This window comes from Klebsiella sp. EMBS2024 (assembly GCF_036233805.1).
GTDB lineage: Bacteria > Pseudomonadota > Gammaproteobacteria > Enterobacterales > Enterobacteriaceae > Klebsiella > Klebsiella pneumoniae.
Window position 1 is genome coordinate 4668209 of sequence record NZ_JAZARW010000001.1, and the last position, 57324, is coordinate 4725532.

A 57324-nucleotide genomic window follows, 5' to 3' on the forward strand; every position below is an offset into this window, starting at 1 on the left:
AAGACGANGACGTNGATAGGCCGGGTGTGTAAGCGCAGCGATGCGTTGAGCTAACCGGTACTAATGAACCGTGAGGCTTAACCTTACAACGCCGAAGATGTTTTGGCGATTTGAGAGAATTTTCAGCTCTGATTCAGATTAATCAATACGTTGGTGAAACGTGTTGATAAAACAGAATTTGCCTGGCGGCACTAGCGCGGTGGTCCCACCTGACCCCATGCCGAACTCAGAAGTGAAACGCCGTAGCGCCGATGGTAGTGTGGGGTCTCCCCATGTGAGAGTAGGGAACTGCCAGGCATCAAATTGCAGTAAGCCGGGGTGACAACCGGTGGTAATAAAGCGAAGAAATTCGGTGGAGCGGTAGTTCAGTCGGTTAGAATACCTGCCTGTCACGCAGGGGGTCGCGGGTTCGAGTCCCGTCCGTTCCGCCACTTATTTAACATTAAGCCTGCTCAAATAGCAGGCTTAGTGGTAAGAAAATTTTAGGGGCGTAGTTCAATTGGTAGAGCACCGGTCTCCAAAACCGGGTGTTGGGAGTTCGAGTCTCTCCGCCCCTGCCATTTATAAGAATCCTTTGCTCAGGCAAAGGATTTTTTTTATCTCTAATCTCCATTGGCAATATCCCCTACGAAAATACCTTGCTGATCTCCGTCCATGGAGAGTAGCGTTTATTCCAGAATAGGGTTTTTCAGGATCTCATGGATCTGCGCCTGCTTATCGCTATTTTGTAACCAGATCGCATAAAGTGGACGGGATAACGTAGCGCTGTCCATGACCGTATGTAACCCATGCTTCTCTTTCGCCCAGCGAACAGGTAGCCAACAGCAGCCGTTCAGGCGCGATAATTGCTGATAGATCAGTTCAGCTGAAGAGGTAGTGAGCAGCGGAACATCATCGCTTCCTATCAGTCCCACTTCGTTTTGCTGAAAATCAGGCCCCCATTCAAGGCGCAAGTAATTCAATTCATTTCTGTTTTTTGCAGGCGATGCGCAATACAGGGCAAGAGTAAAATTACCCAACAGCTGGCTGCTTAATTCATCCATCTTCGGCGATTCGGTGGTGATCAGCAGATCCAACTGGCGTTCGTGAAGCTGTTTAACCAACGACTGCCGCTGCGCGATACGGGCTTCAAACTGGAGATTGTAAGGTGCGCTGTAGAGGGTACCGAGCCAGCTGTTAAGCATACATTCCCACAGGGAGGCGCTGGCCCCAATGGAGAATTCATTATGTCGCGAAGAGTGTGCCACCTCCTTGCGCGCAGCCTGCCAGGTATTCATGAGCGTTTCGGCATAGGGGAGGAGCTTTTCGCCGGCGGTCGTCAGGCGGATGTTATTACGATGACGGGTGAACAGATTCACACCAAGTTGATTTTCCAGCTGACGAATACGAAAGCTGACTGCTGACTGTGTCAGGTAAAGCGCCTCTGCTGCTCGCCCAAAGTGACGAGTTCTACTCACTTCCAGGAAAGTCTTGAGCAATTCCGTATCCACACCGTTCTCCACAAAATTATTTGTCGTGATGATTTAAATGTTTTGTTTGACGCTCTGTCAAGCGTAACTAATACTCCGCGCCATAAATAGCTCGGCCAAAGAATCAGGAGCGTGTAGGATGGCGGAAAGCTTTACGACGACTAATCGTTTTTTCGACAATAAAAATTATCCACGCGGGTTCTCCCGTCACGGTGATTTCACCATCAAAGAGGCGCAACTGCTGGAACGTCATGGTTATGCCTTTAACGAACTGGAACTGGGTAAGCGCGAACCTGTTACCGAAGATGAAAAACAATTTGTCTCGGTGTGCCGTGGTGAACGTGAGCCGGTGACGGAAGCAGAACGCGTATGGATTAAGTATATGGCGCGTATCAAGCGGCCGAAGCGTTTCCATACTCTGTCCGGCGGCAAACCGCAGATGGAAGGCGCTGACGATTACACCGAAAGCGATGACTAAGAAAAAAGGGCGTAAGCCCTTTTTTTACGCCATCATTTTCTGCAGATGGTTGAGCATCCGATCAATTGCCCGATAGCTGAGCGCCTCCTGCAAATGACAGCGTTCAATCTCTTCAACCTCTGCCAGATCGGCAATGGTTCTCGCAACCTTTAACAGACGCTGCCAGGCGCGAATAGAAAGCCCCAGCTGCGTTAGCGTCTGTTCCAGCCAGACAGCATCCTCCCGCCTTAAGCGACAGCAGTTCTTCATTTCACGATTCTCAAGATGGGCATTGAGTTTATTTTGCCTGAGCATTTGTCGTTCACGCGCCGCCAGCACCCGCTGCCGGACCGTTGCGCTCGATTCTTCGCCCTGCGAGCCCTGACTCAGTATTCCTGGCGGCGGCAATGGGATCTCTAAGGAAAGATCGAAGCGGTCGAGGAAGGGGCCTGACAGGCGTCCAAGGTAGCGCAATGTCTGCTCCGGCGATGCACGATTATGTTTACCCTGATAATGTCCTGTCGGGCTTGGATTCATCGCTGCAATAAGCTGAAAGCGCGCCGGATAGTCAATTTTGGCGCGCGAGCGTGATATGTGGATCTTGCCTGACTCAATGGGTTCGCGTAGCGCATCCAGTACCCGCCGCTCAAACTCCGGCAGTTCATCAAGAAACAGCACGCCATTATGGGCCAGGGAAATCTCACCGGGGACCGGTATCGAGCCGCCGCCCACCATCGCTGCCAGCGAGGCGCTATGGTGGGGGGCGCGGAACGGCCTCTGACGCCACCGCGTCTTTGCGGTGTGGAGGTTGACCAGACTCTGTATGGCCGCGCTCTCCAGCGCTTCCTGATTGCTTAATGGCGGCAGGAGACCGGGGAGTCGGCTGGCTAGCATGGTTTTCCCGGTCCCGGGCGGGCCTATCAGGAGCAGATTGTGACCACCGGCGGCCACAATCTCCAGCGCTCGTTTGCCCTGCTGCTGGCCGATAACATCGAGCAGATCTTCGTAGCGTTCATCCCGAGCAGGCGCCTCGGCGAGAGGCGGCGAAAGCGATGTCTGCCCCGCAAGAAATGCGCAAACCTCCTGCAGATGGTCGGCGACCAGACAATCGCTGCCGCCGATCAGGCCGACCTCCGCCGCATTGTCAGAGGAGACGACAATGCGCCGGCCGGCTTTGATGGCCTCCATTGCGCTGGGGATTGCCCCTGGAACGCCTCGTAACCCACCTGTAAGGGCGAGTTCGCCCACAAACTCATATTGATTCAGTCGCGTCGTGTTGAGCTGCTCTGAGGCAACGAGAAGCGCGAGAGCGATGGGCAGATCGTATCGTCCGCCTTCTTTGGGCAGATCCGCTGGCGCCAGGTTAATGGTTATCTTCTTCGCAGGAAAAGCGTAGCCGCTGTTGATCAGGGCGCTGCGGACCCGGTCGCGGGCCTCTTTCACGGTGGTTTCCGGCAGCCCGACCATAGTTAGACCAGGAAGACCGTTGCTGAGATGAACCTCAACGGTAATCAATGGCGCTTCGATACCGAGCGCCGCGCGAGTATAGACGATAGCGAGCGACATAAAACCTCCTGGACAGAGAAGAATTATGGTTGGCATGACGTAAAGCGAGAATGGAAAAAGTGCGAATTTAGAACTGCGTATCCATACTTTTCGCGGCATATCGTTACATTTAGCCGAAAATGGACGTTTGATCGCAAAACAGAGCTATGTTGGTAAAGAGGGCGCCGAAGAGCGCGGCAGGCGTGAGAAAACTGAATTTTTTTCATTTTTGATTTTTTTCATATAAAACAATTATTTTTATTGAAACCGTTAGGCTGATCAGCAACGAAGATATAAAAAAATCTTGTGCTTTATGTGATGTCTGTGGTAACTCTTTAGGTATTCCTTCGAACAAGAAGCCAGAAAGTATAGAAAATGACAGCCCTTCTACGAGTGATTAGCCTGGTCGTGATTAGCGTGGTGGTGATTATTATCCCACCGTGCGGGGCTGCACTTGGACGAGGAAAGGCTTAGAAATCAAGCCTTAACGAACTAAGACCCCCGCACCGAAAGGTCCGGGGGTTTTTTTATAACTGAAATAACCTAAGCGAGGAGCAGATGATGACTTTTAGCATAAAATTCTGTTTCTCCCGATTTATGACGGGGAACTAACTATGAATGGCGCGCAGTGGGTGGTACATGCTTTGCGGACACAGGGAGTCGACACAGTTTTTGGCTATCCGGGTGGCGCAATTATGCCGGTTTACGATGCACTGTATGACGGCGGCGTGGAGCACCTGCTGTGCCGGCATGAGCAAGGGGCAGCCATGGCGGCCATTGGTTATGCGCGAGCAACCGGTAAAACCGGGGTGTGTATCGCGACGTCCGGCCCGGGCGCGACCAATCTGATCACCGGCCTGGCGGACGCCCTGCTTGACTCTATTCCCATCGTAGCTATCACCGGCCAGGTGGCCGCACCCTTCATCGGCACGGATGCGTTCCAGGAAGTAGACGTTCTCGGTTTGTCACTGGCCTGTACTAAGCACAGTTTCCTTGTGCAGTCTCTGGACGAACTGCCGCGGGTTATTGCTGAGGCTTTCCAGGTGGCAAACTCAGGCCGTCCAGGTCCGGTGCTGGTTGATATCCCTAAGGATATTCAGATGGCGCAGGGCGACCTAGATCCCCATTTCTCTACCGTCGCCGATGAGATGGCATTTCCGCAGGAGGAAGTGGCGCAGGCTCTGCAGATGCTGGCCCAATCGCAGCAACCGATGCTGTATGTTGGCGGCGGGGTCGGCATGGCGCAGGCGGTACCGGCTTTGCGCGAATTCCTGGCGGTGACCAGGATGCCGGCAACCTGCACCCTGAAAGGGCTGGGCGTGGTGGATGCTGATTATCCCTATTATCTCGGCATGCTGGGAATGCACGGCACTAAGGCGGCCAACCTGGCGGTACAGGAGTGCGATCTGCTGATCGCCGTCGGCGCGCGCTTTGACGATCGCGTGACCGGTAAGCTCAATACCTTCGCACCGCATGCCAAAGTGATCCACATGGACATCGATCCGGCGGAGCTGAACAAGCTGCGTCAGGCGCATATCGGTCTGACAGGCGATCTGAACTGCCTGCTGCCGGCGCTGCAGCAGCCGTTAGCTATCGATGGCTGGCGCGAGCGGAGTGCCGCACTGCGTGCCGAGCATGCCTGGCGTTATGATCATCCCGGTGAGGCAATCTACGCGCCGCTGCTGCTGAAGCAGCTTTCCGACCGCAAGCCGGCGGACAGCGTGGTGACCACCGACGTTGGCCAGCACCAGATGTGGTCGGCTCAGCATATGACCTATACCCGCCCGGAAAACTTTATCACCTCCAGCGGCTTAGGCACCATGGGCTTTGGCCTGCCGGCCGCCGTTGGCGCCCAGGTGGCGCGCCCTAACGATACGGTGATCTGTATCTCCGGTGACGGCTCCTTCATGATGAATGTACAGGAGCTGGGCACCGTTAAACGCAAGCAGTTACCGCTGAAGATCGTGTTACTCGACAACCAGCGGTTAGGGATGGTTCGACAATGGCAGCAGCTGTTTTTCCAGGAACGTTATAGCGAAACCACTCTGACTGATAACCCTGATTTCCTCACGCTGGCCAGCGCCTTCGGTATTCCTGGCCAACACATCACCCGTAAAGACCAGGTTGAAGCGGCACTCGACACCATGCTTTCGAGCCAGGGGCCATACCTGCTTCATGTCTCAATCGACGAACTTGAGAATGTCTGGCCGTTGGTGCCGCCCGGCGCCAGTAACTCTGAAATGCTGGAGAAATTATCATGATGCAACATCAGGTCGCTTTACAGGCACGTTTCAACCCGGAAACCTTAGAGCGCGTGCTGCGCGTTGTCCGCCACCGGGGTTTCCACATCTGCGCAATGAACATGGAAACCGCGCCGGACGCACAGAACATAAATATCGAATTGACCGTTGCCAGCCCGCGGCCCGTCGAATTACTGTTTAGTCAATTAAGCAAACTGGTCGACGTTGCCTGCGTCGAGATCCAGCAACCCACATCACAACAAATCCGCGCCTGAGCGCAAAGGAAGAAAAATGACGACGAAAAAAGCTGATTACATTTGGTTCAATGGCGAGATGGTTCCGTGGGGCGAAGCGAAAGTTCATGTGATGTCCCATGCGCTGCACTACGGTACCTCGGTATTCGAGGGGATCCGTTGCTACGACTCGCACAAAGGCCCGGTGGTGTTCCGTCATCGCGAACATATGCAGCGTCTGCATGATTCAGCCAAAATTTATCGTTTCCCGGTCTCCCAGAGCGTCGACGAACTGATGGAAGCCTGCCGCGAAGTCATTCGAACCAATAATCTGACCAGCGCTTATATCCGTCCGCTGGTGTTTGTTGGCGATGTCGGCATGGGGGTAAACCCGCCTCCGGGTTACAACACTGACGTGATCATCGCGGCGTTCCCATGGGGAGCCTACCTCGGCGCAGAAGCGCTTGAGCAGGGGATCGATGCAATGGTCTCTTCCTGGAACCGCGCGGCGCCGAACACTATCCCGACGGCAGCGAAAGCCGGTGGTAATTATCTTTCCTCGCTGCTGGTTGGCAGTGAAGCGCGTCGCCATGGCTATCAGGAAGGTATCGCCCTCGATGTTAACGGCTATATCTCCGAAGGCGCAGGGGAAAACCTGTTTGAAGTGAAGGATGGTGTACTGTTCACCCCGCCGTTTACCTCTTCCGCGCTGCCGGGCATTACCCGCGACGCCATTATCAAGCTGGCGAAAGATCTTGGTATCGAAGTCCGCGAGCAGGTGTTGTCCCGTGAATCCCTGTATCTGGCGGATGAAGTCTTCATGTCCGGCACTGCGGCGGAAATCACCCCGGTACGCAGCGTGGACGGCATCCAGGTCGGCGCAGGCCGTCGCGGTCCGGTAACCAAACGCATTCAGGAAGCCTTCTTTGGCCTCTTCACCGGTGAAACAGAAGATAAATGGGGCTGGTTGGATCCGGTAAGTAAGTAATTAAAAATGGGACGGCACGCACCGTCCCATTTAATAAACACAGATGGGAGTAAAAAGAGCATGCCTAAGTACCGTTCCGCCACCACCACACATGGCCGCAATATGGCGGGCGCCCGCGCGTTGTGGCGCGCAACCGGAATGACCGATGCCGATTTCGGCAAACCGATTATCGCCGTCGTTAACTCCTTTACCCAGTTTGTCCCCGGGCACGTGCACCTGCGCGATCTCGGCAAACTGGTTGCCGAGCAGATTGAAGCCGCCGGTGGCGTGGCCAAAGAATTCAACACCATCGCAGTGGATGATGGGATCGCTATGGGCCACGGGGGTATGCTCTATTCACTGCCATCCCGCGAGCTGATCGCCGACTCGGTGGAGTATATGGTTAACGCCCACTGCGCTGATGCCATGGTTTGTATCTCCAACTGCGACAAAATCACCCCGGGGATGCTGATGGCCTCCCTGCGTTTGAATATTCCGGTGATCTTTGTTTCCGGCGGCCCGATGGAAGCCGGGAAGACCAAGCTGTCAGATAAAATCATCAAGCTTGACCTGGTGGATGCGATGATTCAGGGGGCGGATCCGAAAGTGTCCGACGAGCAGAGTAATCAGGTGGAACGCTCCGCCTGCCCGACCTGCGGCTCCTGTTCCGGGATGTTCACGGCGAACTCCATGAACTGCCTGACCGAAGCGCTGGGCCTGTCGCAGCCGGGCAACGGCTCTCTGCTGGCGACCCACGCCGATCGTAAGGAGCTGTTCCTAAACGCCGGGAAACGTATCGTGGAGCTGACCAAACGCTATTACGAGCAGGATGACGCTTCCGCGCTGCCGCGCAATATCGCCAGCAAGGCGGCCTTTGAGAACGCTATGACGCTGGATATCGCCATGGGCGGCTCCACCAATACCGTTCTGCACCTGCTGGCGGCGGCGCAGGAAGCTGAAATCGACTTCACCATGAGCGATATCGATAAGCTCTCCCGCAAAGTGCCGCAGCTGTGTAAGGTGGCGCCGAGCACGCAGAAATACCATATGGAAGATGTGCATCGCGCCGGCGGCGTGCTGGGCATTCTGGGCGAGCTGGACCGCGCCGGGCTGCTGAATCGCGAGGTCAAAAACGTCCTTGGCCTGACGCTGCCGCAGACCCTGGAACAGTACGATGTGATGGTGACCCAGGACGACGCGGTGAAAAAAATGTTCCGCGCCGGCCCGGCGGGCATCCGTACCACCCAGGCGTTCTCGCAAGACTGCCGCTGGGATACCCTGGATGACGATCGCGCCGAAGGCTGTATTCGTTCTCTGGAACACGCTTACAGCAAGGACGGCGGCCTGGCGGTGCTGTACGGCAATTTCGCAGAAAACGGTTGTATCGTGAAAACCGCCGGCGTGGACGACAGCATCCTGAAATTTACCGGTCCGGCGAAAGTATATGAGAGCCAGGACGATGCGGTTGAGGCCATCCTCGGCGGTAAAGTCGTGGAAGGCGACGTCGTGGTGATCCGCTACGAAGGGCCGAAAGGCGGGCCGGGGATGCAGGAAATGCTTTACCCCACCAGCTTCCTGAAGTCGATGGGGCTGGGCAAAGCGTGCGCGCTGATCACCGATGGCCGTTTCTCCGGCGGCACCTCAGGGCTCTCTATCGGCCACGTCTCTCCGGAAGCGGCGAGCGGCGGCAACATTGCGCTCATTGAAGATGGCGACATGATCGCGATTGATATTCCGAACCGCAGCATCCAGCTGCAGCTGAGCGATGCGGAAATTGCGGCGCGTCGTGAAGCCCAGGAAGCGCGTGGCGACCAGGCGTGGACGCCGAAGAATCGCCAGCGTCAGGTCTCCTTTGCTCTTCGCGCCTACGCCAGCCTGGCGACCAGCGCCGACAAAGGCGCGGTACGCGATAAATCCAAGCTGGGTGGCTAATCATGGCGGATTCACAACCCTTGTCCGGCGCCCCTGAGGGCGCCGAGTACCTGAGAGCAGTGCTGCGCGCGCCGGTTTATGAAGCGGTGCAGAAAACGCCGCTGCAAAAAATGGATAAGCTCTCGTCGCGGCTGGATAACGTTATTCTGGTGAAGCGTGAAGATCGCCAGCCGGTACACAGCTTTAAGCTGCGTGGCGCTTACGCGATGATGTCCAGCCTGACTGCCGAACAGAAATCCCACGGGGTGATCACCGCTTCGGCGGGCAACCATGCCCAGGGCGTGGCGTTTTCCGCATCGCGGCTGGGCGTTAAGGCGCTGATCGTGATGCCGGTAGCGACCGCCGATATCAAAGTCGATGCCGTTCGCGGCTTTGGCGGCGAAGTGCTGCTGCACGGCGCCAACTTTGACGAAGCGAAGGCGAGAGCGATTGAGCTGGCGCAACAGCAGGGTTTTACCTGGGTGCCGCCGTTCGATCACCCAATGGTCATCGCCGGACAGGGAACCCTGGCGCTGGAGCTGCTGCAGCAGGATGCCCATATTGACCGCGTATTCGTCCCGGTGGGCGGCGGCGGTCTGGCAGCGGGCGTGGCGGTGCTGATCAAGCAGCTGATGCCGCAGATCAAAGTGATCGCGGTGGAGGCGGAAGATTCTGCTTGCCTGAAGGCGGCGCTGGACGCAGGCCATCCGGTGGATCTGCCGCGCGTCGGCTTGTTTGCCGAAGGCGTGGCGGTCAAACGCATCGGCGATGAAACGTTCCGTTTATGCCAGGAGTATCTGGACGATATCATCACCGTCGATAGNGATGCTATCTGCGCGGCGATGAAGGATCTGTTCGAAGATGTGCGGGCGGTGGCGGAGCCTTCCGGCGCGCTGGCGCTGGCGGGGATGAAAAAGTATATCGCCCAGCATAACATCCGCGGCGAGCGTCTGGCTCATATTCTGTCCGGGGCCAACGTCAACTTCCATGGCCTGCGCTACGTGTCCGAGCGCTGCGAGCTCGGGGAACAGCGGGAAGCGCTGCTGGCGGTGACGATCCCGGAAGAGAAAGGTAGCTTTTTGAAGTTTTGCCAGCTACTGGGGGGCCGCTCGGTGACGGAGTTCAACTACCGCTTTGCCGATGCCAAAGACGCCTGTATTTTTGTCGGGGTACGGCTGAGTCGTGGCCTGGAAGAGCGGAAAGAGATCCTCCAGTTACTGAACGACGGCGGCTACAGCGTGGTGGATCTCTCTGATGATGAGATGGCTAAGCTGCATGTGCGCTATATGGTCGGCGGCCGGCCGTCAAAAGCGCTGCAGGAGCGGCTGTTCAGCTTCGAGTTTCCGGAATCGCCGGGGGCGCTGCTGAAATTCCTGCATACCCTTGGCACCCACTGGAATATTTCACTGTTCCACTACCGCAGCCACGGCACTGACTATGGTCGGGTACTGGCGGCCTTCGAGTTGGGCGAGCACGAGCCGGACTTTGAAACTCGTCTCAATGAGCTGGGCTATGAGTGCCACGACGAAACGCATAACCCGGCATTCCGCTTTTTCCTCGCGGGTTAGTGGTTGGGAAGAATTTTCCAGAAAGCATCAATAAGCGGCTCATGCAGCCGCTTTTTTTGTGCGCAAACGCCCAGCTCAAACGGCGTTTGCTCATCGCTGCGCTCCAGGATCATCACCCTGTTGCGTACCGGCTCCGGACTGTTCTCCAGCACCACTTCCGGCAGCAGCGCCACGCCGCATCCCAGGGCGACCATCGACACCATCGCTTCGTGCCCGCCGACGGTGGCGTAGATCGACGGATTGCTGATTTTATGCCGCCGAAACCACAGCTCGATGCGCCGACGTACCGGCCCCTGGTCGGCCATGATAAAGGGCACTGTCGACCAGTCGGGGCGCTCGACGGTCACCTGGTTGCGCACCGGGCAGGGAAGGGCCGGGGCAATTAACACCACGGCGAGGTTCTCCAGCATCGAAAACGCCACCGACCCTGGCAGAGTCTCCGGCTTACCGGCAATCGCCAGGTCGGCTTCGCCGGTGACGACCTTCTCCATAGCGTCGGCGGCGTCGCCGGTCGAGAGCTTGATCTCCACCGAGGGGTGCGCGGCGCGAAAGCGGTCGAGGATCGGCGGCAGATGGCTATAGGCGGCGGTGACAGAGCAGAAGATGTGCAGCTCGCCGGAGAGCGAAGGGCCCTGCTGATCGATGACGTGACGAAGCTGCTGATACTGCAATAAAGTCTGTTGGGCAAAGGTACGTAACTCTTCCCCGGCTTCGGTAAGGGTCACCGTGCGATTATCTCGCACGAACAGCGGCTGGCCGAGGTCCTCTTCCAGACGTTGGATCTGGCGCGAAAGCGTCGACGGGCTGACGTGCATGGCCCGCGCGCTGCGGCCAAAATGGCGGCTTTCCGCCAGATGCAGAAAGGTTTTCAGATCGCGTAAATCCACGGCGCGTACTCCCCTGTTTTGTATTTCATAAAATGCAACGTGACGTTGTGAATATATCAATTTCCGCAATAAAATTCCTGTCATATAGTAAGTTCATTCTCGCAAAAGCGAACCGAACAATAAGCACGACACAACATCACGGAGTTACAGACATGGCTAACTACTTTAATACACTGAACCTGCGCCAGCAGCTGGCACAGCTGGGCAAATGCCGCTTTATGGCGCGCGACGAATTCGCCGATGGCGCAAGCTACCTTCAGGGTAAAAAAGTGGTCATCGTCGGCTGCGGCGCACAGGGCCTGAACCAGGGTCTGAACATGCGTGACTCCGGCCTGGATATCTCCTATGCGCTGCGTAAAGAAGCGATCGCTGAGAAGCGCGCCTCCTGGCGTAAAGCGACTGAAAACGGCTTCAAAGTCGGCACTTATGAAGAGCTGATCCCGCAGGCCGACCTGGTGGTTAACCTGACGCCGGACAAACAGCACTCAGACGTTGTGCGCTCCGTACAGCCGCTGATGAAAGACGGCGCAGCGCTGGGTTACTCCCACGGCTTCAACATCGTGGAAGTGGGCGAGCAGATCCGTAAAGACATCACCGTGGTGATGGTGGCGCCGAAGTGCCCGGGCACCGAAGTGCGTGAAGAGTACAAACGCGGTTTCGGCGTACCGACGCTTATCGCGGTACACCCGGAAAACGACCCGAAAGGCGAAGGCATGGCGATTGCCAAAGCATGGGCTGCGGCGACAGGCGGCCACCGCGCGGGCGTGCTGGAGTCTTCCTTCGTGGCGGAAGTGAAATCTGACCTGATGGGCGAGCAAACCATCCTTTGCGGCATGCTGCAGGCGGGTTCTCTGCTGTGCTTCGACAAGCTGGTGGCGGAAGGTACCGATCCGGCGTATGCAGAAAAACTGATTCAGTTCGGCTGGGAAACCATCACCGAAGCGCTGAAGCAGGGCGGCATCACCCTGATGATGGATCGCCTCTCCAACCCGGCGAAACTGCGCGCTTATGCGCTGTCCGAGCAGCTGAAAGAGATCATGGCGCCGCTGTTCCAGAAACACATGGACGACATCATCTCCGGCGAATTCTCCTCCGGCATGATGGCGGACTGGGCGAATGATGATAAGAAACTGCTGACCTGGCGTGAAGAGACCGGCAAAACCGCCTTCGAAACCGCGCCGCAATATGAAGGCAAAATCGGCGAGCAGGAGTACTTCGATAAAGGCGTTCTGATGATCGCGATGGTGAAAGCGGGCGTTGAGCTGGCCTTCGAAACCATGGTGGCCTCCGGCATCATCGAAGAGTCTGCTTACTACGAATCACTGCATGAGCTGCCGCTTATCGCCAACACCATCGCCCGTAAGCGTCTGTATGAGATGAACGTGGTTATTTCCGATACCGCTGAATATGGTAACTACCTGTTCTCTTACGCTTGCGTACCGCTGCTGAAAGAGTTCATGACCACCCTGCAGACCGGCGACCTGGGCACAGCGATTGCCGAAGGCGCGGTAGATAACGCGCAGCTGCGCGATGTGAACGAAGCGATTCGCAGCCACGCTATCGAGCAGGTTGGTAAGAAACTGCGCGGTTATATGACCGATATGAAGCGTATCGCGGTAGCCGGCTAATTCCTCGTCGTCTTTCGACTTGCCGATGCGTTGGCTACGGTACGTACACCCCAGTCACATAGTAATCTTTGTTCCTGGGGATGTACTTCCTTGCCGCCTTCCGGCAAGCCGAAATCCATAGAGGCATGGATTTGTTTAGTAGGCCTGATAAGCGAAGCGCCATCAGGCAAAAACCCGGAGATTAAGATCCCCGGGTTTTTTTATTATTTCCGGTACAGCACTTTGATGATGTGGTAGCCGAACTGGGTATGCAGCGGGCCGGTTGGCTCCAGTTCAGGGCAGGAGAAGACCACTTTATCGAAGGCCGGTACCATCTGGCCCTGGCGGAACTCACCCAGATCGCCGCCGCGTTTGCCTGACGGACAAATGGAGTGTTTCTTTGCCAGCTTGCCGAAATCGGCGCCGTTTTTGAGCTGCTCGAGCAGATCGAGCGCCAGTTTCTCTTCTTTTACCAGGATATGCAGTGCTGCCGCGGTTTTAGCCATGATTGCGCCTTGAGTGAGTTGGGATAAATCAGGGCGCCATAGTATCACGCGCTAGCGGCGATACAGCACCTTGATGATGTGGTAGCCGAATTTGGTTTTCACCGGGCCATAGGGTTTGAGCAGCGGACAGCTGAAGACGGCTTGATCAAACGGACCGACCATCGCGCCTTGCTGAAATTCGCCTAAGTCGCCGCCGTTGCGGCCAGACGGACATTTAGAATAGCGTTTCGCCAGATGATCGAAGCTGACGCCCCGCTCCAGTTTGGCGAGGATCTCCAGCGCCAGTTTCTCTTCTTTGACCAGGATATGCAGGGCCGCTGCGCTTTTTGCCATGACATCATTCTCAGGATGGTTTGCGTGGCTGACACTTTACCATCAGTCAGTAAATCTCGGCTCCGCTTTCTGCTACAATCCCCACCCCGTTCGAAGATTGAGCAAGACTCCCATGCGTTTAAACCCTGGCCAACAACAAGCCGTCGAATTCGTCACCGGACCGTGCCTGGTGCTGGCGGGCGCCGGTTCCGGTAAGACCCGCGTTATTACGAATAAAATCGCCCACCTGATCCGCGGCTGCGGCTATCAGGCGCGCCATATCGCGGCCGTGACCTTTACCAACAAAGCCGCGCGCGAGATGAAAGAGCGCGTTGGGCAAACGCTGGGGCGCAAAGAGGCGCGTGGGCTGATGATTTCCACCTTCCACACTTTGGGGCTGGATATCATTAAGCGCGAATACGCTGCGCTGGGTATGAAGTCTAACTTTTCCTTATTCGACGATACCGACCAGGTGGCGCTGCTTAAGGAACTGACCGAAGGGTTGATCGAAGATGACAAAGTGGTGCTTCAGCAGCTGATCTCGACGATCTCCAACTGGAAAAACGATCTAAAAACCCCGGCGCAGGCCGCCGCTGGCGCGAAAGGCGAACGGGATCGTATTTTCGCCCACTGCTATGGGCTATACGACGCGCACATGAAGGCCTGCAATGTCCTCGATTTTGACGATCTGATCCTGCTGCCAACGCTGCTGCTGCAGCGCAACGAGGAGGTGCGCGAGCGCTGGCAAAATAAGATCCGCTACCTGCTGGTGGATGAGTATCAGGATACCAATACCAGCCAGTATGAGCTGGTGAAACTGCTGGTGGGTCAGCGGGCGCGCTTTACCGTGGTGGGCGATGACGACCAGTCGATCTACTCCTGGCGCGGCGCGCGGCCGCAGAACCTGGTGCTGCTCAGCCAGGACTTCCCGGCGCTGCAGGTGATCAAGCTTGAGCAGAACTACCGCTCATCCGGGCGTATTCTGAAAGCCGCCAACATTTTGATCGCCAATAACCCTCACGTCTTTGAAAAGCGGCTGTTCTCCGAACTGGGATATGGCGCAGAGCTGAAAGTGCTCTCCGCCAACAATGAAGATCATGAAGCGGAGCGCGTGGCCGGGGAGCTGATCGCCCACCACTTCATTAATAAAACCAATTACAAAGACTACGCGATCCTTTATCGCGGCAATCACCAGTCGCGGGTCTTTGAAAAGATGCTGATGCAGAACCGCATCCCGTACAAAATCTCCGGCGGCACGTCGTTCTTTTCGCGTCCGGAAATTAAAGATCTGCTGGCCTATCTGCGCGTGCTGACCAACCCGGACGACGACAGCGCCTTCCTGCGTATCGTCAACACGCCGAAGCGCGAGATCGGCCCGGCGACGCTGCAAAAGCTCGGTGAGTGGGCGATGGGCCGCAACAAAGGATTGTTCACCGCCAGCTTTGATATGGGTCTCAGCCAGACGCTGACCGGGCGCGGCTATGAATCCCTCACCCGCTTCACCCACTGGCTACGCGAGATCCAGCAGCTGGCCGAACGCGAGCCGGTCAACGCCGTGCGCGATTTGATTCGCGGGATCGACTACGAATCCTGGCTGTATGAAACCTCGCCCAGCCCGAAAGCCGCGGAAATGCGCATGAAAAACGTCAACCAGCTGTTTACCTGGATGACCGAGATGCTGGAAGGCAGCGAAATCGATGAGCCGATGACCCTGACCCAGGTGGTCACCCGCTTTACCCTGCGCGACATGATGGAGCGCGGCGAATCGGATGAAGAGCTGGATCAGGTGCAGCTGATGACTCTCCATGCGTCAAAGGGGCTGGAGTTCCCCTACGTTTATCTGGTGGGAATGGAAGAGGGATTGCTGCCGCACCAAAGCAGCATTGATGAAGATAACGTCGATGAAGAGCGACGGTTAGCCTACGTTGGCATCACCCGTGCGCAGAAAGAGCTGACCTTTACGCTCTGTAAGGAGCGCCGGCAATATGGCGAGCTGGTGCGTCCTGAACCGAGTCGTTTTCTGCTGGAGCTCCCTCAGGACGACCTTATCTGGGAGCAGGCACGCAAAACCATTACGCCTGAAGAGCGGATGCAAAAAGGCCAGGCCAACGTCGCTAATATTCGGGCGATGCTGGCAAAGGCGAAAAAAGCTTAGCGTCTCAGGCGATAAACTGCTGCCAGGCGGCGGAGAAGGGCATCACCAGTATTAGCGAGGGCAGCATATTGGCGGTAGGGAAGGCACGGATCCCGCACAGACGGAAACCGGTCGCCAGCATAATGATGCCGCCGCAGGCGGTGAAGTCGGCGATCATCGACGGATTGATTAACGCCATGATAAAGGTTGCCGCGAAAAACAGGATAACGAAAACAATCAGCTGGGGAATAAAGATCACGGTGATGATATACCCCAGCGTGGAGGCGAAAATCGCGGCAGTAAAAAAGTCGAGGATCGACTTGGTCAGCAGAATGGTCGGGTCGCCGGTCATCCCTTCGGTTAAGGCGCCGAAGATGCCGGTACCGCTGGCGCAGAACAGGATCAGCACGGCGATAAACTGATTCATAAAATCTTCCGCACCGACGCTGGCGCTGGACTGCGCCGGAAAGATACGTTCAATGGGGCTGCGCAGCGTTGTTCCGGCTCGTTCAATCCATTTTTCAATATTCAACAGGCCGCCGATAATCGTGCCGACAATAATAGCCAGGGCAATCGGCGGCAGGTTATGCAATTTATTGACAAAGAATATGCCCATACTGATTGAGATCAGTCCGGCGATCAACGGTAAGGTTTTTTTGAAATGTTCCGGAATAAAACGATTCAGTGAAGCGCCCGCCAGCGCACCAACGAGAAGCGAGCCGCTACAGACAAATATACCTATAGCCATAATTTATTTTCCCTAATAAAAATCAGGGCCTGAATATACAGGCCCTGAAATATTTGAATTAATTATTTAATGTTAAATACGCGGCTGGCATTACCCCAGGCGATTTTCTCTTTCAGGCCTGCTTCAAGTTCTAAAGGATCAAACCAGTCGCAGGCCTGATGAATATCTTCATACGGATAATCGACAGAGAACATCACGCGATCGGCGCCCATGACTTCAATAGCATTATTCAGTGAATGGGTATTGAAATGGCCGCTGGTGGTAACGATGAAGTTATTCTGCAGGTAGTGCATTAACGGTTTTTCCGCTTTACCCAGACCGCAGCCGAAACGCTGACGATAGAGACGATGTTGAGTGCGCGGCAGCATATGTACCAGCCCTTCGCCGAGGTGACCCAGCACCATATTGAGGTTAGGATAACGATCGAACAGACCGCTCATCATCAGACGAATAGCATGCACTGCCGTTTCCTGAGCGAAGCCCCAGGCGGAGCCGATCAGGCTTTCGTAACCGGTATAGATGCCACGCGCCGGGCCTTCCAGCGGTTCACGAGGATGCAGATAGACAGGCACGTTCAGCTCGTTGACCTTATCCCAGAATACCAGCATGGATTCGTCATCAAGATACAGGCCATGCTCGCTATCTTTAACGTTGGTGTAGCCGTTGATCAGCGCACCTTTCATGCCTAACTTTTTCACGGCGCGCTCCAGCTCTTCCGCCGCGGCTTCCGGGTTCTGCAATGCCAGGGTGGCGAAGGCGCTGAATTTGTCCGGATTTGGCTTAACATAATTCTCAACGATAAAATCGTTGGTATCGCGGGCAAAAGAGACGGCTTTGGCTTTATCTAAAATAGACTGGGCGCCAGGTGAAGTCAGAGAAAGAATTACATGATCAATATGACGCTGCGCCATTTCTTCCAGCTGAATGCTGCGATCCAGCAGGCGGCGTTCAACATCTTTCATATATTCTGTGCCGTTACGACCTGCTTCACCAGATGAATCCCACAGACGGTTATTTTCAGGAGTGGATACGTGTTCTTCTAAAGCAATTTTTCCGCGCATGATATTTTCCTTGCGATATGAGTCAGTGTGGCTTGATGCGAGGAGAATAAAAGCTTTCACGTATTACCAGCAATAAACCAAACGTAATAGGGGTTATTAATAAAACCAATACACGGGCGTATTTTGTTACTTAGATTTTAATAGAAGTACTCTGCTGTGCGGGATCGGCAAGCGTAGCGATCAGCGAGCGTAGCCAGATATGTCCGGGATCGCGGTGCAGCCGCTGATGCCAGACCTGACGGATGGCGATTTTGGCGAGGGGAAAAGGCAGCGGCCAGCTGCGGCAGGGATAGCGCCGGGTGATATGCCGCGCCACCTGTTCCGGGACGACGGCAATCATATCGCTTTCGGCCACCAGCTCACCGGTACCTAAAAAACTTGGTAACGTTAGCGCAATGCGCCGGGGCATGTGGTGCTCATCAAGCAGCTTATCCATATCGCCATGGGCAGTCCCCTCCACGCGGATCGCCAGATGCTTTTCCTGGCGCCAGTCTTCGGCGCGGAGCTGTGCGCGAATGCGAGGATGGTTTTCCGCAGCCAGGCAGACATATGATTGATCGAAGAGATGTTGCTGGTAGACGCTTTCCGGAAGCTGCGTCAGATAGCCGATCGCGAGATCGCATTTCCCGGATTCGAGGGCGTTGAGGGTCTGCTCATCCAGATTCTGTACCGTAAAGGTGATCCCGTCCGCCGCCTGCTGCTGGAGCGCAATTTGCAATAAAGGCAGCAGCGTCATTTGGCTGATATCGGTCATACCGATCGTAAAATTACGCTGGCTCTGCTGGGGAAGAAATTCAGGTTTGACCGCTAAATCGTTATCGGCAAGCTGGAGAAGAGTCGAGATGGTGGGGGCGATCGCGTCCGCTCGCGGCGTCGGGATCATCCGCTGCCCGACCCGGACAAACAGCGGGTCAGCAAAATGATCTCGTAGTTTTTTCAGCAAAAGGCTGCCGGTGGGCTGGCTGATATCGAGCGCGTCCGCTGCTGGGGAAACATTGCCCAAGCGGTAGAGCGCAGAGAAAAAGCGTAGCGATTTGAAATCCAGTTCTTCCCGCATCCGCCCTCCTGGCTGGATATTATTTCAGCGTATCGCCGCTGGCGACCCGAAGTATCCAGTGGACGTAGCTTTGCCACTGACACTCCTGATCGACCATCTCCCGACCCAGCGGATGTTCATCCAGCCAGTTTCCCGGCAATATCAGCGTCAGTTGTTCGTCTTGAGCGGTCAGCTGAATGGCGGGCAACAGATCGTCGCGCCGCCGGCTGGCAAACAGGATTGCCAGTCGCAGCAGACGACACAGATGCTCAGCCACCCGCGGCGGGACGGCATTCTGTTGATGAAGCGAAGAGAGGTCGATAGCGTTAGTCTGGTTAAGGAGCAGCGTGGCAATCAGCTTCTTCTGCGCCGGGGTAAACCCCGGCAGGTCGAGGTTATTGACCAGATAGGCGGCGTGCTGCGGCGCGCGCTTAAAATCCACGCTCAGCCCAATCTCATGCAGCGCACAGGCGCTAAGGAGTAAATCACGGCTTAGCGGATCCAGCTCCCAGCTGCCATCCAACTGACTGAGCAGATGACTGGCAAGGCCGCCGACGCGCTGGGCCTGTTCGGTGTCGATCATAAAACGACGCTGAATATTACGCAGCGTGCGGCTGCGGATGTCCTGCTCAACGGAGAGATGCAGCATGCCGTACACCAGGCCTTCGCGTAACGCGCCGCCCGCGAGGGTCATACACTGAATATTCAGTTCGCTGAAGATAGCGATCAGGATCGCCAGCCCGCTAGGAAACACCAGCGCCCGCTCAAGGGTTAAGCCTTCGATCTCCAGCTCTTCCAGACGTCCGCACTGGATAGCGCGCTGTTTAAGCTGCTGGAGTTTGGCGAGGGTGATTCGTTCATCCATCCCCTGCGCCATCATAATTTCCTGCAGAGCCTGAACGGTGCCGGAGGCGCCAACGCACACTTTCCATCCGTGATAGCGCAGCACATCGGCGACGGGCAGTAGTACCTCGCGCGCAGCCGCTTCGGCGAGATCGAAATTCTCTTTCGTCAGACTACGGTCGGCAAAATAGCGTTCAAGCCAGGTGACACAGCCCATCGACAGGCTAAACAGCGAGGTTGTTTGTGCGCCGGTCCCGGTCACCAGCTCGGTGCTGGCACCGCCGATATCGACCACCAGGCGCTGATCGGCGCCGCCGGTGGTGTGGGCGACACCCTGGTAAATCAGGCGCGCTTCTTCTTCGCCGCTGATCACTTGCACTGGAGTGCCGAGGATCTCCTGCGCTTTCGCCAGAAACTCCCCCGCATTGACGGCAAGACGCAGCGTGGCGGTGGCCACGACGCGGATTTGCGTCGGCGGAATATCCTGCAGGCGCTCGGCAAACAGGCGTAAGCACTGCCAGCCCCGTTCCATCGCTTCTGCGGAGAGGGTGTTGTCGCTATTCAGGCCGGCGGCCAGTCGAACCTTACGCTTAATGCGGCTCAGCGTCTGGATGCTGCCCGCCACCTCGCGCACCACCAACATATGGAAACTATTGGAGCCCAAATCAATGGCGGCATATAGCGAGGTGGAGCTCATACTCTTCATCGTTCAGAAGGCTCCCTGGTCGGCGGGGCGCTTAGGCCCGATCCACATCACTGAGCGGGGCGCCAGAGGAAGGTCGCCCTGGCAGATTCTGAATGACTGAGCGTATGGCATAGATCTCTTAACCTGAACGACGACGATTGCGCGGTGGACCGTTACGGCGCGGGCCGTTGCCTGGGCGCGCACGGGTCAGACGCAGCGGCTTAGGCAGGTCGGTCATCAGCGCGTCCGGGTTGTACTTACTGACCGGAATTGAGTGACCAATATAGGTTTCGATCGCCGGCAGATTCAGCGCATACTCTTCGCAGGCGAGGCTAATGGAGTGACCGCTGGCGCCAGCGCGACCGGTACGGCCGATGCGGTGAACGTAATCTTCGCAGTCGTCCGGCAGATCGTAGTTAAAGACGTGAGTCACGGCCGGAATATGTAAGCCACGGGCGGCAACATCGGTCGCGACCAGAATATCGAGGTCGCCACGGGTAAATTCTTCGAGAATGCGCAGACGTTTTTTCTGCGCCACGTCGCCGGTCAGCAGACCTACGCGATGGCCGTCGGCGGCGAGATGGCCCCAGATATCTTCGCAGCGGTGCTTGGTATTGGCGAAAACGATGGCGCGATCGGGCCACTCTTCTTCCAGCAGCGTCTGCAGCAGGCGCATTTTTTCTTCATTGGAAGGGTAGAAGAGCTCTTCTTTAATACGGTGGCCTGTCTTCTGTTCCGGCTCGACTTCAACGTACTCGGCGTTATTCATTTGTTCGAACGCCAGTTCGCGGACGCGATAAGAAAGGGTCGCGGAGAACAGCATGTTCAGGCGCTGAGTGGCCGGCGGCATGCGGCGGAACAGCCAGCGGATATCTTTAATAAAGCCGAGATCGTACATGCGATCGGCTTCGTCCAGCACGACAACCTGAATGGCGCCGAGGTTAATGTGGTTCTGCTTCGCGTAATCGATCAGACGACCAGTGGTGCCGATCAGAATATCGACGCCGCTTTCCAGCACTTTCAACTGCTTATCGTAGCCGTCGCCGCCGTAAGCCAGACCCAGCTTCAGACCGGTGGCCTGCGCCAGTGGCTCAGCGTCGGCGTGGATCTGTACCGCCAGTTCACGCGTCGGCGCCATAATCAGCGCGCGCGGTTGGTTAACCTGGCGATCGGCGATAGCCGGGTGAGAGAGAAGATAATGAAACGTTGACGTCAGGAACGCCATCGTTTTACCGGTACCGGTTTGCGCCTGCCCGGCGACATCGCGGCCTTCCAGCGTCAGCGGAAGGGCGAGGGCCTGAATGGGTGTGCAATTATGAAACCCTTTCTTTTCAAGGGCTTCAATGACTGCCGGGTGCAGGGCGAAGTCGGAAAACTTCTGTTCTGTTAAATGTGTTTTGCTCATAGTGTGGTAGAATATCAGCTAACTATTGCATTAAGAAAGCGTATCCGGTGAAATAACGTCAACCTTTCGTTGGCGGTGTACGAAATTATTCAAGGTACGTCTACGGTAACTGAACGAATCCAGGATAGCTTAGACTACTAAGCGAGTCGGGAGCGATAAATCTGCAGCATGCAGTTCGCGTTCGGGCACCCTGGCGTCAACAGGCGAGTCCATGATGGATTGCGCCAGTTGGCAGGCCAGAGAATTGAGGTATCCTGAAGAATAGCGTGCATAACGTAGCCGCAGCGCGTCGTTGATGGCTACGACACCAACACACCAGGCTTATTCCTGTGGAGTTAAATATGAGCGATAAAATTATTCACCTGACTGACGACAGTTTTGACACGGACGTACTCAAGGCTGACGGGCTGACCCTCGTCGATNTCTGGGCAGAGTGGTGTGGTCCGTGCAAAATGATCGCCCCGATTCTGGATGAGATCGCTGAAGAGTATCAGGGCAAACTGACCGTAGCTAAGCTGAACATTGACCAGAACCCGGGCACTGCGCCGAAATACGGCATTCGCGGTATCCCAACCCTGCTGCTGTTTAAAAACGGCGAAGTGGCGGCCACTAAAGTTGGCGCACTGTCCAAGGGTCAGCTGAAAGAGTTCCTCGACGCTAACCTGGCGTAAGCGAATTGCTGTTCCGGCGTCCAGATTCCTATTTTTTGCGGAACTCTGGACGCCCGGCTGGAGTCGTGCTAAGTTAATCCACAGACTTCGTTTTAAACATACCTTGTTTGAATCTTGTTTTACCCGAAGCATCCCGCATAAATGCGCGTGAAGCTAATAATTCCGGGCTTTTCACTCATTCCGTCTAGTCGTTTCAGTTCTGCGTTCTTTCCTGTGACCAGGCAACGTACAGACACGAGATGAAGGCCGTTAACAGGCATGGAAGTTCCTGCCATACCATTCACAACATTAAGTTCGAGATTTACCCCGAGTTTAAGAACCCACACCACTATGAATCTTACCGAATTAAAGAATACGCCGGTTTCTGAGCTGATTACTCTCGGCGAAAATATGGGGCTGGAAAACCTGGCTCGTATGCGTAAGCAGGATATTATTTTTGCCATCCTCAAGCAGCATTCGAAGAGTGGCGAAGATATCTTTGGCGACGGCGTACTGGAGATACTGCAGGATGGATTTGGATTCCTCCGCTCCGCAGACAGCTCCTACCTCGCCGGCCCTGACGACATCTACGTATCCCCCAGCCAAATCCGCCGTTTCAACCTCCGCACTGGTGACACCATTTCCGGTAAGATTCGTCCTCCGAAAGAGGGTGAACGTTACTTTGCGCTGCTGAAAGTTAACGAAGTTAACTACGACAAGCCGGAAAACGCGCGTAACAAGATCCTGTTCGAGAACTTAACGCCGCTGCACGCGAACTCTCGCCTGCGTATGGAGCGTGGTAACGGTTCTACCGAAGACTTAACCGCTCGCGTACTGGATCTGGCCTCCCCGATTGGCCGCGGCCAGCGTGGCCTCATCGTCGCGCCGCCGAAAGCCGGTAAAACCATGCTGCTGCAGAACATCGCGCAGAGCATCGCATACAACCACCCGGACTGTGTCCTGATGGTACTGCTGATCGACGAACGTCCGGAAGAAGTGACCGAGATGCAGCGTCTGGTGAAAGGTGAAGTGGTTGCTTCCACCTTTGACGAGCCGGCATCCCGTCACGTGCAGGTTGCCGAGATGGTTATTGAGAAAGCGAAACGTCTGGTTGAACACAAGAAAGACGTTATCATCCTGCTCGACTCTATTACCCGTCTGGCGCGTGCCTACAACACCGTGGTTCCGGCTTCCGGTAAAGTGTTGACCGGTGGTGTGGACGCCAACGCCCTGCACCGTCCGAAGCGTTTCTTTGGTGCGGCACGTAACGTCGAGGAGGGCGGTAGCCTGACCATCATCGCCACGGCGCTGATCGACACCGGTTCCAAAATGGACGAAGTTATCTACGAAGAGTTTAAAGGCACCGGTAACATGGAACTGCACCTCTCTCGTAAGATTGCTGAAAAACGCGTCTTCCCGGCTATCGACTACAACCGTTCCGGTACCCGTAAAGAAGAGCTGCTTACCACTCAGGAAGAGCTGCAGAAAATGTGGATCCTGCGCAAAATTATCCATCCGATGGGTGAGATTGATGCGATGGAATTCCTCATCAATAAGCTGGCAATGACCAAGACGAATGATGACTTCTTCGATATGATGAAGCGCTCGTAAGGTAAAAAAAGCCAAAAACGCCACGCCTTTGCGTGGCGTTTTCATTTTGGGGTTTGTATGATCCAGAGACAGAGAAAGCGGGACGAAAGTTGTCGTATAATGGCGCCGGATAGCAGGCGGAGACAGCTTTAACAGACTAAAATCTATACAATAAATTTGTAATGTTCTGCTTTTCCCCTTCTGGAGTTGGGGCATCATCGCTATACTTCCCGGATTAACTATGCTGAGAGCACATGCGTTGTGAATTTACTCACTGCTATTACTGAATTAATCAGTATTTTCTTATTCACGACCCTCTTTATTTTTGTCGCGCGGAAAGTGGCAAAAAAGATCGGGTTAGTGGATAAACCCAACTATCGCAAACGGCATCAGGGGTTGATTCCGTTGGTCGGTGGTATCTCAGTTTATGCAGGTATCTGTTTCACTTTCGCCATCGCCGATTATTATATTCCTCACGCCTCGCTGTATCTGGCCTGCGCGGGGGTATTGGTGCTGGTTGGCGCGCTTGACGATCGCTTCGACATCAGCGTGAAAATTCGCGCGGTCATTCAGGCCGCGATCGCCGTGATTATGATGATGGCAGGGAATCTGCATCTGAGTAGTTTGGGCTTTATTTTTGGATCGTGGGAACTGGTGCTGGGGCCCTTCGGCTTCTTCCTGACGCTGTTTGCCGTCTGGGCCGCTATCAATGCGTTCAACATGGTCGATGGTATCGACGGCCTGCTCGGCGGACTGTCATCGGTCTCTTTTGCGGCGACCGGGATTATCCTTTGGTTTGATGGTCAGTACAGCCTGGCGATGTGGTGTTTCGCGATGATCGCCGCCATTCTACCCTATATTCTTCTCAATCTTGGCGCCCTCGGCCGCCGCTATAAAGTCTTTATGGGTGACGCCGGCAGCACGATGATTGGCTTCACCATCATCTGGATCCTGCTGGAAACCACGCAAGGTAAAACGCATCCCATTAGCCCGGTGACCGCGCTGTGGATTATCGCTATCCCGCTGATGGACATGGTGGCGATTATGTATCGCCGCCTGCGCAAAGGCATGAGTCCTTTCTCACCGGACCGTCAGCATATTCATCATTTGATCATGCGCGCCGGGTTTACTTCCCGCCAGGCGTTTGTCCTGATTACCCTGGCCGCCGCCCTGCTGGCGCTGGTTGGCGTCGTGGCGGAATACACCCGCATTGTGCCGGAATGGGTGATGTTAATTCTCTTTTTGGTAGCCTTCTTTCTTTATGGCTACTGTATTAAGCGCGCCTGGAAAGTGGCGCGCCTGGTTAAGCGCATCAGACGCAGAATTCGGCGACACAGCGGCAATAATCCGAAACTAACCAAGTAGAGCTGGGGATGTGATGACTCAACCATTACCGGGAGCACAAGCAGTGAACGTTGAGAACGAGCTGGATATTCGCGGGCTGTTTCGCGCTTTATGGGCAGGAAAAGGCTGGATAGTCGGCGGCGCCGTACTCTTCGCCGCCATCGTGCTGGTGTACACCTTCTTTGCTCGCCAGGAGTGGAGCGCCACGGCGATCACCGATCGGCCTACTGTCAATATGTTGGGGGGATACTATTCCCAACAGCAGTTCTTACGCAATCTGGACATTAAAGCCGACCTCGCCTCGGTCGACCAGCCTTCCGCCATGGATGAAGCGTATAAAGAGTTCATCATGCAGCTGGCCTCCTGGGATACCCGGCGCGATTTCTGGCTGCAAACGGACTACTACAAGCAGCGTCAGTCGGGTAATGCCCGCGCTGATGCGGCGATGCTGGATGACCTGATTAACAATATCCAGTTTATGCCAGGCGATGCGGCCAAGAGCATTAACGACAGCGTCAAACTGACCGCCGAGACCGGGCAGGATGCCAATAATCTGTTGCGTCAGTATGTGGCCTTCGCCAGCCAGCGGGCGGCAGGCCATCTTAACGACGAACTTAAAGGCGCCTGGGCGGCGCGGACGGTGCAGATGAAGGCGCAGGTGAAGCGCCAGGAAGAGGTGGCCGAGGCCATCTTCAACCGCCGGACGCACAGCGTGGAGCAGGCGCTGAAGGTGGCTCAGCAGCACAATATTTCACGTAGCGAAACGGATGTTCCTGCCGATCAGTTGCCGGATTCAGAGCTATTTTTATTGGGCAGGCCGATGCTGCAGGCCAGGCTGGAAAACCTGCAGGCCGTCGGGCCGGAATATGACCTCGATTACGACCAGAACCGCGCCATGCTGAGCACGTTGAACGTCGGTCCAACGTTAGATCCGCGTTTTCAGACTTACCGGTATTTGCGGACGCCGGAAGAACCTGTAAAACGCGATAGCCCGCGCCGTGTATTTCTGATGGTGATGTGGGGGATTGTGGGTGCGCTCATCGGCGCAGGCGTGGCGTTATCGCGTCGTCGTGTCCTGTGATTGCGGCCTGTGGTGAAGGGCAGATGACCTTCATCGCCTAATCGAAGAGAATCGATGTGAAAGTACTAACTGTATTTGGCACGAGGCCGGAAGCCATCAAGATGGCGCCTCTGGTCCATGCGCTGGCAAAGGATCCTCATTTTGAGGCGAAAGTATGCGTGACCGCGCAGCATCGGGAGATGCTCGATCAGGTGTTGAAACTTTTCTCTATTGTCCCGGACTACGATCTCAACATCATGAAGCCGGGGCAGGGGCTGACCGAGATCACCTGTCGCATCCTTGAAGGGCTTAAGCCGGTGCTGGAGTCGTTTAAACCCGACGTGGTGCTGGTGCATGGCGATACCACCACCACCATGGCGGCGAGCCTGGCGGCGTTTTACCAGCGGATACCGGTGGGTCACGTAGAGGCCGGCCTGCGCACCGGCGATTTAAGTTCGCCGTGGCCGGAAGAAGGCAACCGTACGTTGACCGGCCATCTGGCGACATACCATTTCGCCCCCACGGAAACCTCGCGGCAGAACCTGCTGCGGGAAAATATTGCCGACAGTCGGATCACGGTCACCGGGAATACGGTCATTGACGCCCTGTTCTGGGTGCGGGATCGGGTGCTGGGTGATGAAGCGCTACGGGAGACCCTGCTGCAGCGCTATCCTTTCATCAGCCACGGTAAAAAGATGATTCTGGTTACCGGCCACCGGCGGGAAAGCTTTGGGCTCGGTTTTGAACAGATCTGCCAGGCGCTGGCCGAGATAGCCCATACCCACCCTGAGGTGCAGATTGTCTATCCGGTTCACCTGAATCCTAATGTCAGCGAGCCGGTGAATCGTATTCTTGGTCATATTGACAATGTGATGTTGATTGAACCGCAGGATTACCTGCCGTTCGTCTGGCTGATGGATCGCGCCTGGCTGATCCTGACCGATTCCGGCGGCATTCAGGAAGAGGCCCCCTCGCTGGGTAAGCCGGTGCTGGTCATGCGCGATATGACCGAACGTCCGGAAGCGGTGGCCGCCGGCACCGTGTGTCTGGTGGGCACCGACAGCCAGCGCATCGTCGCGGAAGTGACGCGACTGCTGGAGGATGATGCTGCATACCAGGCGATGAGCCGCGCGCATAATCCCTATGGCGATGGCGAAGCATGTCGTCGCATTTTGTCTGCACTTAAAAATAATCAGGTAACGCTATGAGTTTTTCTACCATTTCAGTGATTGGCCTTGGCTATATCGGGCTGCCAACCGCTGCCGCGTTCGCCTCCCGGCAGAAGCGGGTGGTCGGCGTTGATGTTAATCAACATGCCGTGGAGACCATTAACCGTGGAGAGATTCATATCGTGGAGCCAGATCTGGCGAGCGTGGTGAAGACCGCGGTCGAGCAGGGGTATTTAAGCGCCACCACCACTCCGGTGGAGGCGGATGCTTACCTGATTGCCGTGCCGACGCCGTTTAAAGATCGCCACGAGCCGGATATGGTGTTTGTCGAGTCGGCCGCCAAATCCATTGCGCCGACGTTAAAGAAAGGGTCGCTGGTGATCCTCGAGTCCACCTCACCGGTCGGGTCGACCGAACAGATGGCCGAGTGGCTGGCGGAGATGCGCCCGGATCTTAGCTTCCCCCAGCAGGTGGGTGAAGCGGCGGACGTGAATATCGCCTACTGCCCGGAGCGGGTATTGCCCGGTCAGGTGATGGTCGAGCTGATTAAAAACGACCGCGTTATCGGCGGCATGTCGCCGGTCTGCTCCGCTCGCGCCAGCGAGCTGTATAAAATCTTCCTTGAAGGCGAATGCGTGGTGACCAACTCGCGCACCGCCGAGATGTGCAAGCTGACGGAAAACAGCTTCCGCGACGTCAACATCGCTTTTGCCAACGAACTGTCGCTGATTTGCGCCGACCAGGGGATTAACGTCTGGGAGCTGATCCGCCTGGCGAACCGCCATCCGCGCGTCAATATCCTGCAGCCGGGCCCGGGTGTTGGCGGCCACTGTATCGCCGTCGACCCATGGTTTATCGTGGCGCAAAACCCGCAGCAGGCGCGTCTGATCCGCACCGCTCGCGAGGTCAACGACCACAAGCCGGAATGGGTTATCGAACAGGTGAAAGCGCAGGTGGCTGACTGCCTGAATGCCACCAACAAGCGGGCCAGCGAACTGACGATCGCCTGTTTTGGCCTCGCTTTTAAACCGAATATTGACGACCTGCGCGAAAGTCCGGCGATGGAAATTGCCGCGCAGATTGCCCGCTGGCACAGCGGCACGACCCAGGTGGTTGAGCCCAACATTCACGCGCTGCCGAAGAAACTCGATGGACTGTGTACGCTGGCGACCCTTGAGGCGGCGCTGGCCAGCGCCGATGTGTTGGTGATGTTGGTCGATCATAACCAATTTAAAGCCGTTAGCGGCGATAGCGTCACCCAGGCGTTTATCGTCGACACCAAAGGAGTGTGGCGGTGAGAACCATTCTGGTCACCGGCGGCGCGGGCTTCATTGGTTCGGCGGTAGTGCGGGAGATTATCCAGCACACCGCCGATCGCGTGGTGGTGGTGGATAAACTGACCTACGCCGGCAATTTAATGTCGCTGGCGCCGGTGGCGCAGGATGCGCGTTTCGCCTTTGAACAGGTGGATATCTGCGACCGCGGCGAGCTGGATCGCATTTTTCGTCAGCATCAACCGGATACGGTGATGCACCTGGCGGCGGAAAGCCATGTCGATCGTTCGATTGACGGCCCGGCGGCGTTTATCGAGACCAATATCGTGGGCACCTATACGCTGCTGGAGGTGGCCCGTAGCTGGTGGAATACCCTGGCTACGGCGCAAAAATCGGCGTTTCGCTTCCATCACATCTCCACCGATGAAGTGTATGGCGATCTGCACGGCAGCGATGATTTCTTTACCGAGACCACGCCCTATGCGCCAAGCAGCCCCTATTCGGCTTCGAAAGCCAGCAGCGACCACCTGGTGCGCGCCTGGCTGCGAACCTATGGCCTGCCGACGCTTATCACCAACTGCTCAAATAACTACGGCCCGTATCACTTTCCCGAGAAGCTGATCCCGCTGACGATCCTTAACGCGCTGGCGGGCAAGCCGCTGCCGGTGTATGGCAATGGACAACAGATCCGCGACTGGCTGTACGTGGAAGATCACGCCAGAGCGCTGTATCTGGTGGCGACCCGCGGCGAACCGGGCGAAACTTACAATATCGGCGGTCATAACGAACGTAAAAATATCGAGGTGGTGGAAACCATTTGTCAGCTGCTGGAAGAGCTGGCGCCGGATAAGCCGCAGGGCGTGGCGCACTATCGCGATCTGATCGCCTTCGTTGCCGATCGTCCGGGCCACGATCTGCGCTATGCCATTGATGCCTCGAAGATTGCCCGCGAGCTGGGCTGGACGCCGGCAGAGACTTTCACCTCCGGTATGCGTAAGACCGTGGCGTGGTATCTGGCGAACGAGGCCTGGTGGCGTCAGGTTCAGGACGGAAGCTATCAGGGCGAGCGTCTTGGGCTGCAAAGCTAATCATCTCTGGGGGGAATGATGAAAGGTATTATTCTGGCAGGCGGTTCCGGAACGCGGCTACATCCCATCACCCGCGGCGTATCGAAGCAGCTGTTGCCGATCTACGATAAGCCGATGATCTACTACCCGCTGTCGGTATTAATGCTGGCCGGGATCCGTGAGATCCTGATTATCACCACGCCGGACGACCTACGTGATTTCCAGCGCCTGCTCGGCGATGGCTCAGAGTTTGGCATTGCGCTGCACTATGCCGTACAGCCGACGCCGGATGGTTTAGCCCAGGCGTTTATCATCGGAGAAGCCTTTCTTAACGGCGAACCGGCGTGTCTGGTGTTAGGCGACAATATCTTCTTCGGCCAAAGCTTTAGCCCGAAGCTGCGCAGCGTCGCTGCCCGCACGGAAGGGGCGACGATTTTTGGCTATCAGGTGATGGATCCTGAGCGCTTTGGCGTGGTGGAGTTTGATGATAACTTCCGTGCGCTATCGCTGGAAGAGAAGCCGAAGCAGCCGAAGTCGAACTGGGCGGTCACCGGTCTCTATTTCTACGATGGCAAGGTGACGGAGTATGCCAAACGGGTCAAACCATCCGAGCGCGGCGAGCTGGAAATCACCTCCATCAACCAGATGTATCTGGAGGATGGCGCATTGACCGTCGAACTGCTTGGACGCGGCTTTGCCTGGCTGGACACCGGCACCCACGATAGCCTGATCGAGGCCAGCATGTTCGTGCAGACCGTCGAGAAGCGCCAGGGCTTTAAAATCGCCTGTCTGGAAGAGATCGGCTGGCGTAACGGCTGGCTGGACGACGACGGCGTCAAACGTGCGGCGAAGCGGCTGGAAAAAACCGGCTACGGCCAATATCTGCTGGATCTGCTCCGTGCCCGTCCGCGCCAGTATTGACCCCCTGGAGTGGGAGAACCGCTTCTTTGCCGTGAACAGCGCGATCGTGCGCTTTGACGAGCACGCGCCGCGGCTGACGCCTGAGACGCTGGCGGGGTGGTCGCGAGTGCAGGCGAAGATCGCCGCCAGCGACACCGTCCGGCTGGACGCGCTGCAGCGGCTGGGTTTTCAGCTGGTGGAAGGTGAGGTCGATCTGGCGCTGCCGGTGGGCAGCCCTGCAGATGCCGGCGCAGACGTCGCCGTGGAAGCGGATATTGCGCCGCTGCGCGAGCAGGCGGCGCAGGCATTTGCCATGAGCCGCTTTCGCGCGCCCTGGTACGCTGCCGACGCCAGCGGCCGCTTCTATGCCCAGTGGATTGAAAATGCGGTGCGCGGCACCTTCGATCATCAGTGCCTGATTTACCGCCATCCTGAGGGCGATATTCGCGCCTTTGTCTCCCTGCGGCAGATCACTGCGACCGAAGCGCGTATCGGCCTGCTGGCCGGACGCGGCGCCGGGGCGCAGTTGATGCAGGCGGCGCGGTACTGGGCCGCCTCGCGCGGACTTTCTACACTGCGGGTGGCGACCCAGATGGGCAACACCGCCGCGCTTAAACGTTATATTCTCAGCGGTGCTAACGTGGAAAGCACCGCCTACTGGCTATACAGGTGACCCCCATGATCCCATTTAACGCGCCGCCGGTGGTTGGAACCGAGCTTGATTACATGCAGTCTGCGATGAACAGCGGCAAGCTGTGCGGCGACGGCGGCTTTACGCGCCGCTGCCAGCAGTGGATGGAGCAGCGATTTGGCACGGCAAAAGCGCTACTGACCCCTTCCTGCACGGCTTCGCTGGAGATGGCCGCGCTGCTGCTGGATATCCAGCCGGGCGACGAAGTGATTATGCCCAGCTATACCTTTGTCTCCACCGCCAACGCCTTTGTGCTGCGCGGGGCGAAAATCGTCTTCGTTGATATCCGTCGCGATACGATGAATATCGACGAAACGCTCATCGAAGCCGCCATCACCGATAAAACCCGGGCGATTGTCCCGGTGCATTATGCCGGCGTAGCTTGCGAGATGGACACCATCATGGCCATCGCCGACAAATACAACCTGTTTGTGGTGGAAGACGCCGCACAGGGGGTGATGTCCACCTACAAGGGGCGCGCGCTGGGCACCATCGGCCATATCGGCTGCTTCAGCTTCCATGAAACCAAAAACTACACCGCCGGCGGTGAGGGCGGGGCGACGCTGATCAACGATCGCACGCTGGTGGAACGCGCGGAGATTATTCGCGAAAAAGGCACCAACCGCAGCCAGTTCTTTCGCGGCCTGGTGGATAAATATACCTGGCGGGACATTGGCTCCAGCTATCTGATGTCCGACCTGCAGGCCGCCTATCTGTGGGCGCAGCTGGAAGCGGCGGAGCGCATCAACCAGCAGCGCCTGGCCCTGTGGCAGAACTACTATGATGCGCTGCTGCCGCTGGCGCGCGCCGGGCGTATCGAACTGCCGACGGTTCCGGCCGACTGCGGGCAAAACGCGCACATGTTCTACATTAAGCTGCGTGATATCGAGGATCGCAGCAGACTGATCGCCTGGCTGAAAGAGGCGGAGATCCTCGCGGTATTCCATTACATTCCCCTGCACAGCTGCCCGGCAGGCGAACAGTTCGGCGAATTCCGCGGTGAAGACCGCTACACCACTCAGGAGAGCGAGCGTCTGGTACGCCTGCCGCTGTTTTACAATCTGTCTGTGGTGAACCAGCGGACGGTGATTAACTCGCTGCTGAGCTACTTCTCCTGATATGTCGTTAGCAAAAGCCTCACTGTGGACGGCGGCATCGACGCTGGTCAAAATCGGCGCCGGTCTGCTGGTCGTCAAGCTGCTGGCCGTCTCGTTTGGGCCGGCGGGCGTTGGCCAGGCCGGTAACTTCCGGCAACTGGTCACCGTACTCGGCGTGCTGGCCGGGGCCGGGATATTTAATGGCGTCACGAAGCTGGTGGCGCAGCATCACGACGATCCCCCGCGCCTGAAGCAGGTGGTGGGCACCTCGTCGGCGATGGTGCTTGGCTTTTCCACCCTGCTGGCGCTGGTATTTTTACTGGCGGCGGCGCCGATAAGCCAGGGGCTGTTCGGCCATACGCACTATCAGGGGCTGGTACGCCTGGTGGCGCTGGTGCAGATGGGGATCGCCTGGGCGAATTTCCTGCTGGCGCTGATGAAAGGCTTTCGCGATGCGGCGGGTAACGCCTTCTCGCTGATTGCCGGGAGCCTGATCGGCGTGGCGGCTTACTATGCTTGCTACGTGTTGGGAGGCTATCAGGGCGCGCTGCTGGGGCTGGCGTTAGTTCCAGCGCTGGTGGTGGTCCCGGCGGGTATTATGCTCTGGCGGCGGGGTAATATCCCGCTGAGCGCCCTGCGTCCGCGCTGGGATAACGGTCTGGCGGGACAGCTATCGAAATTTACCCTGATGGCGCTGATAACCTCGGTGACCCTGCCGGTAGCCTATGTGATGATGCGTAATCTGCTGGCGGCGCATTACGGCTGGGAGGCGGTCGGGATCTGGCAGGGGGTGAGCAGCATCTCCGATGCCTACCTGCAGTTTATTACCGCCTCGTTTAGCGTCTATCTGCTGCCGACGCTGTCGCGGCTGAGCGCCAAAACGGATATCACCCGCGAGATAGTCAAGTCGCTGAAATTCGTCCTGCCGGCAGTAGCGGCGGCGAGCCTGACGGTCTGGCTGCTGCGCGATTTTGCCATCTGGCTGCTGTTTTCCGATCGCTTTACCGCGATGCGTGACCTGTTTGCCTGGCAGCTGGTGGGCGACGTTTTAAAAGTAGGCGCCTACGTCTATGGCTATCTGGTGATCGCCAAAGCGTCGCTGCGTTTTTATATTCTGACGGAAATCAGCCAGTTCGCACTGCTGACCGCATTCTCACACTGGCTTATACCGGCGCACGGCGCGGTTGGCGCGGCGCAGGCATATATGGCCACTTATATTGTTTATTTCGCCCTTTGTAGTGGCGTGTTTTTACTCTGGCGTAAACGGGCATGACAGCACTGATACATGTACTGGGATCGGATATCCCGCATCATAACCAGACCGTACTGCGGTTCTTTAACGACGAACTGGCCGCCGACCCGCAGGCCAGGAGATTTATGATCGTCGGTGATGAGGCCAGCGTGCGTGATGGGTATCCGGCGCTGGACATCACCTGCTATCCGGGGAAGAAATCGCTGGCGCAGGCAGTGATTGCTACCGCGAAAGCCAACCGCCAGCAGCGCTTTTTCTTCCACGGCCAGTTTAATACCGGGCTGTGGCTGGCGTTGTTGAGCGGCGGCATCCGCCCGTCGCAGTTTAACTGGCATATCTGGGGGGCGGATCTGTATGAAAATTCTGCCAGCCTGAAGTTTCGCCTGTTCTATCCGCTGCGCCGTATGGCGCAGGGGCGGGTAGGGCGCGTTTTCGCCACCCGCGGCGATCTCAGCTGGTTCGCTAACCGCCATCCGCGCGTCCCGGGCGAGCTGCTCTACTTCCCGACCCGTATGGATCCGGCGCTGAATACCCTGGCCGATAACGCTCCGCGCGGTGATACCCTGACTATTCTGGTCGGCAACTCCGGGGATCGCAGCAATGAACATATTGCCGCGCTGAAGGCAATCCATCAGCAGTTTGGCGATACGGTAAACGTCATCGTGCCGATGGGCTATCCAGCGAATAACGACGCCTATATCAATGAGGTTCGCGAGGCGGGGGCGGCGCTGTTTAGCGGTGAGCATCTGCAGATCCTCAGCGAGAAGCTGGAGTTTCATGATTATCTGGCGCTGCTGCGCCGCTGCGATCTGGGCTATTTTCTGTTTGCCCGCCAGCAGGGGATCGGCACCCTGTGTCTGCTGATTCAGGCGGGCATCCCCTGCGTGCTCAATCGGGAAAACCCGTTCTGGCAGGATATGGCCGAGCAGCATGTGCCGGTGCTGTTCACCAGCGACGCGCTGGACGTCAGCGTGGTGCGCGAAGCGCAGCGTCAGCTGGCGAGCGTGGATAAATCCGCTATCGCCTTCTTCCGGCCGAACTATCTGACGGGCTGGCGGCGGGCGCTACGGTTAGCGGCGGAGGGGCAGGCATGACGTTAATGCAATTTAGCGGGCTGCTGGTGGTCTGGCTGCTGTCGACGCTGTTCATCGCCACCGCCACCTGGTTTGAGTTCCGTCGGGTACGCTTTAACTTCAACGTTTTTTTCTCGTTGCTGTTTCTGCTGACCTTTTTCTTCGGCTTCCCGCTGACCAGTATTCTGGTGTTCCGCTTTGACGTCAGCGTGGCGCCGCCGGAGATTTTGCTGCAGACGCTGCTGATCGCGGTGTGCTTCTACGCAGTCTACTACGTGACCTATAAAACGCGGCTGCGTTCGGCATCGCGTGAGGTTGCGCATCGCCCGCTGTTTACCATGAACCGGGTGGAAACCCATCTGGCGTGGGGCATTTTGATGGGGCTGGCGCTGCTGTGCGTCGGCATCTTCTTCGCCCACAACGGTTTCCTGCTGTTTAAGCTCAACTCCTACAGCCAGATTTTCTCTGCTGAAGTGTCCGGCGTGGCGTTGAAGCGCTTCTTTTACTTCTTTATTCCGGCGATGCTGGTGGTCTATTTTCTGCGCCAGGATTATAAGGCGTGGATCTTCTTCCTCGTCAGCACGGTGGCCTTTGGTTTGCTGACCTACGCCATCGTCGGCGGGACGCGCGCCAATATTATCATCGCCTTCGCCATCTTTCTGTTCATCGGTATTATTCGCGGCTGGATCAGCCTGTGGATGCTGGCTGCGGCGGGTGTGCTGGGTATTGTCGGCATGTTCTGGCTGGCGCTGAAGCGCTACGGGATGAACGTCAGCGGCGACGAAGCGTTTTATACCTTTCTGTATCTCACGCGCGACACCTTCTCACCGTGGGAGAACCTGGCGCTGCTGCTGCAGAACTACGACAAGATCGATTTCCAAGGGCTGGCGCCGATGATCCGCGATTTCTACGTCTTTATCCCCAGCTGGCTGTGGCACGGTCGCCCGACGATGGTGCTCAATACCGCCAACTACTTTACCTGGGAAGTATTAAACAACCATTCGGGGCTGGCGATTTCGCCGACGCTGATTGGCTCGCTGGTGGTGATGGGCGGCGTCTGGTTCGTACCGCTGGGCGCCGTGGCGGTAGGGTTGATTATTAAATGGTTCGACTGGCTGTATGAGCTGGGCAACCGGGAGAGCAATCGCTATAAAGCGGCTATCCTGCACAGTTTCTGTTTCGGCGCTATCTTCAACATGATAGTGCTGGCGCGCGAGGGGCTGGATTCGTTCGGCTCCCGCGTGGTGTTTTTCCTCGTGATCTTTGGTATCTGCTTGCTGGCGGCGAAACTGCTGTACTGGTTCCTGGATAGCGTGGGACTGATTCATAAGCGCGTAAAACCGCTTTCGCAACCGCAAGTCTGAGAAGGATGGACATGACTGGGACCATTTCCGCGCCGTTGTACCTGTTAAGAGGGCTGCAGCTCATAGGCTGGCGCGATATGCCGCACGCTCTGGATTATTTGTTTGCCGACGGCGCGCTCCGGGAGGGGACGCTGGTGGCCATTAATGCTGAGAAAATGCTGGCCGTAGAAGATAACCCGGAGGTACGGGCGCTGATTGAGGCGGCGGAGTTTAAATATGCCGATGGCATCAGCGTGGTGCGTTCGCTGCGCAAAAAATACCCGCAGGCCCAGGTATCCCGCGTCGCCGGGGCCGATCTCTGGGAAGCGTTAATGCAGCGCGCTGGCGCTGAAGGGACACCGGTGTTTTTGGTTGGTGGTAAACCTGAGGTCCTGGCGCAGACAGAATCCAGGCTGCGTCAGCGCTGGCAGGTGAACATCGTCGGCAGCCAGGACGGTTATTTCACCCCTGAGCAACGCCAGGCATTGTTCGAACGCATTCGCGACAGCGGGGCGAAAATCGTCACCGTCGCGATGGGGTCGCCGCGCCAGGAGATCTTCATGCGCGACTGCCGGCGCCTGTATCCGCACGCGCTGTATATGGGCGTCGGCGGCACTTACGATGTTTTTACCGGGCACGTCCATCGGGCGCCGAAGTTCTGGCAGGATCTGGGGCTGGAGTGGTTCTATCGCCTGCTTTTGCAGCCGAGCCGCATCAAGAGACAGTTCCGCCTACTGCGCTATTTACGTTGGCATTATTCCGGTAAGCTCTGATATTCCACTGCAACCAGGCGAGTTTGCATACATATTCTGTGTAATCTCTTCACTCGCCTGATACTTTATTTGCCATTTCCGCAAAATTAATTAACCATTCGCAGGCTTCATACGCGCCGGGGAGACCTGCGCGTCGGCAAGGCTATGGTTTCAGTTAATAACAATAACCGGGAGTACCCGGAATACGGCAAACACAAGAGGATATATGACTGAGAAAAAAGCGGAGCTCCAGCGTGGACTGGAGGCCCGGCATATTGAACTGATCGCCCTTGGCGGGACGATTGGCGTGGGGTTGTTTATGGGGGCGGCCAGTACCTTGAAATGGGCTGGGCCTTCCGTGCTGCTGGCGTATATTATCGCTGGCCTGTTCGTCTTTTTCATTATGCGCTCAATGGGCGAAATGCTGTTCCTTGAGCCTGTCACTGGCTCCTTCGCGGTGTATGCGCATCGCTATATGAGCCCCTTCTTCGGCTATCTGACCGCGTGGTCCTACTGGTTTATGTGGATGGCGGTGGGGATCTCGGAGATTACCGCCATCGGGGTCTATGTGCAGTTCTGGTTCCCGGAGATGGCGCAGTGGATCCCGGCGTTAATTGCTGTGGGACTGGTGGCGCTGGCGAACCTTGCGGCGGTCCGGCTATACGGTGAAATCGAGTTCTGGTTCGCCATGATAAAAGTGACCACCATTATCGTGATGATCGTCGTGGGTCTGGGCGTCATTTTCTTCGGCTTTGGCAACGGCGGCCACTCCATCGGTTTTGGTAATCTCACCGAACATGGTGGTTTCTTTGCTGGCGGCTGGAAGGGCTTCCTGACGGCGCTGTGTATCGTGGTCGCGTCCTATCAGGGGGTGGAGCTCATCGGCATTACCGCAGGTGAAGCGAAAAACCCGCAGGTGACGCTGCGCAGCGCGGTGGGCAAAGTGCTGTGGCGGATCCTGATTTTCTACGTCGGCGCGATTTTTGTTATCGTCACTATCTTCCCGTGGGATCAAATCGGCTCCAACGGCAGCCCGTTCGTACTGACGTTTGCCAAGATCGGTATTACCGCGGCGGCGGGAATTATCAACTTCGTGGTGCTGACGGCAGCGCTTTCCGGCTGCAACAGCGGAATGTACAGCTGCGGACGTATGCTGTACGCCCTGGCGAAGAACCGTCAGCTGCCGGCGGCGATCGGTAAGGTATCGCGCAACGGCGTTCCGTCCGTCGGTGTGGCGCTGTCGATTCTGATCCTGCTGGTGGGCTCCTGCCTGAATTACATTATTCCTAATCCGCAGCGGGTGTTCGTCTATGTCTATAGCGCCAGCGTCCTGCCGGGGATGGTGCCCTGGTTTGTGATCCTGATTAGTCAGCTGCGTTTCCGTCGCGTGCATCAGGCGGCGATTGCCAGCCATCCGTTCCGTTCGCTGCTGTTTCCGTGGGCCAACTATTTCACGATGGCCTTCCTGATCTGCGTGCTGGTCGGGATGGGACTGAATGATGAAACCCGCATGTCGCTCTTCGTCGGCATTATTTTTCTGGCCGCCGTCACCCTGATTTATAAGGTGTTTGGCCTCGGAAGACAGGGGCAAGTCAATAATACGGCTGAATAACCGTCAAAACGAACAAAGCATGAGCAAACGATAATTTTCTTTAAAAAGGCACTAGACAGCGGGGTAGGAAGTCCGTATTATCCGACCCCGCAACGGCGCTAAGCGCCCGTAGCTCAGCTGGATAGAGCGCTGCCCTCCGGAGGCAGAGGTCTCAGGTTCGAATCCTGTCGGGCGCACCATTAACCCGGTGCTGGAGCTGCGGTGGTTTTAATACCGCGTAAAAGGTTTGCAGTGGTGGCTATAGCTCAGTTGGTAGAGCCCTGGATTGTGATTCCAGTTGTCGTGGGTTCGAATCCCATTAGCCACCCCATTATTTGATAGAGTTGTGAATTTGCGAAGGTGGCGGAATTGGTAGACGCGCTAGCTTCAGGTGTTAGTGTTCTTACGGACGTGGGGGTTCAAGTCCCCCCCCTCGCACCACGACTTTAACGAATTGAACTAAAAATTCAAAAAGCAGTATTTCGGCGAGTAGCGCAGCTTGGTAGCGCAACTGGTTTGGGACCAGTGGGTCGGAGGTTCGAATCCTCTCTCGCCGACCAATTTTGAACCCCGCTTCGGCGGGGTTTTTTGTTTTCTGCTGCCGTCCGCCATCTCTTATTTCTCTGATCTTGCTGATAAAAAATCTTCTCTTTGCTTAAGAATACGCGTCAGGAAAACTCTCAATTCATCACTGTGGTAGATGCAATTTCCCCGGATCCTGTGCGATAATAACCGGGTAGATGCTCATTCCATCTCTTATGTTCGCCTTCGTGCCTCATAAACTCCGGAATGATGCAGAGCCGTTCTTACGGTGCTTATCGTCCACTGACAGATGTCGCATTTATGCCTCATCAAACACCATGGACATTACGTTGAGTGAAGCACCCAATTTGTTGTCAAACAGACCTGTTTTAACGCCTGCCCTGATTTCAGCGCAGGCGTTTTTTTCTTTCGGGGATCCGTCAATGTGAAGGCGGGGGAGAAGGGCTATCGCCCCGCAGGAGGCGATAGCCATGCCAGGTTATGGCTGAGGATTATTCTGCAGCGTCAGCAGCAGTCCATCGCGGCGCATAGCGGCGGCTTCTTCCGGCTGATGCAGGCGGTCCAGGGCATCCGCCAGCCAGGCGTAATCAAAGGCATCCGGACGCTGCTTAAGCGCGGCGCGGAAGGCGATGCTGGCCTCCTGCCATTCGCCGTGCCGCATCAGCGACTGGCCCAGGGTGCTCCACAGCAGCGGACGGTCGCCAACGGCTTTGATCTGCTGGCGCAGCACTTTCTCCAGCTGTTCCGGGTTATTGGTCTTCAGACGCGGGATCGGCATCACCAGACGGTCATCATACTGTTTCTTCAGACCATCAATGATAATTTGCTGCGCGGTATCGTGATCGTCGCTCTCGATGAGGCGCTCGGCCATCGCCACCTGCAGCGGCACCAGCGCCCGCGTTTTACGGCTCTGGTTGCGCCACCATTCGCGTAGTCCTTCGCTGCCGCCATCGGCCAGCGCTTTATCCATCAGGCCAACCCAGGCCAGCTGTTCCAGCGCCGCGCGGTGCGCTTCATCGCCGACGTTAGCTTTCGCCATCGACGGAATGATGTCCAGCAGCGACTGCCAGGCGCCGGTGCGGGTGTATGCCTGTTCGGCGAGGCGCAGCACTTCCGGATGACGCGGGGTAATTTCCAGCAGCTTATCGATGCCATGGCGCGCAGCGTGATTTTCATTACGCGCCAGCTGCAGGCGAACGCGAGTGATTTCCACCGGGATCAGGTCATCGCCCGCCAGCTCGGTGGCGCGCTCCAGATGCTGGTTGGCCCGCGCTTCATCGCCGCGCTGCTGGGCCGCTTCCGCCGCCAGCAGATAGTTCACCACCGGCTGTTCGGCGTGATCGGCATTTTTCGCCATCAGCTTCTCAACCTGCTGGTAATCACCTTCCGCCAGCTTAAGCAGCGCCTGCTCGGTTTGCTTACGCGCGCGACGGCGTTTACGGCCGACAAACCAGCCGCGCGTATGCGCCCCGGTGCGGAAAATGCGGCGCAGCAGCCATTCAATGGCGAACAGCACCACCATGGCGAGGATCAGGATGATCACCAGCCCGGTCACGCTGGTCTCGATATTGTAATTATCGGTCTGGATCAGGACGTAGCCCTGATGCCCGGCGATCATCGGGCCAAGCACGATCCCGGCGATCAACAGTGCGAAGAGTAAAAGAATTTTCAGCATGCGTTACTCTCCTTGCGGCGCAGCGGGGGCGGCCGGCGCAGCAGGTGCGGGCGAAGGCGCGCCGCCCGCGGTAACGGCAGGCTGCGCCATCAGGTTGCGCACTCGGGTCTGCATCAGTTTTTCCAGCAACGCCTGGCTCTGCAGCGTTTCCGGCACCGTCATGGTAATGCTTTGCTGACTGAGCTTATCCACCTCGTCGAGGAAGGCTTTGGTGGTGGCGTCATCGGTATCATAATAGGCGCGTACCCAGGTCGAGACGTTATCCAGCGACTGTTTCCAGGTCTCTTCCTGATGGCGCGGAACTGCCTGCGCGGCGACCAGCAGGCGAGAGCGAATATTTTCCCGCAGATAGATATCCTGATTCGGCGCCAGCAGCGGGACCGCCGTTTCATCGCGGCGGCGCACGGTGATAAAGCTGTCCATAAAGTTCTGCCAGCTTTTCTGCAGGTTGACGCGCCATTCGCTGATAGAGCTGGAAAGCTCATCGCTATCAGCGTCCATCGGCGAATCGTCATCGTTATTATCGGCCAGCCGCAGGTTATCGATTTGATTCGCCAGCTGATTAACCTTGAGGATCATGCCGTCATAGTCCACCTGGCTTACCGCGGAGAGGGTGGCGATGTCGTCGGTGATCGCCCGGCGGGCGCCGATGAGGCTTGGGTCGTTCATGTCGGCGAGGCTGGCGTCAGCGCTTTTCAGCAGCGCGGCGGCGGTGGTGACATCCTGATCGCTCCACAGCTTACGTCCCGCCAGCTTGACGAGGAAGTCGGCCTGGGCCAGCAGCCAGGTTTTGGCATCGCTACCGGAAATCACCGCCACTTTTTGCTGCAGCTCATCCAACTGTTTGGCCAGCGTCTCCTGCTGGTGTTTGGCTTCGTTTAGCTGGTCGGCCTGCTGTTTGATAACACCTTCCAGTTCACTTTTTTGATTTTCCTGCGCTTTTTGCAGCGCCGCGACCTGGCTTGCTAATTCAGAGGTAGTTGCGTTTTGCCGCGTGGCCTGTTGTTTGTTCAGGCCATACAGGCCGATGCCGGCGGCTATCGCAATGGCGATAGCGATCGCGCTGAGCGCCAGGCTGGTTTTATTGCCTGCCTTCTTCTTCTCAGTATTCTCTGGCTGTGGTGTGGTCTCCACGGCCTCCCTGGTCTCTTCAACCACGGCGGATTGATTTTGTTGTTCCGTCATTATGGCTTCCAATGTTGAGAGTTATTGTAATGCGCGTAGCAGCGCATCGTTGTCGGCGCTATCGGCAACCTGAATCTCCTGCCAGCCCAGTTCCCGGGCCTGAAGGGCCAGACGTTCGCTGACAACGACAACGCGGCAGTGCAGGAGCCACTGTTCGCGATACCATTGCGGTATTAACGACCATAGCTGCTGCAGCATCTCGCCGCTGGTGACCACCAGCGTGGTGACTCCGCGAGATTGCCAGCGCATCGCTTCTTCTGCGCCATCGTAATGTTTTGCACTACGTTGATAACATTCACAAAATGTGACCCTGGCGCCGCGCTCGGTCAGCGTCGCGCCTAAGAGTTCCCGCCCGCCATTGCCGCGTAGGATCAGCGCATTTTTCCCGGCAATGTTTTGTAATTCAGGTAATTGTAGCAAGACTTCGCTAATTTCCCGATCTAACGGGTAATGGATATGCTGCCCACTGACCGTATGGAGGGCCAGCGCCGTCGTGCGGCCAATGGCAAAATAGCGCGGAGAAGTGGGCCAGGGCAGGCCCTGCTGCTGCAGACGGGCATGGGCGAATTCCACCGCATGCTGGGATAGCGCAAATAGCAGATCGTCGGGACCCAGTCGGGCAAGCGCATCGCCCAGCGCGGGAAGCTCCCTGCCGGGCGTAAATTCTATCAGCGGAAAGCTCCAGGCCACGCGTCCCATGGCCCGCAGACGGCTGACCAGCGCTTCTCCTTGCGGTAGTGGACGAGTGACCAGGATGCTCATCGCGGGGCTTCTCCATCATAAACCGCCGCGAGAATCTCGCGGGCGCCATTATCCAGAAGCTCTTCCGCCAGCGAGATGCCGAGGGCTTCCGCTTGTTCAGCTGGCCCGCGTCGTTCGCCGCGCACCAGCTGTGAACCATCCGGAGCGCCAACCAGCGCCCGCAGCCACAGTTCCCCGTCCTTCAGTTCCGCATAGCTGCCGATCGGCACCTGGCAGCCGCCTTCGAGGCGGGTGTTCATCGCCCGCTCGGCGCGCACGCGCACCGCCGTTTCCGTATGGTTGAGAGGCGCTAACAGCCCCCGGGTCCATGCATCATCAAGACGGCATTCGATGCCGACCGCGCCCTGGCCGACCGCCGGCAGAGATTGCTCAGGCGACAGCGGCTGGCGAATACGCGCTTCCAGCTGCAGGCGCTTCAGGCCGGCGGCGGCGAGGATGATGGCGTCGTACTCGCCGTTATCCAGCTTACTCAGCCGGGTACCGACGTTACCGCGCAGAGAGCGGATCGCCAGGTCCGGACGGGTGGCGGCCAGCTGGCACTGACGGCGTAAACTTGACGTGCCAACGACGCTGCCGGCCGGCAGTTCGTCAATCGAGGCATAGCGATTGGAGACAAACGCGTCGCGCGGATCGTCGCGCTCGCAGATAGTCACCAGCCCCAGGCCCTCCGGGAATTCCACCGGCACATCTTTCATCGAATGGACGGCGATATCGGCGCGCCCTTCGAGCATGGCGAGCTCTAACTCTTTCACAAATAAGCCTTTGCCCCCCACCTTTGCCAGCGGAGTATCAAGGATGACATCCCCGCGCGTGACCATCGGCACCAGCTCGACCTTCAGTCCGGGATGCGCTTGTTCCAGGCGCGCTTTAACATACTGCGCCTGCCATAGCGCAAGCGGGCTTTGCCGTGTGGCAATTTTCAAAACTTTGTCTAACATGCTTGTTACCGTCATTATCGACCACTATCCATCCTAACATTGTTGTCTTACGGATGTTAGTTTTCACGGTTTATGTGGGAGGTGGCTCCGGCCCACTCTTTTTTAACCTTTCATGCGCGGGGCGGTTGCCGGAGGCGTAGTGAGGAATTTACAGGTAATAAACGGTGCTACACTTGTATGTAGCGCATCTTTCTTTACGGTCAATGAGCAAGGTGTTAAATTGATCACGTTTTAAACCATTTGTCAGTCCGCTGCTCATCACAACCACACCGACGACGAATGGTGACGGTTTTTGTTGAAATACTGAAATCCTCCGTACTATTGTACCTCGGGTTTTTGAACATCAGGCGATATGTCTTGTACCTCTATATTGAGACACTGAAACAGAGACTGGATGCCATCAACCAATTGCGCGTGGATCGCGCGCTTGCTGCCATGGGACCCGCTTTCCAGCAGGTTTACAGTCTACTGCCAACGTTATTACATTATCATCACCCGCTGATGCCGGGTTACCTTGACGGTAACGTTCCCCGTGGCATTTGCCTCTACACGCCTGATGAAACCCAACGCCACTATCTTGAAGAACTGGAACTGCATCGCGGTATGCAGACTCAGGAGCCGCCGAAAGGCGAGCTGCCGATCACCGGCGTCTACTCGATGGGCAGTACTTCCTCCGTCGGCCAGAGCTGCTCTTCCGATCTTGATATCTGGGTATGTCACCAGGCCTGGCTGGATAGCGAAGAGCGCCAGCTGCTGCAGCGAAAATGCAGCCTGCTTGAGAGCTGGGCTGCCTCGCTCGGCGTGGAAGTCAGCTTCTTCCTGATCGACGAAAACCGTTTCCGTCATAACGAAAGCGGTAGCCTCGGCGGCGAAGACTGCGGTTCGACCCAGCATATCCTGTTGCTTGATGAGTTCTACCGCACCGCGGTGCGCCTCGCCGGCAAGCGTATTCTGTGGAATATGGTGCCGTGCGATGAAGAAGAGCATTACGATGATTACGTGATGGGGCTGTATGCCCAGGGCGTGCTGACGCCTAACGAATGGCTCGATCTCGGCGGCCTCAGTTCGCTGTCGGCGGAAGAGTACTTCGGCGCCAGCCTGTGGCAGCTGTATAAAAGTATCGACTCCCCCTATAAAGCGGTGCTGAAAACGTTGCTGCTGGAAGCCTACTCCTGGGAATACCCCAATAACCGCCTGTTAGCGAAAGATATCAAACAGCGTCTGCACGACGGGGAGATTGTCTCCTTCGGCCTCGACCCGTACTGCATGATGCTGGAGCGCGTGACCACCTATCTGCAGGCCATCGAAGATGAAACCCGCCTCGATCTGGTGCGCCGCTGCTTCTACCTGAAAGTTTGTGAAAAACTCAGCCGCGAACGCGCCTGCGTCGGCTGGCGTCGCGAAGTCGTCAGCCAGTTGGTGAATGCCTGGGGCTGGGACGAAAAGCGTCTGATGATGCTCGACAACCGCGCCAACTGGAAAATCGATGAAGTGCGCAAGGCGCACAACGAACTGCTCGACGCCATGATGCAGAGCTATCGTAATCTGATCCGCTTCGCGCGGCGCAATAACCTTAGCGTCTCCGCCAGCCCGCAGGATATTGGCGTGCTGACCCGTAAGCTGTATGCGGCCTTTGAAGCGCTGCCGGGGAAAGTGACGCTGGTAAACCCGCAAATTTCGCCGGATCTGTCGGAACCGAACCTGACCTTTATCCACGTGCCGCCGGGCCGCGCCAACCGTACCGGTTGGTATCTGTACAACCGCGCGCCGGATATGGAATCGATCATCAGCCATCAGCCGCTGGAATATAACCGTTATCTTAATAAGCTGGTGGCCTGGGCCTGGTTTAACGGCCTGCTGACCTCACGCACCCGCCTGTTTATTAAGGGCAACGGCATCGTCGATCTGGCGAAGCTGCAGGAGATGGTGGCCGACGTGTCGCACCACTTCCCGCTGCGCCTGCCGGCGCCGACGCCAAAGGCGCTGTACAGCCCGTGCGAAATCCGCCACCTGGCGATTATCGTCAACCTCGAATATGACCCAACCGCGGCCTTCCGCAACCAGGTGGTGCACTTCGATTTCCGTAAACTGGATGTTTTCAGCTTCGGCGAAGAGCAAAAATGCCTGATCGGCAGCGTCGACCTGCTGTATCGCAACTCGTGGAACGAAGTGCGTACGCTGCACTTTAACGGCGAACAGGCGATGATCGAGGCGCTGAAAACGATCCTCGGCAAAATGCACCAGGACGCCGCGCCGCCGGACAGCGTGGAGGTGTTCTGCTATAGCCAGCACCTGCGCGGCCTGATCCGCACCCGCGTGCAGCAGATGATCTCCGAATGTATCGAACTGCGTCTCTCCAGTACCCGCCAGGATACCGGGCGCTTCAAAGCGCTGCGCGTCTCCGGCCAGACGTGGGGGCTGTTCTTCGAGCGGCTTAACGTTTCGGTGCAGAAGCTGGAAAACGCCATTGAGTTCTACGGCGCTATCTCGCACAACAAGCTGCACGGGCTGTCGGTGCAGGTGGAAACCAATCACGTTAAGCTGCCGGCGGTGGTGGATGGCTTCGCCAGCGAAGGGATTATTCAGTTCTTCTTTGAAGACGCGGATAACAACGACAGCGGCTTTAACATCTATATTCTTGATGAGAGCAACCGCGCCGAGGTCTATCATCACTGCGAGGGCAGTAAAGAGGAGCTGGTGCGCGACGTCAGCCGCTTCTATTCGTCATCGCACGATCGTTTCACCTACGGCTCCAGCTTTATCAACTTCAACCTGCCGCAGTTCTATCAGATTGTCGAGGTAGACGGGCGCACCCAGGTGATCCCTTTCCGCACTCAGGCGATTGCCGCCGCGATACCCACCAGCCAGGACGTTACCGCCTCGCCGGTGCTGCAGCAGCGCTACTCGTAGATTTGGCCCGGATAAGGCGCGATGCGCCGCTATCCGGGAAACACGTCATTAACGGAATTTCACCGTCTCACCGGCCTGCTGGCTCGCAGCCTGCTCCAGCAGATCCCAGAAGGTTTCGCCGCTGCGATCGCAGATCCACTCGTCGCCTTTGAGATCGAAGTGATAGCCGCCCTGTTTGGTGGCCAGCCACACCTGGTGCAGCGGCTCCTGACGGTTAATAATGATTTTGCTGCCGTTTTCAAAGCTGATGGTCAGCACGCCGCCGTTGATTTCGCAGTCGATGTCGCTATCGCCGTCCCAGTCGTCCAGACGTTCTTCGATGGTCATCCACAGGCTATCGGCCAGGCGATGGAATTCACTGTCGTTCATAATTTGATTCTGCTTTTTTGATTTTTGAAGATGGGTCGCAGTATAGCGCGAAACAAAAGCGCGCGCAGTCGGATGCTAAAGGCTTGCTTTTACGTCTTCTCCTGCGATGATAGAAAGCAGAAAGAATGAATCACGGGCAACTATCAATGAAAAACGTTTTTCCTACGCTTGCCGTTTTGTTTGCGATCTTCAGCCTGACCGGCTGCGGTCTGAAAGGGCCTCTCTATTTCCCACCGGCGGACAAAACCGCGCCGCCGCCGACCAAACCGGTTAACCCTGGCATTCAGAGCGCAACGCCGGATCGTAACGATCGTGGCGATACCGGTGGTCCGAGCCAGGTCAATTACTAACGATAACGTTCTGTTCCGCGCAACTGGAGTAGATGATGCAGTTCTCTAAAATGCATGGCCTTGGCAACGATTTTATGGTCGTTGACGCGGTAACGCAGAATGTTTTTTTCTCGCCGGAGCTGATTCGCCGCCTGGCGGATCGCCACCTTGGCGTCGGGTTCGATCAGCTATTGGTCGTCGAACCGCCCTACGATCCGGATCTGGATTTCCACTACCGGATCTTTAACGCCGACGGCAGCGAAGTGTCGCAGTGCGGCAACGGCGCGCGCTGTTTTGCCCGCTTCGTCCGGCTGAAAGGCCTGACCAATAAACGTGATATCCGCGTGAGTACGGCCAACGGGCGTATGGTATTAAGCGTAACGGAAGACGATCTGGTGCGGGTGAACATGGGCGAGCCCAACTTCGAGCCGTCCCAGGTGCCGTTCCGCGCCAACAAAGCGGAAAAGACCTATATCATGCGTGCCGCCGAGCAGACAGTATTGTGCGGCGTGGTGTCCATGGGAAATCCGCACTGCGTCATCCAGGTTGATGATGTGGATACGGCGGCGGTGGAAACTCTCGGCCCGGTGATGGAAAGCCATGAGCGTTTTCCGGAGCGCGCCAATATCGGCTTTATGCAGGTGGTCGGCCGGTCTCATATCCGTCTGCGCGTCTACGAACGCGGCGCGGGGGAAACCCAGGCCTGCGGCAGCGGCGCCTGCGCCGCGGTGGCGGTGGGGATCCAGCAGGGGCTGCTGGCGGAAACGGTACGCGTGGAATTACCCGGCGGTCGACTTGATATCGCCTGGAAAGGCCCGGGCCAGCCGCTGTTTATGACCGGCCCGGCGGCCCATGTCTATGATGGATTTATTCATTTATGAAACCAATCGGGGAAGAACAGCAGGAGGTTGCCAGCGCGTTGAACGATCGCGCAGTGGTGGACTATCTGTTGCAACATCCTGAATTTTTTATTCGTAATGCCGCCCAGGTCGAACATCTCCGCGTCCCGCATCCGGTACGCGGTACGATTTCGCTGGTGGAGTGGCACATGATGCGGGCGCGTAACCATATTCATGTGCTGGAAGAGAATATGTCGCTGCTGATGGAGCAGGCGGTCGCTAATGAAAGCCTGTTCCAGCGCCTGCTGCAGCTGCAAACGCGGCTGGCGGCGGCGGAGAGCCTCGACGATATGCTCAACCGCCTTCACCGCTGGGCACGCGAGCTGGGGCTGGCGGGCGCCACGGTGCGCCTGTTTCCTGACTGCTGGCGCCTCGGCGCGCCCTCGAAGTTTACCCATCTGGCATTAAACCGGCAGGCGTTTGAGCCGATCCGTATTCAACGTCTGGGCCAGGCGCGCCACTATCTTGGGCCGCTGAACGGCCCGGAGCTGCTGGTGGTGCTGCCGGAGGCGAAGGCCATTGGGTCTGTGGCGATATCGCTGCTGGGGGGCGATAATGCCCCGGGGGTGATGCTCTTCAGCAGCCGCGATGCGCAGCATTATCAGCCAGGGCAGGGGACGCAGCTGTTGCAGGAGATTGCCCAGATGCTGCCCGGCCTGCTGGAGCGCTGGATTGAACGCGCATGACCGATTCTCCTCTCTTCTCCGCCGTCGCCCGCTTTCTTCGCCATCTTGGCGTTGAACGCCAGCTCAGCCCGATCACGTTACTGAATTACCAGCGACAGCTGGACGCGCTGATCGCCCTGGCGGATGAGGCGGGCCTGAAAAGCTGGTCGCAGTGCGATGCCGCTCAGGTGCGAAGCTTTGCGGTGCGTAGTCGCCGCGCGGGGTTAGGCCCGGCAAGCCTGGCGCTTCGCCTGTCGGCGCTGCGCAGTTTCTTCGACTGGCTGGTCGGTCAGGGCGAGCTCAGCGCCAATCCGGCGAAGGGGATTGCCGCGCCGAAAATTCCCCGCCACCTGCCAAAAAATATTGACGTCGATGACGTCAATCGACTGCTGGATATCGATCTCAACGATCCGCTGGCGGTGCGCGATCGGGCGATGCTGGAGGTGATGTACGGCGCGGGATTGCGTTTGTCCGAACTGGTCAACCTGGATATCAAACACCTCGATCTCGAAAGCGGTGAGGTCTGGGTGATGGGCAAAGGCAGCAAGGAGCGTCGTTTGCCGATCGGTCGCAACGCGGTGGCATGGATTGAGCACTGGCTGGATTTGCGCGGCCTGTTCGGTACCGATGACGACGCGCTGTTTTTGTCGAAGCTGGGCAAACGTATTTCGGCGCGCAACGTACAGAAGCGATTCGCCGAGTGGGGCATTAAGCAGGGGCTGAACAGCCATGTGCACCCGCACAAGCTGCGCCACTCCTTTGCCACCCATATGCTGGAGTCGAGCGGCGATCTGCGCGGCGTGCAGGAGCTGCTGGGGCATGCTAACCTCTCCACCACCCAAATCTATACCCATCTTGATTTTCAACACCTTGCCTCGGTGTACGATGCCGCGCATCCGCGCGCTAAACGGGGGAAATAATGCGTTTTTACCGACCTCTGGGCCAGATTTCCGCGCTGACGTTTGACCTGGACGATACCCTTTACGATAACCGCCCGGTGATTGACCGGACGATGCACGAGTCGCTGGCCTTTGTGCGCAGCTACCATCCTTCGCTCAGCCAGTTCGACGCCCATGAGCTTAATCAGCTGCGTCAGACGCTGCTGGCTGCTGAACCTGAGATTTATCATGACGTGACCGTCTGGCGCCACCGTGCGCTGGAGTTAGGTATGCGTAATGCCGGGCTCTCCGCCGAAGCGGCGAAAGCGGGGGCCGATGCGGCGATGGAACACTTCGCCCACTGGCGCAGCCGCGTCGATGTCCCGCAGGAAACGCACGATACGCTGGCGAAGCTGGCGAAGAAGTGGCCTCTGGTGGCGATTACCAATGGCAACGCCCGCCCGGAACTGTTCGGTCTGAGCGACTATTTCCGCTTCGTGCTGCGCGCCGGGCCGGATGGCCGCTCCAAGCCGTTTGCCGACATGTACCACCTTGCGGCGGAGCGTCTGAATGTGCCGCTCGGGCAGATTCTGCACGTCGGCGATGATCTGACCACCGACGTGGCCGGCGCTATTCGCTGTGGGATGCAGGCCTGCTGGATCAAACCGCAGGGCGCGGACCTGATGCACACCGCGGACAGCCGCCTGCTGCCGCATATTGAAATTTCACGGTTGGCATCTCTGACCTCGCTGATATAATCACCAGTCACTCTGTATATATTAACAGGGGTTCGTGGAACCCCTTCTCTTCCGGCGGTGCCAATGGACGTTTCTTACCTGCTCGACAGCCTTAATGACAAACAGCGTGAAGCCGTAGCGGCCTCGCGCACCAATATGCTGGTTCTGGCAGGGGCGGGCAGTGGTAAGACGCGCGTTCTGGTGCACCGTATCGCCTGGCTGCTGAGCGTGGAGAACTGTTCCCCGTATTCCATTATGGCGGTGACCTTTACCAACAAAGCGGCGGCGGAGATGCGTCACCGTATCGGCCAGCTGATGGGCACCACCCAGGGCGGCATGTGGGTGGGCACCTTCCACGGCCTGGCGCACCGTTTGCTGCGCGCGCACCATCTGGATGCCAACCTGCCGCAGGACTTTCAAATCCTCGACAGCGAAGACCAGCTGCGTCTGCTGAAGCGTCTGATTAAGGCGATGAACCTCGATGAGAAACAGTGGCCGCCGCGCCAGGCGATGTGGTACATCAACAGCCAGAAAGATGAAGGGCTGCGCCCGCATCATATTCAGAGCTACGGCAATCCGGTCGAGCAGACCTGGCAGAAGGTCTATCAGGCCTATCAGGAAGCCTGCGACCGCGCCGGGCTGGTGGACTTCGCCGAGCTGCTGCTGCGCGCCCACGAGCTGTGGCTGAACAAACCGCATATCCTGCAGCACTACCGCGAGCGCTTCACCAATATCCTCGTCGATGAATTCCAGGATACCAACAACATTCAGTACGCCTGGATCCGCCTGCTGGCGGGCGATACCGGCAAGGTGATGATCGTCGGCGATGACGATCAGTCTATCTATGGCTGGCGCGGCGCGCAGGTCGAGAACATTCAGCGCTTCCTTAACGACTTCCCCGGCGCGGAAACCATCCGCCTGGAGCAGAACTATCGCTCGACCAGCAATATTCTCAGCGCTGCCAACGCCCTGATTGAAAACAACAACGGTCGGCTGGGCAAAAAGCTGTGGACCGACGGCGCCGACGGCGAGCCGATTTCGCTGTACTGCGCCTTCAACGATCTCGACGAAGCGCGCTTTGTGGTGAACCGAATTAAAACCTGGCAGGAGAACGGCGGCGCGCTGGAGCAATGCGCCATTCTCTATCGCAGTAACGCCCAGTCGCGCGTGCTGGAAGAGGCCCTCCTGCAGGCCAGCATGCCGTACCGTATCTACGGCGGCATGCGCTTCTTCGAGCGTCAGGAAATCAAAGACGCGCTCTCTTACCTGCGCCTTATCGCCAACCGCAACGACGACGCGGCCTTTGAGCGCGTAGTCAATACGCCGACCCGCGGCATTGGCGACCGCACGCTGGACGTGGTGCGCCAGACGTCGCGCGATCGCCAGCTGACGCTATGGCAGGCCAGTCGCGAGCTATTGAAAGAAAAAGCGCTGGCCGGTCGCGCCGCCAGCGCCCTGCAGCGCTTTATGGAGCTGATTGACGCGCTGGCGCAGGAGACCACCGATATGCCGCTGCACGTTCAGACCGATCGGGTGATTAAAGACTCCGGCCTGCGCGCGATGTACGAGCAGGAGAAAGGCGAGAAGGGCCAGACCCGTATTGAAAACTTAGAGGAGCTGGTGACGGCGACGCGCCAGTTCAGCTACAACGAAGAAGATGAAGATCTGATGCCGCTGCAGGCGTTCCTCTCCCACGCCGCGCTGGAAGCGGGCGAGGGGCAGGCGGACACCTGGCAGGACGCGGTTCAGCTGATGACCCTGCACTCGGCGAAAGGGCTGGAGTTCCCGCAGGTGTTCATCGTCGGCGTCGAAGAAGGGATGTTCCCGAGCCAGATGGCCCTTGATGAAGGCGGCCGCCTGGAGGAGGAGCGTCGCCTGGCCTACGTCGGCGTAACGCGCGCCATGCAGAAGCTGACGCTGACCTATGCGGAAACCCGCCGTCTGTACGGGAAAGAGGTTTATCACCGCCCGTCGCGCTTTATCGGCGAGCTGCCGCAGGAGTGCGTAGAAGAAGTGCGTCTGCGAGCCACGGTGAGCCGCCCGGTAAACCATCAGCGACTGGGCGCGCCGATTGCCGAGAGCGATACCGGCTACAAGTTAGGCCAGCGCGTACGGCATCCGAAGTTTGGCGAAGGCACTATTGTCAACCTCGAAGGCAGCGGCGAGCACTGCCGACTGCAGGTGGCTTTTCAGGGCCAGGGAATCAAATGGCTGGTGGCGGCTTACGCCCGGCTGGAGGCAGTGTAACTTTAAGAAAAATATCATTATTTTGTAATATTCTGCTACCTTTATACGTTAAGGCGCCTGATTTGCGCTTTCGCGTTCCGTTGCGTGTTGACGCCGATTTTGCGCTGGCGTAACATGCGCGCACGATTACGCTAAGAGGACATTCGCCTTGGACACACCCAGTAGATGCTGGCTCAACTTCCTGTCATTCAGGAACAACTCCTAAGGCTATCCTCTTATGCTGATAGCCTTAGCGGTTGTCAGCGACCTGCCCCATTCCCGTCGCGCTGAGTCAGGCTTAATGGTCTGAAACCCAATTTGTTTCTGTGTGCCCACCGAACTGTCCGATAATTTTTTTGCATTGGGAGTCCCGGTCATGCTGAGCGCATTTCAACTGGAAAACAATCGTTTAACGCGCCTGGAAGCCGATGAGATCAAACACCTCGCCAGCTCGGTGTGGGTCGATCTGGTCGAGCCTGACGACGATGAGCGAAGCCGCGTGCAGACGGAACTGGGTCAAAACCTGGCGACGCGCCCGGAACTGGAAGATATCGAAGCCTCCGCGCGTTTCTTTGAAGATGAAGACGGGTTACACATCCACTCGTTCTTCTTTTTTGAAGATGCCGACGATCACGCCGGCAACTCTACCGTGGCGTTTACCATCCGCGAAGGCCGCCTGTTCACACTGCGCGAGCGCGAACTACCCGCTTTCCGCCTCTACCGTATGCGCGTGCGTAACCAGACGCTGGTCGACGGCAACGCCTACGAACTGCTGCTCGACCTGTTCGAGACCAAAATCGAGCAGCTGGCGGATGAAATTGAAAACATCTACAGCGACCTGGAAAAGCTGAGCCGTGTCATTATGGAAGGCCATCAGGGCGACGAGTACGATGAAGCGCTGTCGACGCTGGCGGAACTGGAAGATATCGGCTGGAAGGTGCGACTCTGTCTGATGGATACCCAGCGCGCGCTGAACTTCCTCGTGCGCAAGGCGCGCCTGCCGGCGGGCCAGCTGGAGCAGGCGCGGGAGATCCTGCGCGATATCGAATCTCTGCTGCCGCACAACGAATCGCTGTTCCAGAAGGTGAACTTCCTGATGCAGGCGGCGATGGGTTTTATCAATATCGAGCAGAACCGCATCATCAAGATCTTCTCGGTGGTCTCGGTGGTATTCCTGCCGCCAACTCTGGTGGCCTCCAGTTACGGGATGAACTTTGAATTTATGCCGGAACTACACTGGAGCTTTGGTTATCCGGGAGCCATCGTGTTTATGATGCTGGCCGGCCTGGCGCCATATCTCTACTTCAAGCGTAAAAACTGGCTGTAAAAAAAGGGAGCGTCGGCTCCCTTCTTTACTGGCTGATGCAGGCTTAGCCTCTGCGCAACCGGCGCTGGGTATACAGCGCATCGACGATAAACACCGCCAGCGCGACCCAGATAAAGCCAAAGGTCACCATTTTATCCTTGCCCGGCACTTCGCCGTAGAACGTCACCGCCAGCAGGAACATCAGCGTTGGGCCGATGTACTGGAAAAAGCCCAGCGTGGAGAGCCGCAGACGCGTTGCCGCCCCGGTAAAGCACAGTAAAGGGATGGTGGTCACCACGCCCGCGGCCATCAGCAGCAGATTGAGCGACCAGGGGTTCTCGCCCATATGGCTGGTCGGGCTGTCGGTGATGCCGAACAACCAGATTGCCGCCACCGGCAGCAGCCACAGCGTTTCCACCAGCATGCCGGTTTGCGCATCGACAGCAATTTTCTTTCGCACCAGGCCGTAAAAGGCAAAACTGAAAGCCAGCCCAAGACCGATTATCGGCAGCGAACCAAAGGTCCACAGCTGGACCAGCACGCCGCAAAAGGCGAGGAGCACCGCCAGCCACTGCAGACGACGGAAGCGTTCGCCGAGGAAAATCATCCCCAACAAAATATTCACCAGCGGGTTGATAAAGTAGCCGAGGCTGGCTTCCAGCATATGGTGGTTATTCACCGCCCAGATGAACAACAGCCAGTTACCGCCGACCAGCACTGNCGAGAGCGCCAGCAGGAAGATCTTGCGCGGCGTTTTCAGCAGCTTTTTCACCTGTGGCCACTGGCGGCTGACGCTGATGAGCGCCACCATGAAGAAGAAAGACCAGATCACGCGATGGGTCAAAATTTCATCGGCGGGAACATAGTAGATAAGTTTGAAGTACGCTGGCGCGATACCCCAGATAAAGTAGGCGGCGAGGGCCAGAATGATCCCCAACCGCGTCTGTTTCGCATCCATCGGTAAAATCCATTGCCAAAGAGAGTGATGTTACTCGATTTTGGCCAATCAACCCACCATATAGGTGGCCGTTGCGCTGGCAATATAGACCTGAGCTTCGTTATGCAGTTCCACGCGGGCAACCGCCACTTTATTGCCGGCGCGCAGCAGGGTGCTGGTGGCGGTAAAACGTTCGCCGCGGCCCGGACGCAGGTAGTCCACGCGCAGGTCGATGGTTCCCATACGGGAAAGCCGTTGGCGCAACTCTTCTTCGTTGATGGTGTCATGGCGGGTAAGGGTACTGCCGACGCAGACCAGGCCAGCGGCAACGTCCAGCGCGGAGGCGATCACCCCGCCATGCAGAATGCTTTGCGCCCAGTTGCCGACCATCATCGGCTGATTATTAAAGCTAAGCTGGGCAAACGCTTTTTCGTAGCGTTCCAGTTCGAGACCGAGGGCGCGGTTAAACGGCATGTGATAGACGAAAATCTCCCCTACCAGTTTCAGGGCTGCTTCGGCAGTAAGTTCAGACATAACACCGGTTCCATTCGTTAATAAAATGTTGATTTTATGCTTCTAAAATATTGATTTCCACTTTCGGAGCGGATTAGGGGGCAGGTGATTAATAAACAGGTAGAATGGCTTCAGGTTAAACAAAAATAAAAACTATTTTTCAGGAGACCAGCATGCGTATCTCTTTGGCCTGCCTGGTGGCGCTGTGCGCGCTACCGGCCGGTGTTATGGCGCAGGACGCGTCGGTACACGACAAACCGGCAGTGCGCGGCAGCATTATCGCCAACCTGCTCCAGGACCATGATAATCCTTTCCTGCTCTACCCTTATGAGAGCAACTATCTGCTCTATACGTGGACCAGCGACCTCAATAAAGAGGCGATCCGCAGCTATGACTGGGCCGAAAATGCCCGTAAAGATGAAGTGAAGTTTCAGCTAAGCCTGGCGTTCCCGCTGTGGCGCGGTATCCTGGGCGATAATTCGCTGCTGGGCGCGTCCTATACCCAGAAATCCTGGTGGCAGCTCTCTAACAGCAAAGAGTCGGCGCCGTTTCGCGAAACCAATTATGAACCCCAGCTGTTTTTGGGCTTTGCGACCGACTACCAGTTTGCCGGCTGGACGCTGCGCGATATCGAGATGGGGTATAACCACGACTCGAATGGGCGTTCCGACCCCACCTCGCGCAGCTGGAATCGGCTTTATGCCCGCCTGATGGCGCAAAACGGTAACTGGCTGGTGGAAGTGAAGCCCTGGTATGTGGTGGGCAACACCGATGATAACCCGGATATCACCAAATATATGGGCTATTACCGGCTGAAGGTGGGCTACCAGCTGGGAGAGGCGATCCTCAGCGCGCAGGGGCAATACAACTGGAACACCGGCTACGGCGGGGCGGAACTTGGCGTGAGCTATCCCATTACCAAACATGTTCGCGCCTATACGCAGATCTACAGCGGCTATGGCGAGTCGCTTATCGACTATAACTTTAACCAAACGCGCGTCGGCGTCGGGCTAATGCTCAACGATCTGTTTTAATCGTTGCACTCTGGCTCGCAGGCGCTGAAAATAGCGCCTGTTTTCTTTTCAGGCAAATGGGGTCAACGTGGCACAGGCGGAAGTATTAAATCAGGAATCGCTGGCTAAGCAGGTTTTACAAGAGACCTTCGGCTACCAGCAGTTCCGTCCTGGCCAGGAAACGATTATCGAGACGGCGCTCGAAGGCCGGGACTGCCTGGTGGTCATGCCGACCGGTGGCGGCAAGTCGCTGTGCTATCAGGTGCCGGCGCTGGTCATGGGCGGTCTGACGGTCGTGGTCTCACCGCTGATCTCGCTGATGAAGGACCAGGTCGATCAGCTGCTGGCCAACGGCGTGGCGGCGGCTTGTCTGAACTCGACGCAAAGCCGTGAGCAGCAGCAGGAGGTGATGGCCGGCTGCCGCAGCGGGCAGGTTCGTCTGCTGTATATCGCGCCGGAACGGCTGATGCTGGATAACTTTCTTGAGCATCTGGCGAACTGGAACCTGGCGATGCTGGCGGTAGACGAGGCGCACTGTATCTCGCAGTGGGGCCATGACTTCCGTCCGGAATATGCCGCGCTGGGCCAGCTGCGTCAGCGGATGCCGCAGATCCCGTTTATGGCGTTGACCGCCACCGCCGATGATACCACCCGCCGCGATATCGTCCGCCTGCTGGGGCTTAACGATCCGCTGATTCAGGTCAGCAGCTTCGACCGGCCAAACATCCGCTATATGCTGATGGAGAAATTCAAGCCGCTCGATCAGCTGATGCGCTACGTTCAGGATCAGCGCGGCAAATCGGGCATTATCTACTGCAACAGCCGTTCGAAAGTGGAAGACACCGCCGCCAGGCTGCAAAGCCGCGGTATTAGCGCGGCGGCTTACCATGCCGGTCTGGAAAACGACGTGCGCGCCGAGGTGCAGGAGAAATTCCAGCGCGACGATCTGCAGATCGTGGTGGCGACGGTGGC

General features: G+C 57.1%; 53 protein-coding genes, 6 tRNA genes, 1 rRNA gene and 1 other annotated feature (2 of these 61 only partly in view). Of the genes, 43 read left to right on the top strand and 17 right to left on the bottom strand.

Features of this window, described 5'->3' with window-relative positions; all coding sequences use genetic code 11:
- Positions 1-85, top strand: a sequence feature (mutual gap in cmsearch alignment for this rRNA model is longer than 100); it begins 2817 nt to the left of the window's first position.
- A 96-nt stretch (positions 86-181) separates the two neighbouring features.
- The 3 genes from rrf (at position 182) to VZP09_RS21400 (ending at position 560) form a co-directional block, all read left to right on the top strand.
- A 5S ribosomal RNA gene (gene rrf / locus VZP09_RS21390) occupies positions 182-297 on the top strand.
- Between the two features lie 57 nt (positions 298-354).
- Positions 355-431, top strand: a tRNA-Asp gene (locus tag VZP09_RS21395).
- 53 nt (positions 432-484) lie between these two features.
- A tRNA-Trp gene (locus VZP09_RS21400) sits at positions 485-560 on the top strand.
- Between the two features lie 108 nt (positions 561-668).
- On the opposite strand, the gene hdfR is transcribed toward VZP09_RS21400, so the two are convergent.
- Positions 669-1490, bottom strand: a complete 822-nt coding sequence (gene hdfR, locus VZP09_RS21405; RefSeq protein ID WP_004181639.1) for an HTH-type transcriptional regulator HdfR — start codon at positions 1488-1490, stop codon at positions 669-671.
- A gap of 118 nt (positions 1491-1608) precedes the next feature.
- Between hdfR and VZP09_RS21410 the strand changes: the two genes are divergently transcribed.
- Complete coding sequence (locus tag VZP09_RS21410; protein WP_004146520.1) at positions 1609-1947, top strand: DUF413 domain-containing protein; 339 nt, start codon at positions 1609-1611, stop codon at positions 1945-1947.
- A 24-nt stretch (positions 1948-1971) separates the two neighbouring features.
- Here VZP09_RS21410 and VZP09_RS21415 read toward each other — a convergent pair whose 3' ends face one another.
- Positions 1972-3492, bottom strand: a complete 1521-nt coding sequence (locus VZP09_RS21415) for a YifB family Mg chelatase-like AAA ATPase (RefSeq protein ID WP_002883134.1) — start codon at positions 3490-3492, stop codon at positions 1972-1974.
- 354 nt (positions 3493-3846) lie between these two features.
- On the opposite strand from VZP09_RS21415, the gene ilvL reads away from it, so the two are divergent.
- From ilvL to ilvA, 7 genes are all read left to right on the top strand, one after another.
- Complete coding sequence (ilvL, locus tag VZP09_RS21420; protein ID WP_001311244.1) at positions 3847-3945, top strand: ilv operon leader peptide; 99 nt, start codon at positions 3847-3849, stop codon at positions 3943-3945.
- A gap of 87 nt (positions 3946-4032) precedes the next feature.
- A complete protein-coding gene (gene ilvX, locus VZP09_RS24905) occupies positions 4033-4083 on the top strand; it encodes a peptide IlvX (RefSeq protein WP_175426296.1) in 51 nt (16 codons plus the stop codon).
- Between the two features lie 2 nt (positions 4084-4085).
- A complete protein-coding gene (gene ilvG, locus VZP09_RS21425; RefSeq protein WP_004895123.1) occupies positions 4086-5732 on the top strand; it encodes an acetolactate synthase 2 catalytic subunit in 1647 nt (548 codons plus the stop codon).
- Complete coding sequence (gene ilvM / locus VZP09_RS21430) at positions 5729-5986, top strand: acetolactate synthase 2 small subunit (protein ID WP_002883170.1); 258 nt, start codon at positions 5729-5731, stop codon at positions 5984-5986. The genes ilvG and ilvM overlap by 4 nt, the downstream gene beginning before the upstream one ends.
- Positions 5987-6002: 16 nt before the next feature.
- The gene (ilvE, locus tag VZP09_RS21435; protein ID WP_002883171.1) at positions 6003-6932 is read left to right on the top strand and encodes a branched-chain-amino-acid transaminase; all 930 of its coding nucleotides are present in this window, start codon (positions 6003-6005) and stop codon (positions 6930-6932) included.
- 60 nt (positions 6933-6992) lie between these two features.
- On the top strand, positions 6993-8843 hold the full coding sequence (gene ilvD / locus VZP09_RS21440; protein ID WP_002883173.1) for a dihydroxy-acid dehydratase: 1851 nt from the start codon (positions 6993-6995) through the stop codon (positions 8841-8843).
- Between the two features lie 2 nt (positions 8844-8845).
- Positions 8846-10390 (top strand): threonine ammonia-lyase, biosynthetic, encoded by a 1545-nt coding sequence (ilvA, locus tag VZP09_RS21445; RefSeq protein ID WP_328795400.1) that lies wholly within the window; start codon positions 8846-8848, stop codon positions 10388-10390.
- Here the strand turns inward: ilvA and ilvY are convergent.
- Positions 10387-11277 (bottom strand): HTH-type transcriptional activator IlvY, encoded by an 891-nt coding sequence (gene ilvY / locus VZP09_RS21450; RefSeq protein WP_002883176.1) that lies wholly within the window; start codon positions 11275-11277, stop codon positions 10387-10389. The genes ilvA and ilvY overlap by 4 nt on opposite strands.
- Before the next feature lie 152 nt (positions 11278-11429).
- Between ilvY and ilvC the strand changes: the two genes are divergently transcribed.
- A complete protein-coding gene (ilvC, locus tag VZP09_RS21455; protein WP_002883178.1) occupies positions 11430-12905 on the top strand; it encodes a ketol-acid reductoisomerase in 1476 nt (491 codons plus the stop codon).
- Between the two features lie 203 nt (positions 12906-13108).
- Here the strand turns inward: ilvC and ppiC (VZP09_RS21460) are convergent, their stop codons facing one another.
- Positions 13109-13390, bottom strand: coding sequence for a peptidylprolyl isomerase PpiC (gene ppiC, locus VZP09_RS21460; protein WP_002883180.1), 282 nt, complete (start codon positions 13388-13390; stop codon positions 13109-13111).
- Positions 13391-13441: 51 nt separating this feature from the next.
- Entirely contained in the window at positions 13442-13723 is a 282-nt protein-coding gene (gene ppiC, locus VZP09_RS21465; protein WP_002883181.1) for a peptidylprolyl isomerase PpiC, read from the bottom strand.
- 112 nt (positions 13724-13835) lie between these two features.
- Here ppiC (VZP09_RS21465) and rep point away from each other — a divergent pair, with 112 nt between their 5' ends.
- On the top strand, positions 13836-15857 hold the full coding sequence (rep, locus tag VZP09_RS21470) for a DNA helicase Rep (RefSeq protein ID WP_004181641.1): 2022 nt from the start codon (positions 13836-13838) through the stop codon (positions 15855-15857).
- Positions 15858-15861: 4 nt separating this feature from the next.
- Here the strand turns inward: rep and VZP09_RS21475 are convergent, their stop codons facing one another.
- The 5 genes from VZP09_RS21475 to rhlB form a co-directional block, all read right to left on the bottom strand.
- Entirely contained in the window at positions 15862-16584 is a 723-nt protein-coding gene (locus VZP09_RS21475; RefSeq protein ID WP_002883185.1) for a DUF554 domain-containing protein, read from the bottom strand.
- A gap of 62 nt (positions 16585-16646) precedes the next feature.
- The gene (locus tag VZP09_RS21480) at positions 16647-17645 is read right to left on the bottom strand and encodes an amidohydrolase family protein (RefSeq protein WP_021469958.1); all 999 of its coding nucleotides are present in this window, start codon (positions 17643-17645) and stop codon (positions 16647-16649) included.
- Positions 17646-17775: 130 nt separating this feature from the next.
- Positions 17776-18702, bottom strand: a complete 927-nt coding sequence (locus VZP09_RS21485; RefSeq protein WP_002883211.1) for a LysR family transcriptional regulator — start codon at positions 18700-18702, stop codon at positions 17776-17778.
- A gap of 19 nt (positions 18703-18721) precedes the next feature.
- A complete protein-coding gene (gppA, locus tag VZP09_RS21490; protein WP_004150419.1) occupies positions 18722-20230 on the bottom strand; it encodes a guanosine-5'-triphosphate,3'-diphosphate diphosphatase in 1509 nt (502 codons plus the stop codon).
- A 118-nt stretch (positions 20231-20348) separates the two neighbouring features.
- Positions 20349-21614: an ATP-dependent RNA helicase RhlB gene (gene rhlB / locus VZP09_RS21495; RefSeq protein WP_002883222.1), complete on the bottom strand. Its 1266-nt coding sequence runs from the start codon at positions 21612-21614 to the stop codon at positions 20349-20351.
- A gap of 341 nt (positions 21615-21955) precedes the next feature.
- Between rhlB and trxA the strand changes: the two genes are divergently transcribed.
- The 19 genes from trxA to VZP09_RS21590 all read left to right on the top strand — a co-directional run bounded on the left by trxA (position 21956) and on the right by VZP09_RS21590 (position 39027).
- Positions 21956-22285 carry a thioredoxin TrxA gene (trxA, locus tag VZP09_RS21500; RefSeq protein ID WP_328795401.1) on the top strand — a complete coding sequence of 110 codons (330 nt, stop codon included), beginning with the start codon at positions 21956-21958 and terminating at the stop codon, positions 22283-22285.
- A 330-nt stretch (positions 22286-22615) separates the two neighbouring features.
- Positions 22616-23875, top strand: a complete 1260-nt coding sequence (gene rho, locus VZP09_RS21505) for a transcription termination factor Rho (protein WP_002883293.1) — start codon at positions 22616-22618, stop codon at positions 23873-23875.
- A gap of 240 nt (positions 23876-24115) precedes the next feature.
- The gene (wecA, locus tag VZP09_RS21510; RefSeq protein ID WP_002883295.1) at positions 24116-25219 is read left to right on the top strand and encodes a UDP-N-acetylglucosamine--undecaprenyl-phosphate N-acetylglucosaminephosphotransferase; all 1104 of its coding nucleotides are present in this window, start codon (positions 24116-24118) and stop codon (positions 25217-25219) included.
- A 13-nt stretch (positions 25220-25232) separates the two neighbouring features.
- Positions 25233-26279, top strand: coding sequence for an ECA polysaccharide chain length modulation protein (wzzE, locus tag VZP09_RS21515; protein ID WP_002883296.1), 1047 nt, complete (start codon positions 25233-25235; stop codon positions 26277-26279).
- Between the two features lie 56 nt (positions 26280-26335).
- Positions 26336-27466 (top strand): non-hydrolyzing UDP-N-acetylglucosamine 2-epimerase, encoded by a 1131-nt coding sequence (gene wecB, locus VZP09_RS21520; RefSeq protein WP_002883297.1) that lies wholly within the window; start codon positions 26336-26338, stop codon positions 27464-27466.
- On the top strand, positions 27463-28725 hold the full coding sequence (gene wecC / locus VZP09_RS21525; RefSeq protein WP_004186361.1) for a UDP-N-acetyl-D-mannosamine dehydrogenase: 1263 nt from the start codon (positions 27463-27465) through the stop codon (positions 28723-28725). Before wecB ends, wecC begins: the two co-directional genes overlap by 4 nt.
- On the top strand, positions 28722-29789 hold the full coding sequence (gene rffG / locus VZP09_RS21530; protein ID WP_032415958.1) for a dTDP-glucose 4,6-dehydratase: 1068 nt from the start codon (positions 28722-28724) through the stop codon (positions 29787-29789). Before wecC ends, rffG begins: the two co-directional genes overlap by 4 nt.
- 18 nt (positions 29790-29807) lie before the next feature.
- Complete coding sequence (rfbA, locus tag VZP09_RS21535; protein WP_002883307.1) at positions 29808-30689, top strand: glucose-1-phosphate thymidylyltransferase RfbA; 882 nt, start codon at positions 29808-29810, stop codon at positions 30687-30689.
- Positions 30667-31341, top strand: coding sequence for a dTDP-4-amino-4,6-dideoxy-D-galactose acyltransferase (gene rffC, locus VZP09_RS21540; protein ID WP_032415960.1), 675 nt, complete (start codon positions 30667-30669; stop codon positions 31339-31341). The genes rfbA and rffC overlap by 23 nt, the downstream gene beginning before the upstream one ends.
- Positions 31342-31346: 5 nt before the next feature.
- Positions 31347-32477 carry a dTDP-4-amino-4,6-dideoxygalactose transaminase gene (gene rffA / locus VZP09_RS21545; protein WP_002883310.1) on the top strand — a complete coding sequence of 377 codons (1131 nt, stop codon included), beginning with the start codon at positions 31347-31349 and terminating at the stop codon, positions 32475-32477.
- A gap of 1 nt (position 32478) precedes the next feature.
- Positions 32479-33729: a lipid III flippase WzxE gene (gene wzxE / locus VZP09_RS21550; protein ID WP_002883312.1), complete on the top strand. Its 1251-nt coding sequence runs from the start codon at positions 32479-32481 to the stop codon at positions 33727-33729.
- A complete protein-coding gene (locus tag VZP09_RS21555) occupies positions 33726-34802 on the top strand; it encodes a TDP-N-acetylfucosamine:lipid II N-acetylfucosaminyltransferase (protein ID WP_021440992.1) in 1077 nt (358 codons plus the stop codon). The genes wzxE and VZP09_RS21555 overlap by 4 nt, the downstream gene beginning before the upstream one ends.
- Positions 34799-36145 (top strand): ECA oligosaccharide polymerase, encoded by a 1347-nt coding sequence (gene wzyE / locus VZP09_RS21560; protein WP_004186365.1) that lies wholly within the window; start codon positions 34799-34801, stop codon positions 36143-36145. Before VZP09_RS21555 ends, wzyE begins: the two co-directional genes overlap by 4 nt.
- Positions 36146-36156: 11 nt before the next feature.
- On the top strand, positions 36157-36897 hold the full coding sequence (gene wecG / locus VZP09_RS21565) for a lipopolysaccharide N-acetylmannosaminouronosyltransferase (protein WP_004177935.1): 741 nt from the start codon (positions 36157-36159) through the stop codon (positions 36895-36897).
- A gap of 205 nt (positions 36898-37102) precedes the next feature.
- Complete coding sequence (gene thrP / locus VZP09_RS21570) at positions 37103-38488, top strand: bifunctional threonine/serine APC transporter ThrP (RefSeq protein WP_002883322.1); 1386 nt, start codon at positions 37103-37105, stop codon at positions 38486-38488.
- A 102-nt stretch (positions 38489-38590) separates the two neighbouring features.
- Positions 38591-38667: transfer RNA gene (locus VZP09_RS21575), tRNA-Arg, on the top strand.
- 55 nt (positions 38668-38722) lie between these two features.
- Positions 38723-38798 (top strand) — tRNA-His (locus VZP09_RS21580).
- A gap of 23 nt (positions 38799-38821) precedes the next feature.
- Positions 38822-38908, top strand: a tRNA-Leu gene (locus tag VZP09_RS21585).
- Between the two features lie 42 nt (positions 38909-38950).
- Positions 38951-39027: transfer RNA gene (locus tag VZP09_RS21590), tRNA-Pro, on the top strand.
- Between the two features lie 461 nt (positions 39028-39488).
- Here the strand turns inward: VZP09_RS21590 and hemY are convergent.
- From hemY to hemC, 4 genes are read right to left on the bottom strand one after another with little or no spacing between them, the layout of a single operon-like run.
- The gene (hemY, locus tag VZP09_RS21595; RefSeq protein WP_004150428.1) at positions 39489-40685 is read right to left on the bottom strand and encodes a protoheme IX biogenesis protein HemY; all 1197 of its coding nucleotides are present in this window, start codon (positions 40683-40685) and stop codon (positions 39489-39491) included.
- 3 nt (positions 40686-40688) lie between these two features.
- Entirely contained in the window at positions 40689-41870 is a 1182-nt protein-coding gene (gene hemX, locus VZP09_RS21600) for a uroporphyrinogen-III C-methyltransferase (protein WP_004150429.1), read from the bottom strand.
- Between the two features lie 21 nt (positions 41871-41891).
- Positions 41892-42632: a uroporphyrinogen-III synthase gene (hemD, locus tag VZP09_RS21605; protein WP_002883380.1), complete on the bottom strand. Its 741-nt coding sequence runs from the start codon at positions 42630-42632 to the stop codon at positions 41892-41894.
- Positions 42629-43570 (bottom strand): hydroxymethylbilane synthase, encoded by a 942-nt coding sequence (gene hemC, locus VZP09_RS21610; RefSeq protein ID WP_002883381.1) that lies wholly within the window; start codon positions 43568-43570, stop codon positions 42629-42631. Before hemC ends, hemD begins: the two co-directional genes overlap by 4 nt.
- Before the next feature lie 357 nt (positions 43571-43927).
- On the opposite strand from hemC, the gene cyaA reads away from it, so the two are divergent.
- Entirely contained in the window at positions 43928-46480 is a 2553-nt protein-coding gene (gene cyaA / locus VZP09_RS21615; RefSeq protein ID WP_002883383.1) for a class I adenylate cyclase, read from the top strand.
- A 48-nt stretch (positions 46481-46528) separates the two neighbouring features.
- On the opposite strand, the gene cyaY is transcribed toward cyaA, so the two are convergent.
- Complete coding sequence (cyaY, locus tag VZP09_RS21620) at positions 46529-46849, bottom strand: iron donor protein CyaY (RefSeq protein ID WP_002883389.1); 321 nt, start codon at positions 46847-46849, stop codon at positions 46529-46531.
- Between the two features lie 146 nt (positions 46850-46995).
- Between cyaY and lptM the strand changes: the two genes are divergently transcribed.
- The 8 genes from lptM (at position 46996) to corA (ending at position 53910) form a co-directional block, all read left to right on the top strand.
- Complete coding sequence (lptM, locus tag VZP09_RS21625) at positions 46996-47199, top strand: LPS translocon maturation chaperone LptM (RefSeq protein WP_002883392.1); 204 nt, start codon at positions 46996-46998, stop codon at positions 47197-47199.
- Positions 47200-47234: 35 nt separating this feature from the next.
- Positions 47235-48059 carry a diaminopimelate epimerase gene (gene dapF / locus VZP09_RS21630; RefSeq protein WP_002883394.1) on the top strand — a complete coding sequence of 275 codons (825 nt, stop codon included), beginning with the start codon at positions 47235-47237 and terminating at the stop codon, positions 48057-48059.
- Positions 48056-48763, top strand: a complete 708-nt coding sequence (locus VZP09_RS21635; protein ID WP_002883395.1) for a DUF484 domain-containing protein — start codon at positions 48056-48058, stop codon at positions 48761-48763. The genes dapF and VZP09_RS21635 overlap by 4 nt, the downstream gene beginning before the upstream one ends.
- Positions 48760-49662, top strand: a complete 903-nt coding sequence (gene xerC, locus VZP09_RS21640) for a tyrosine recombinase XerC (RefSeq protein ID WP_002883396.1) — start codon at positions 48760-48762, stop codon at positions 49660-49662. The genes VZP09_RS21635 and xerC overlap by 4 nt, the downstream gene beginning before the upstream one ends.
- Positions 49662-50378, top strand: a complete 717-nt coding sequence (yigB, locus tag VZP09_RS21645; protein WP_002883397.1) for a 5-amino-6-(5-phospho-D-ribitylamino)uracil phosphatase YigB — start codon at positions 49662-49664, stop codon at positions 50376-50378. The genes xerC and yigB overlap by 1 nt, the downstream gene beginning before the upstream one ends.
- Before the next feature lie 63 nt (positions 50379-50441).
- Entirely contained in the window at positions 50442-52604 is a 2163-nt protein-coding gene (gene uvrD / locus VZP09_RS21650) for a DNA helicase II (protein WP_064153661.1), read from the top strand.
- A 148-nt stretch (positions 52605-52752) separates the two neighbouring features.
- Positions 52753-52809: a YsgD/CorL family protein gene (gene ysgD / locus VZP09_RS24910; protein WP_349815745.1), complete on the top strand. Its 57-nt coding sequence runs from the start codon at positions 52753-52755 to the stop codon at positions 52807-52809.
- A gap of 150 nt (positions 52810-52959) precedes the next feature.
- Entirely contained in the window at positions 52960-53910 is a 951-nt protein-coding gene (gene corA, locus VZP09_RS21655; protein ID WP_002883400.1) for a magnesium/cobalt transporter CorA, read from the top strand.
- Positions 53911-53953: 43 nt separating this feature from the next.
- Here the strand turns inward: corA and rarD are convergent, their stop codons facing one another.
- Together rarD and yigI are read right to left on the bottom strand one after the other, a co-directional pair.
- Complete coding sequence (rarD, locus tag VZP09_RS21660; RefSeq protein ID WP_328795402.1) at positions 53954-54847, bottom strand: EamA family transporter RarD; 894 nt, start codon at positions 54845-54847, stop codon at positions 53954-53956.
- 48 nt (positions 54848-54895) lie between these two features.
- On the bottom strand, positions 54896-55360 hold the full coding sequence (gene yigI / locus VZP09_RS21665) for an acyl-CoA thioesterase YigI (RefSeq protein WP_002883404.1): 465 nt from the start codon (positions 55358-55360) through the stop codon (positions 54896-54898).
- Between the two features lie 152 nt (positions 55361-55512).
- Here yigI and pldA point away from each other — a divergent pair, with 152 nt between their 5' ends.
- Positions 55513-56373 carry a phospholipase A gene (gene pldA / locus VZP09_RS21670; protein ID WP_002883408.1) on the top strand — a complete coding sequence of 287 codons (861 nt, stop codon included), beginning with the start codon at positions 55513-55515 and terminating at the stop codon, positions 56371-56373.
- Positions 56374-56440: 67 nt separating this feature from the next.
- On the top strand, positions 56441-57324 hold the 5' portion of the coding sequence (recQ, locus tag VZP09_RS21675; protein WP_004152055.1) for an ATP-dependent DNA helicase RecQ. It continues 943 nt past the right edge of the window; 884 of the gene's 1827 nt are visible here — the first part of the coding sequence; its start codon is at positions 56441-56443; its stop codon lies off the right edge, out of view.

What these genes read in the sequence shown, in the direction of transcription:
- ilvC (WP_002883178.1), top strand. Translation starts at nt 11,430, where the DNA reads ATGGCTAACTACTTTAATACACTGAACCTGCGCCAGCAGCTGGCACAG.
- gppA (WP_004150419.1), bottom strand. Translation starts at nt 20,230, where the DNA reads ATGAAGAGTATGAGCTCCACCTCGCTATATGCCGCCATTGATTTGGGC.
- uvrD (WP_064153661.1), top strand. Translation starts at nt 50,442, where the DNA reads ATGGACGTTTCTTACCTGCTCGACAGCCTTAATGACAAACAGCGTGAA.
- xerC (WP_002883396.1), top strand. Translation starts at nt 48,760, where the DNA reads ATGACCGATTCTCCTCTCTTCTCCGCCGTCGCCCGCTTTCTTCGCCAT.
- rep (WP_004181641.1), top strand. Translation starts at nt 13,836, where the DNA reads ATGCGTTTAAACCCTGGCCAACAACAAGCCGTCGAATTCGTCACCGGA.
- wecC (WP_004186361.1), top strand. Translation starts at nt 27,463, where the DNA reads ATGAGTTTTTCTACCATTTCAGTGATTGGCCTTGGCTATATCGGGCTG.
- VZP09_RS21480 (WP_021469958.1), bottom strand. Translation starts at nt 17,645, where the DNA reads ATGCGCGGAAAAATTGCTTTAGAAGAACACGTATCCACTCCTGAAAAT.
- thrP (WP_002883322.1), top strand. Translation starts at nt 37,103, where the DNA reads ATGACTGAGAAAAAAGCGGAGCTCCAGCGTGGACTGGAGGCCCGGCAT.
- ilvG (WP_004895123.1), top strand. Translation starts at nt 4,086, where the DNA reads ATGAATGGCGCGCAGTGGGTGGTACATGCTTTGCGGACACAGGGAGTC.
- hemC (WP_002883381.1), bottom strand. Translation starts at nt 43,570, where the DNA reads ATGTTAGACAAAGTTTTGAAAATTGCCACACGGCAAAGCCCGCTTGCG.
- VZP09_RS21485 (WP_002883211.1), bottom strand. Translation starts at nt 18,702, where the DNA reads ATGCGGGAAGAACTGGATTTCAAATCGCTACGCTTTTTCTCTGCGCTC.
- ppiC (WP_002883180.1), bottom strand. Translation starts at nt 13,390, where the DNA reads ATGGCTAAAACCGCGGCAGCACTGCATATCCTGGTAAAAGAAGAGAAA.
- ilvM (WP_002883170.1), top strand. Translation starts at nt 5,729, where the DNA reads ATGATGCAACATCAGGTCGCTTTACAGGCACGTTTCAACCCGGAAACC.
- wecG (WP_004177935.1), top strand. Translation starts at nt 36,157, where the DNA reads ATGACTGGGACCATTTCCGCGCCGTTGTACCTGTTAAGAGGGCTGCAG.
- rhlB (WP_002883222.1), bottom strand. Translation starts at nt 21,614, where the DNA reads ATGAGCAAAACACATTTAACAGAACAGAAGTTTTCCGACTTCGCCCTG.
- ilvL (WP_001311244.1), top strand. Translation starts at nt 3,847, where the DNA reads ATGACAGCCCTTCTACGAGTGATTAGCCTGGTCGTGATTAGCGTGGTG.
- hemD (WP_002883380.1), bottom strand. Translation starts at nt 42,632, where the DNA reads ATGAGCATCCTGGTCACTCGTCCACTACCGCAAGGAGAAGCGCTGGTC.
- rffA (WP_002883310.1), top strand. Translation starts at nt 31,347, where the DNA reads ATGATCCCATTTAACGCGCCGCCGGTGGTTGGAACCGAGCTTGATTAC.
- cyaY (WP_002883389.1), bottom strand. Translation starts at nt 46,849, where the DNA reads ATGAACGACAGTGAATTCCATCGCCTGGCCGATAGCCTGTGGATGACC.
- hemX (WP_004150429.1), bottom strand. Translation starts at nt 41,870, where the DNA reads ATGACGGAACAACAAAATCAATCCGCCGTGGTTGAAGAGACCAGGGAG.
- wzyE (WP_004186365.1), top strand. Translation starts at nt 34,799, where the DNA reads ATGACGTTAATGCAATTTAGCGGGCTGCTGGTGGTCTGGCTGCTGTCG.
- ilvE (WP_002883171.1), top strand. Translation starts at nt 6,003, where the DNA reads ATGACGACGAAAAAAGCTGATTACATTTGGTTCAATGGCGAGATGGTT.
- pldA (WP_002883408.1), top strand. Translation starts at nt 55,513, where the DNA reads ATGCGTATCTCTTTGGCCTGCCTGGTGGCGCTGTGCGCGCTACCGGCC.
- ilvD (WP_002883173.1), top strand. Translation starts at nt 6,993, where the DNA reads ATGCCTAAGTACCGTTCCGCCACCACCACACATGGCCGCAATATGGCG.
- lptM (WP_002883392.1), top strand. Translation starts at nt 46,996, where the DNA reads ATGAAAAACGTTTTTCCTACGCTTGCCGTTTTGTTTGCGATCTTCAGC.
- VZP09_RS21415 (WP_002883134.1), bottom strand. Translation starts at nt 3,492, where the DNA reads ATGTCGCTCGCTATCGTCTATACTCGCGCGGCGCTCGGTATCGAAGCG.
- wzxE (WP_002883312.1), top strand. Translation starts at nt 32,479, where the DNA reads ATGTCGTTAGCAAAAGCCTCACTGTGGACGGCGGCATCGACGCTGGTC.
- ppiC (WP_002883181.1), bottom strand. Translation starts at nt 13,723, where the DNA reads ATGGCAAAAAGCGCAGCGGCCCTGCATATCCTGGTCAAAGAAGAGAAA.
- rho (WP_002883293.1), top strand. Translation starts at nt 22,616, where the DNA reads ATGAATCTTACCGAATTAAAGAATACGCCGGTTTCTGAGCTGATTACT.
- yigI (WP_002883404.1), bottom strand. Translation starts at nt 55,360, where the DNA reads ATGTCTGAACTTACTGCCGAAGCAGCCCTGAAACTGGTAGGGGAGATT.
- hemY (WP_004150428.1), bottom strand. Translation starts at nt 40,685, where the DNA reads ATGCTGAAAATTCTTTTACTCTTCGCACTGTTGATCGCCGGGATCGTG.
- VZP09_RS21555 (WP_021440992.1), top strand. Translation starts at nt 33,726, where the DNA reads ATGACAGCACTGATACATGTACTGGGATCGGATATCCCGCATCATAAC.
- VZP09_RS21410 (WP_004146520.1), top strand. Translation starts at nt 1,609, where the DNA reads ATGGCGGAAAGCTTTACGACGACTAATCGTTTTTTCGACAATAAAAAT.
- yigB (WP_002883397.1), top strand. Translation starts at nt 49,662, where the DNA reads ATGCGTTTTTACCGACCTCTGGGCCAGATTTCCGCGCTGACGTTTGAC.
- corA (WP_002883400.1), top strand. Translation starts at nt 52,960, where the DNA reads ATGCTGAGCGCATTTCAACTGGAAAACAATCGTTTAACGCGCCTGGAA.
- VZP09_RS21635 (WP_002883395.1), top strand. Translation starts at nt 48,056, where the DNA reads ATGAAACCAATCGGGGAAGAACAGCAGGAGGTTGCCAGCGCGTTGAAC.
- dapF (WP_002883394.1), top strand. Translation starts at nt 47,235, where the DNA reads ATGCAGTTCTCTAAAATGCATGGCCTTGGCAACGATTTTATGGTCGTT.
- rfbA (WP_002883307.1), top strand. Translation starts at nt 29,808, where the DNA reads ATGAAAGGTATTATTCTGGCAGGCGGTTCCGGAACGCGGCTACATCCC.
- VZP09_RS21475 (WP_002883185.1), bottom strand. Translation starts at nt 16,584, where the DNA reads ATGGCTATAGGTATATTTGTCTGTAGCGGCTCGCTTCTCGTTGGTGCG.
- wzzE (WP_002883296.1), top strand. Translation starts at nt 25,233, where the DNA reads ATGACTCAACCATTACCGGGAGCACAAGCAGTGAACGTTGAGAACGAG.